The organism is Yersinia vastinensis, from assembly GCF_044905075.1.
Taxonomy (GTDB): domain Bacteria; phylum Pseudomonadota; class Gammaproteobacteria; order Enterobacterales; family Enterobacteriaceae; genus Yersinia; species Yersinia vastinensis.
Map to the genome: position 1 here is coordinate 2,416,170 of NZ_CP173260.1, position 57,671 is coordinate 2,473,840.

Here is a 57,671-nt window from a genome sequence, read left to right on the forward strand (position 1 = left end):
AAGTCGATTGGGAAAAAATAAAAGCATTACCCAGTGTATTAGGGGCACAAAACCAGAGCGATCAAGTACAAATTATTATCGGGCCTAAGGTTAATGATTGGTATCAAGATATTGTTGCTAATCTAGCCCCTGAAGAAAATAAATCCTCAGTCGCACCGAACGCACGGAAAAGCCTAATATCACTCTTTATGGATACCGTTTCTGGAGTATTCGGCCCTATCGTGCCAGCGATTGCCGGTGCGGGGATGATTAAAGGTTTACTGGCGGGATTAATCGCACTGAAAATCATCTCGGCCAAAAGCGATACGGTCATGATTATTGACCTAATTGCCAGTGGCGTATTCTATTTTCTGCCATTCTTTCTTGCCGTCTCTGCCGCCAAGATATTTAAAACCAACGAATATCTTGCTGCCGCAGTTGCCGCCTGTCTGATGTACCCCACGCTGATTGATGCAGCCAAAGCACTCGCAGCGCATACACCGGGAGCAGTTAATGTCATTTATTTTATGGACGTTGTCCCGGTGTCGGTATTTAACTATTCCGCAAGCGTAATACCGGTTATTTTCTCAATTCTGGCTCTAAGTTACATTCATCGCTGGGTTGATAAAATTATGCCAGACGTATTGAAAACCGTCTTTACCCCAACCTTAACTCTGTTTATCACCGCCCTCGTTTCGCTAACGTTAATTGGCCCTGCGGGAATTTATTTAGGCAAACTGCTCGCATTCTGTATTCAGGGATTGTTTGATATCTCATCCGTATTTGCTGGTTTTATTGTTGGGGCTATCCGCCCGATAGCCATCCTTACCGGTATGCATCACGCCATGACGCCCATTGCATTGCAAAACTTTACCGACAAAGGTTTTGATATGTTGATGCCGATGATGTTTATGGCAAATATGGCAATTGCCGGCTCAACTTTTGCTATCTATTTCCATGTTAAAACGCGGGAAGAAAGAACCGTGGTGTTGTCTGCAGCCGTTTCTGGGTTGCTGGGGATAACCGAGCCTGCACTGTTTGGTGTGCTCACCAAATACAAAAAGGCCTTTATTGCTACCACCATAAGCAGCTCCATTGCTTCTGCATTTATTGCCTTTTTCGGCGTCCGACTTTATGGCTATATTTTGTCAAGTATCTTTAGCCTACCCGCCTATATTGGTCCTTATTTTATCTATATCCTGATGGGGGTGACTCTGGCGCTCGGGTTGTCATTTATCCTCACTTACATAATGGTAATCAGATCTGACAAGAAACTCGTGGCGATTGAGTCTTGAAGGATAATTCAGATCTGAATTGAGATGATGAGTGGACTATATCGTTCACTCATCATTCATTTATGATGCCAATCACTTTTTTATGCAACAATATGGATATTTTCATCGATTTGTTTTTATAATACTCTGCACTTTACCTAACAATCATCTAAGTGAGTGCACAATATGATCGACTCCCGCCTTCCTCTGACTGACATCCATCGCCACCTTGACGGCAATATCCGTGCGCAAACTATTTTAGAATTGGGTCGGCAGTTCAATTTATCGCTACCTGCAAATGAATTAGATGCCCTCCGTCCGCATGTACAAATCACGAAAAATGAGCCGGATCTGGTTAGTTTCCTGCAGAAGTTGGATTGGGGTGTGGCGGTTTTGGGGTCACTGGATGCTTGCCGCCGTGTCGCTTATGAGAACGTCGAAGACGCTGTAAAAGCAGGTTTACATTATGCAGAGTTGCGCTTTTCCCCCTTCTATATGGCGATGAAACATCAACTCCCTGTTGCCGGTGTTGTCGAGGCCGTGATTGACGGCATAAAGTCCGGTTGCCGCGATTTTGATATTGATATTCGCCTCATTGGCATTCTCAGCCGTACTTTTGGTGAGCAAGCCTGCTTAGAAGAACTCAATGGTTTACTGGCTCACCGTGATGGTATCACTGCGTTGGATCTGGCTGGTGACGAGTTGGGTTTCCCCGGTGGCCTCTTTCGCAGCCACTTCAATCGGGCGCGCGATGCCGGTTTACATATTACCATCCATGCAGGCGAAGCTGCCGGCCCTGAAAGTATATGGCAAGCTATCCGCGAATTAGGAGCAGAGCGTATCGGGCATGGTGTCAAGGCAGTCGAAGATATTAAGTTAATGGATTATTTGGCTGAACATAAGATTGGGATAGAATCCTGTCTGACTTCTAATATCCAAACCAGCACGGTCGCTTCTTTGGCAGCACACCCCTTAGCAACTTTCCTGCGTCACGGAGTGATAGCCTCAATTAATACTGATGACCCCGCCGTACAGGGGATTGAAATCGCCAATGAATATTATGTTGCCGCACCAGCGGCAGGCTTGACTCAACAAGAGATCCGCCAAGCTCAGGAAAATGGCCTGACAATGGCCTTTATCAATGAACAAGAAAAGCAGGCATTACGCGATAAAGTTCGTGGCTAAACTGCTTCCGACGTGACAAAAAAATGCCCGTACTTGCGTAAAGTCCGGGCATTTTAATTTTGATGGTATCTAATTACTTCGTTTCGCCACGATCACCTGAAACTGATTGTGCAGCAACCAACTCTTTAGCTGCGTTCTCTCCCGCAACTCGTTTGGCATATCGCTGCGCCAATACCGCACAGACCATCAATTGAACTTGGTGGAATATCATCAACGGCAATACCATAACCCCCACTACAGACGCGGGGAACAATACGTTAGCCATTGGGATACCATTCGCTAGGCTTTTCTTCGAGCCACAGAACACAATGGTAATTTCGTCAGCAGTATTAAACCCTAGCCAACGAGCAGCATAAGTATTGACGACCAACACCACGGTGAGTAATACCATTGAACACACCAATATCGCCAACAGTGACCAGCCATCAATTTGATGCCAAATGCCCTGAACTACAGCTTCGCTAAACGCAACATAAACCACCAAAAGAATTGATGACCGGTCAGTGATATTGACCAATTTCTTATGACGTTCAACCCATTTTGCAATCAATGGACGAGATAAGTGGCCGACAATAAATGGCACCATCAACTGCATAATGATAGAGCCAATCGCATGCAGAGTATCCGTCTCCCCACCTTGGGTTTGCATCAACATCCCCACCAGTATCGGAGACAAGAATACTCCAAGGATACTGGAAGCCGATGCGCTGCATATCGCCGCAGCCACATTCCCACCCGCGACTGAGGTATAAGCGATGGCCGATTGCACCGTCGCAGGTAACGCGCATAAATAGAGGAACCCCAGATACAGTGTTGGCGTTAACACGCCGGGAACCAGCACATTCATCCCCAATCCTAGCAGCGGGAATAACGCAAATGTGCTAAGAAAAACCACCAGATGCAGTTTCCAATGCCCCATGCCGGAAACAATCGCCGCACGGGAGAGTTTGGCTCCATGCATAAAGAATAATAAGGCGATGGCTGCCGTCGTCAGATGCTCAAACCACACTTTCACTTCCCCTTCACAAGGGAAAATAGAAGCGATAATGACCACCACAATCAGTATTAATAAAAACCTATCTATCTGTAAGCGTTGTAACCATGACATGCCACTGTATTCCTTCTCCCCGAGACAGCGACGTCGCTAAAGGATTAACGGCAACGTCACGTTTGTTGGGGTATTTTTCAAATAAAAACTGGGTGCAATGATGACACCCAATAAAGTGGCAACTCAGTTTGCAGATGAAACCGGCAGCGCTTTTTTCTGTTGATCAGAGGCCATACCCAGTTCTATCAATTCCATCACTTTAATCGCTTCAGATGCCGGTACTGGATTAGGTGCGGTTCCCAAAATAGCATCCCGTATACCAGCATAATAAGCAGGGTAATTCCCCGGCAACGTGAGTAATGGTTTTTCAGCGAGGACCCCATCACGTGACAGTGTCACCACCCCATCACGCATATCATAGCCCCAGTCCGCCTGCGGTAATCGTTCCCCCGCCTTCAGCCTATCTTCTTGCGGATCCAAACCAAACTTAATGTAGCTACCTTGCATACCATGGACGATATAGCGTGCAGTTTCAGCTGCGGCCAATACGGTGCCATGCAGCACTACACGTTGGCCTGGATAACTAAGAACAGCATGGAAATAATCTACTGATTGTGCGCCCGGACGTAACATTCCTAGGTCTACATTTAAGGTATCGGGTAATCCAAACAACTGCAGCGCCTGATCCAACAGATGCGGCCCTAAATCGTACCAAATGCCGCTCCCTGCACCTGCTTGCTCACGCCAGCGTTGGCGGATCTCCGGACGATAACGGTCAAAATGTGATTCAAAGTAGACCACTTTCCCTAAGGCACCTTCGGCCAGCAATGTTTTCAGTGTCAGAAAATCACTGTCCCAGCGACGATTATGGAATACCGAGAGCAGTAACCCAGCATCATCTGCCTGTTTTTTAAGCTCATTTGCTTGTGACAGTGTCACCGTAAAAGGTTTATCAACCACCACATGTTTACCCGCAGCCAGAGCTTTTTGCGCTAATGGAAAATGGGTATCATTGGGTGTAGGTATAACGATGAGATCGATAGAAGGGTCGTCAAACAGCGCTTGTGGTTCAGAAACAACCGTCATTGATGGCCAATCAGCATGAACTTTACTGGCATCACTACTGGAAACACCTGCGAGTTCAAGCCCCGGCGTCCCCATGATGAGCGGTGCATGGAACGTTTTACTGGCATAACCATAGCCCAGCAAACCTACTCTTATTTTTTCGGCCATTTTGTTTCCTCTTGCCCGGAATATTCGTCATCTTTACACTTCAAGTGGATCGATTTGACACCATGATGAATCCCGCGACAAGAGGTAATTTCTTGCTGAGCATTTCAGGCGGGATTAAACCCGCACAATTACCTCTGAATTATCCCGCCATTCTGGATGACGTAGACTGCGTTGCGGGTAGTTGGTTTCAATACTGCGACGCCGGAAATCACTGGGGCTAACCCCTACGCGTTTGCGGAAAACGCGCGAGAAATAGAGCTGGTCGTCATAGCCGACGACCCGGCCAATCGTCGCGATGGGTTCTTGTGTGGTTTGCAGTAATAATTTTGCCCGGATAACTCGCTGATCTTCACGCCAACGCAGGATATTAATCCCCACCTGCTCACGAAAAAGATGCGCCAAGCGAGAGGGAGACAGACACACATGCCGCGCCACTTCGTCAATACGCAATTCCCCTGCCAGATTACCCGTAATAAACTGACATGCTTCTATGACGCGTGGATCCATAATACGTTGTGGGCTAAGAGGGTCTTCTTCCATTGCACGCAGCAGAAGACGCTCCAGCAAGTTCATTCCTAATTCTTCACCAAAACGGCGACCTGATTTTTGTGTCTGCTCAATATTGGCAAATAGCCGGTCAAACTCTAGAAGTAAATTATTGTTAGGTAAGGATAAACGCCCTACTTCATGGGTTTTACTGTGCCATTCTAACCAGTCGGCCCAGTAAGCTCGCGGCCGGAAATAGACCCAACGGTGATACCAGCAATCACTGTTAGGCGAACGGCCGTAATAGTGTGCCGCCTTGGGTGGAAATAGCAGCAAATCGCCGGGATTACTGTAAAACGTATTTTCACCGTCAAATATCTTACCCTGACCTTTAATGGTCAAATTAAGAATATACCCCTTCATCCCCCCCGGCCTGTCGATAAAGAAATCGAGTGGTCCATCTGCCAGAATCGGGGTTAATCCTGCTACCAGATAGGCATTAAACGTGTAGCCGGGCAGCAAGGGATTGGGTTGCGGTTCCTGAACCATTCGATGGTACATTTAGCCTCCTTGGAGTCTTTTTCTGTTATGTAGGCAAACGCTCGTGCTAACTCCAGTTTATCGGGCAGATTTCACGCTGCCCGATAGTGATGACAGAATTGTGAGCCAGATAGGCTTTTTATGGACTTTTCTGTCACTCGCAGACTTATACTGTCCGTTTAGCAAGCTGCTTGTAACGGTCGAAGATAACCGCTGCTAGCAGGATCAAGCCACGAACTACGTATTGAGAGAATGGCGAAATGTTCAACAGGTTCATGGCATTTTCCACTGTCCCCAGAATTAAAATCCCGGCAATAACATAGGAAATTTTACCAATCCCACCTTTGAGTGAAACCCCACCCAGTACACAAGCAGAAATAACGATCAACTCATAACCTATTGAGGTCATTGGCTGACCGCTGGTCATGCGCGAAGCGAGGATAATACCCGCGGCAGCAGACACCAAACCGGATAACACAAAGATAATAATCTTGGTACGCACCACCGGAACCCCGGCTAAACGAGCGGCATCTTCATTGCCCCCAATGGCCAGTGTGTTACGGCCAAAGGTGGTTTTATTCAACAGAAAACCAAACAGAGCCAAGCAAGCAATGGTTATCCAGATAGGTGCTGGCAAACCAAACCAGTTGGTGTAACCCAGCGCAAAGAAACGTTCATCTTCGATGCCTACGGCTTTACCATCAGAGATGATGTACGCCAAGCCACGGACAATCTGCATCGTCGCCAATGTGGTAATCAGGGCATTAATTTTCAACCGGGCAATTACAAAGCCATTAATCAACCCACACAGCGCCCCCAACACTAAACCCGCACCGACCCCTAGCCACAGGCTTTCGGTCATATTGATGACCACGGCGGTAGTCACCCCCGCACAAGCAATCACCGAGGCAACAGATAAGTCAAAATCACCGGATGCCAGACAAAACAGCATGCCGCATGCCACCATCCCAGACATCGAGATTGCCAACCCCAGCCCTTTCATATTGATAAAAGAGCCAAAATTAGGCACAAATATCACGCAGCCGATAAAGACCACGGCGAAGACCACCAGCATGCCATAGCTATCCCAAATGCGTGAAAGCCCCAGCCCTCCTTTGGCAGGAGCCTCTTGAGGTGGCTGCGACTGAGGTGATGGCGGGGTCTTCTTATCAGAATTCAAAGTAACACTGGACATAGTTAACTCCTTCACAATCAGGCAACCGCAGGCGCGGCATCAGTCGTTATATTTGGGGCACGTAGCATCGCCAGACTGAGCGCTTGCTCTTCAGTGGCATGACCGTGTTCTAACTCACCGGAAATAGCCCCCTCACGCATCACTACAATTCTGTCAGCCAGCCCAAGCACTTCAGGCAAATCACTGGACGCAAACAACACAGCAATACCCTGTTTCGCCAGTGCATAAATCACGTTATAAATCTCATGCTTGGCTCCAACATCAATACCGCGCGTCGGTTCATCCAGCAGGATCACTTTCATATCCTCGGATAACCAGCGGCCTAAAATGGCTTTCTGCTGATTGCCGCCGGAGAGATTCATAATTAACTGTTGGGGGCCTGGTGTTTTGATATTTAGGGACTGAATGCGTAATGCCGCATTCTCTTGCTCCCAGCGGTTATTAATCAGGCAGCCCGCGGTTAGGGTTTTACGTCGGGCGCTGATATTGATGTTGTCCTGCACTGAATGCACCGGAATAATGCCATCAGCTTTACGATCCTCAGGGCATAGCATGATCCCAGCGGTAATGGCATCAATGGGGGAACGAACCGTCAGCGCTTTGCCATCCAACAACACTTGCCCACTGGTCAGTTTGGTGCCACCAAATAATCCTTTGAGTAATTCACTGCGCCCCGCGCCGACTAACCCAAATAAGCCAACAATCTCACCCTGATGCACCGTCAAACTAATGGGGGATTTAACACCAATGGCTTTTACATCTTGCAATGTCAGGCGCTCCGGCCCTATTTCACGGGGTTGATAGCCATAAATATCTCCCAGATTGCGCCCCACCATGGCCTGAACTAATGAGTCATTATTAACCTGCTCCATATCATCAAAAGTGCGCACGTAGCGACCATCTTTGAACACGGTAATGGCATCACTCAGTGCAAAAATTTCTTCCATACGGTGGGAAACATATAAAATAACCCGCCCTTCAGCGCGCAATTCGCGAATAACCCGAAATAGCTGTTCAATCTCTCTGGCAGAGAGTGAGCTGGTAGGTTCATCAAAGGCAATTATCTTGGCATTGCGCGCCAACGCTTTGGCAATTTCCACCATCTGCCATTGGCCGATGGAGAGATATTTCAGGGGGGTGTCGGGATCAATATCCAGCCCTAAATGTGCGAGCTGCAAACTGGACTCATAACGCAATAATTTACGATCGACCATGCCCATCTTGGTTGGCAATTGGCCTAAATAGATATTTTCTGCCACGGTCATTTCCGGTACTAAGTGCAGTTCCTGATAAATGATCGCCACCCCCGCGTCGAGTGCCTCGGTGGTGTTGGTAAAATTGACCGCCTTCCCTCTAATGTGGATTTCGCCCTGGGTTGGCGTGTAATTACCACTGAGAATTTTCAGCAGTGTTGACTTCCCTGCGCCATTCTCCCCCATCAGGGCGTGGATTTGACCGGCCTGACAGGTAAAACTGATATCATCCAGCGCTTGAACACCGGGGAAACTTTTTCCGATGCCACAAAAAGCCAGATAAGGTGACTTCTCGGCTTCCTGCTCGGCTTGTAACGCAGAATGGAGTGCTGACATGATGGCTTCCTTCTAAATTTTGGGTTGCACCGCGCCACGTAATAACATGATAAATAACTGCGTGGTCAGGTGGGGCAAGCCGCAGCCTGCCCCCAGTGCGTCATAGCCTGTATCTCCACAAGACATAACGGAATTACATCAAGCCTTTTTTCTCTAACTCAGTTTTGAAGTTATCCCGAGTGATCAACACCACATCCGTGACTTCAGTAAATTTCGCTGGCTCAACATCTTTGGTAACCCAGTCATGAAGCATCTGGATGCTCTTGTAACCATGGATATCCGGGCTTGGTAACAGAGAACCGTAGAAACCGGTCGCCTGGCCTTTTGACAATTCACTTACCGCATCAACACCATTGATACCAATCCCAATCACATTAGGTGCTTTAAAGCCCTGACCTTCGGTTGCCCGCACGCCACCCAATACGGTGTTGTCGTTCATCCCGACAATCAGCCAGTTTTTCACTTCAGGGTGCTGTACCAACATGGAGTTAGCGGCATCAAATGCGCCCGGAATATCATTGGATTTGGTTGGTACTTTATAGATTTGTTTCTCTGGGAAACCTGCTGCTTTCAGCGCGTCCATAGAGCCTGTAGTACGGCGACGTGCCGTATCAAGCTCGTCAGAAGTAATAGCCATGACAGCGGTTTCTGCCGGTTGCCATCCACGGTTATTCATCTCTTTCCACAGTTCCTGTCCTTGACGCTCACCGATTTTGGTCGCCGCCATCATCACTAATGGAACACTTTCCATCGGTTTGCCTTTGGCATTAACGAATTGGTCATCAACTGCGATCACTTTCAGGTTATAACTGCGTGCTTTTGCTTCGATGGCTGGCCCCAATTTAGGGTCCGGTGTACAGATGACAAAACCTTTTGCACCGCTGGCCGCCAGACTATCAATTGCATTTAGTGTTTTTTCACCATCGGGCACGGCAATCTTTATCACTTCGAAACCTAAATCCTTCCCGGCTTTATCAGCAAACTTCCATTCTGTCTGGAACCAAGGTTCTTCCGGTTGCTTGACTAAAAAGCCTAATTTCATGCTTTCGGCAATAGCTGAATGTGACATAACTGCCGCTAACCCAACCACTGCCAGCGCCTTAGTTAATTTATGCATAGTGTTCTCCGGACTGTTTTTGTAGGAAGAGATGTTTTTTGTTTATTAAATCGTCAACTACACAAATCTATCGATTTTCAGTGGAAACGTTATCAATCATGTTTTCTCAGTTTAAGTGCGGTTGCATGCTCTATAAAAGCCACCTAACCTCACCACACCCGGTAAGACGGTGACAGTTTTAACGTTAATTTCCTTTCAGAATGTAGAGCGCTATCACATCCAGGGATTACAGTTTATTTATCCATATATTCAGCAAATTTAACCTCTCTCTAACTTTTGACTGACATCACAAAAACACTGTAGGAAGCAGAAAAGTACATACTTCCAGCTATTGGCTCCTCACATCTTGCCGCCGCTCACTCCTATGGTTATTGCCAATGAATTCTTGTTTTCTGCAATCGTTAGGAGCATCCCCCATGACAGGCGACGTTATATCGGCAGGCAGCCCTTTATCGAAAAATAACGCTATAGCGCTCGGGTTGGATTTTGGCAGCGATTCCGTGCGGGTATTGGCGGTGGATTGTCAGCATGGCACCGAGATCGATACCGAAGTTGTTTATTACCCTCGATGGCAGCAGGGCCTTTATAGCCAGGCCGCCCACAATCAGTTCCGTCACCACCCTCTCGACTATATAGAAGCGATGGAGCAGGCCATCCAGCAGGTGGTCAATCGCCTCTCGACGCAACAGCGTCAACAAATTGTCGGCATTGGTGTGGATACCACCGGCTCTACACCAGCCCCGATTGATGAACAAGGTCAGGTATTGGCGCTACGTCCGGATTTTGCGGATAACCCTAATGCCATGTTCGTGTTGTGGAAAGACCACACTGCCATTGAAGAAGCAGAAGAAATCAATCGCTTATGTCACAGCGGAGAATTTGCTGATTACTCGCGCTATATCGGCGGTGTTTACTCTTCTGAGTGGTTTTGGGCAAAGATCTTGCACATTACCCGAGCGGATAAAGCGGTTCGTGATACGGCGGTGTCATGGGTTGAATTGTGCGACTGGATCCCGGCATTGCTCTCTGGTACTACGGCACCACAAGATATTCAACGAGGCCGATGCAGCGCTGGACATAAAAGCTTGTGGCACCCTTCTTGGGGAGGATTGCCACCACGAGAATTCCTGACGGCGCTGGATAGTAGCCTGGTTAACAAGCTCGATTACCCCTTATTTACTGATACCTATACTGCAGAACGCCCCGTGGGAGTTATCACCGCTGAATGGGCTGAACGTCTAGGTTTACCTGCTAACGTTGTCATTTCAGGTGGTGCATTTGATTGCCATATGGGCGCCGTTGGTGCGGGAGCTCAACCATATACATTGGTCAAAGTTATCGGCACCTCGACTTGCGATATCTTGATTGCCGATGAAAAGCTGGTGGGTGATCGGGCGATTGCAGGAATCTGTGGTCAGGTAGAAGGTAGCGTAGTACCCGGCTGGATTGGTATGGAGGCGGGTCAATCGGCATTTGGTGATATGTATGCCTGGTTTAGCCGTTTATTGAGCTGGCCATTACATCAGGCTGCACTGGCACAGCCCGAATTACAGCCTCAATTAAAGCAGATTGAATCCACCCTTCTTACCTCGCTCACAACTGAGTGGGCTAAAAATCCATCGCTTGATCATCTACCGGTGGTATTGGATTGGTTTAATGGTCGCCGCACACCAAATGCTAATCAGCGCTTGAAAGGTGTTATTACGGATCTGAATCTTGGCACCGATGCTCCGACGCTATTTGGTGGTTTTATTGCTGCTACCGCATTCGGTGCTCGCGCCATCATGGAATGCTTCGAACAACAGGATATTCCGGTGGAGAATGTGCTGGCATTAGGCGGTATTGCACGGAAATCTCCAGTGATCATGCAGGTTTGTGCTGATGTGATGAATCGACCGCTACAAATAGTGGCATCAGATCAATGTTGCGCCTTAGGTGCTGCTATTTTTGCAGCGGTTGCTGCTGGCGTATTTGATGATGTCCCAGCTGCACAGCGCCATATGGCCTGTAAAATTGAACGCACCTTGATACCAAATGCAACACAAGTCGCACGCTATCAACAGCTTTATCAACGCTATCAACAGTGGTGCTTATCGGCCGAACCCCATTACGCGCCAGTCACCGAGACTAAGCACTGATCTTGATGGTTAACCTGATTTATAAATATATACATTATTAAACGGAGTATCCGATGGACGTATTCAAGCAATCAGAAGTGTGGTTTGTGATCGGCAGTCAAAACCTGTATGGCCCTAAAACATTGCAACAAGTTATGGATAATGCCCATCATGTGGTCAGCAGCCTGAATAGTGAAGCGGGTTTACCGGTCAAATTAGTGCTAAAACCCTTGGTCACTACGCCAGACGAGATCACCGCCCTGTGTCGCGAAGCTAATTATGATACGGCGTGCATCGGCATCATGACTTGGCTCCACACTTTCTCACCAGCCAAAATGTGGATTGGTGGGCTGAGTATTCTGAATAAACCTTTGCTGCAATTCCATACCCAATTTAATGCTCAGATCCCATGGGAAACCATGGATATGGACTTTATGAACTTGAACCAAACAGCTCACGGTGGCCGTGAGTTTGGTTTTATCGGTGCACGTATGCGTCAGCAGCATAGCGTCATCACCGGGCACTGGCAGGATAAAGAAGCACACCAACGCATTGGTCAATGGATGCGGGTAGCTGCGGCTAAACAGGAAAGCCAACAACTGAAAGTTGCTCGTTTTGGCGACAATATGCGTGAAGTAGCCGTCACCGAAGGTGATAAAGTTGCAGCTCAAATTCAGTTCGGATATTCGGTCAATGCCTACGGCATTGGCGACTTGGTCACCGTGGTGGACGCAGTCAGTAAAGGGGATATAGATGCTCTGGTTGAAGAGTATGAGGCCACCTATCGCTTGACTGATGCCGTGAAATTGAACGGCAATAAACGTGAAAATCTGCTGGATGCGGCTCGCATTGAGTTAGGGATGAAGCGTTTCCTTGAGCAAGGCGGTTTTAAAGCCTTTACCACCAACTTTGAAAACTTATATGGTCTGAAACAGTTACCGGGGCTGGCCGTCCAACGTCTTATGCAGCAAGGTTATGGCTTCGGTGGCGAAGGCGACTGGAAAACCGCAGCACTGCTGCGCATCCTGAAAGTGATGGGTACCGGTCTGAAAGGCGGCACGTCCTTTATGGAGGATTACACCTATAACTTCCAGCCGGGCAATGATTTAGTTGTTGGTTCTCACATGCTGGAAGTCTGCCCATCAATTGCAAAAGAAGAGAAACCACTGCTGGATGTGCAACATTTAGGTATCGGTGGTAAAGCTGACCCTGCTCGTTTGATCTTCTCAACCCCAGCAGGCCCGGCCCTGAATGCCAGCTTGATTGATATGGGTAACCGCTTCCGCTTGCTGGTTAATGTGGTCGATACCGTTGAGCAACCCCACCCGTTACCAAAACTGCCTGTTGCTCGCGCTATCTGGCAAGCCCAACCGTCACTGGCAACTGCCGCCGAAGCTTGGATCATTGCTGGTGGTGCGCACCATACCGTGTTCTCACAAGCTATTGGCGTTGATGAACTGCGCCTGTATGCCGAAATGCATGGGATTGAGTTCCTGCTTATCGATAACGACACCACCCTGCCAGCGTTCAAAAATGAAATTCGTTGGAATGAAGTCTATTACCATCTGAATCATTGAGTTAGCGAAGGTAGGACCGTCATTTATATTTATCAGCAGATTAATTACTCATCAACCAAGGGGGCTTAATAGCCCCTTTTCATGGTTTTTAGCCCAACCGCTAACGTGATGGCCATAGCCACTCAGGAGTTGTATCCTGCTGTATTGTTGTTTCACTGAGCTGTTTATCCAACAAAATATGGCGGCAAAAATCTTCTTGTTGTAGCGCCTCCACTAATTCTGCGGCATGGGAAACCACGATCACTTGAGTATGCTGCGCCGCCTGACCAATTAACCGCGCCAATGGTTTCAGTAAATCAACATGCAAACTGATTTCAGGTTCGTTAAGAATCATCATCTCTGGCGGGCGTGGTGAGAGTAATGCAGCCACCAGCAATAAATAGCGCAATGTGCCATCCGACAACTCAGCCAACTTCAGTGGCCTGAGTAAGCCGTGTTGTGACAATAACGGTTCTAAATTGGGAGGGATAGCCAGAGTCATCCCGGGGAAAGCATCAGCAATGGTATGGTGTAGGGCATCGGGATCGCCTATTTCTATGATGGTTTGTAGCGCTGCGGCCAAATCTGCGCCATCACTGGCGAGTACAGGTGTATAGGTACCAATCTGTGGCTGGCGTGCTGGGGCATAACGATCGGTGCGTAAATTGTCATAAAAACGCCAAGCCCGCATACGCTCACGCATGAGTAGTATCTCTGGAGCATCACGCGGATCAGTGCCATGAGTCAGCATACTGTCATTGGTAGCTAACCCGTGATGGGCTTCGCGCCAAGTACCTCGCTCATCACGGATTCGTACACTTGGGCCACGACGTTCTGCAAAAACGTTGCTGTGCTGGAGTATGTCGCTACACCACAAACTTTCAATCTTGATTTCCGGGTCTTTGGCAAAATAGGATTTACGCGGAGGGGGTAACCCTAAATCAATGGCATAACCGTAATCCTCCCCAGAAAAGCCCAGTTTTAGACTGACGGGGTTATTACGCACCACACCTTGAATAGGCTGTTCCCCTCGTTTCATTGCCTTGGAAAATGATTCAGGCCCAGCCCAGAGTGTTGATTGCAATCCTCCTTCTGCTGCCAATGATTGAATCACCTGCCCCTGACCTATATCAGAGAGTAACCTCAGCGCCCGGTAGAGGCTGGACTTACCGCTGCCATTAGCACCGGTAATCACATTCAACTGCCCCAATTCAAGAACCACATCTCGTAAAGAACGATAACCAGAGATAGCAAGCCGAGTAATCATAATTATTCCTTCTGATGTAATAAATTCCTAAACCCTCTAGCAACTGATTATACATACAGTAGTTTTGAGTTACACAATTCCCTCTCTTCCGTTTAATCATTATTGATTTTTTATGATGTGGTTTTTGTTTTTTCTGTATTTCATCCAAACAGAAACCGGTTACAGAAACCGGTTGCATAGAAAGTGAATTACCGAATACACTGGTGGCAGATGTTTTAACCACTACTCTTTTCATTCATTACATGGGAGTGAATTTATGTCTGCTTTCCCGAAGGATTTTTTATGGGGTGCGGCTAGCGCCGCTTATCAAGTTGAAGGGGCCTATGATGCTGATGGCAAAGGCCCTTCTATCTGGGATACTTTTTCGCACCTGCCAGGTACTACCTATCAGGGAACCAATGGTGATGTTGCGGTAGACCACTACCACCGCTTCCGTGAAGATGTGGCGCTAATGGCTGAAATGGGTATGAAAAGTTATCGTTTTTCTATCTCATGGCCGCGATTATTACCTACCGGCCGTGGTGAAGTTAATCCTGCTGGGATCAAATTCTACAGTGAACTGATTGATGCACTGCTGGAACATAATATTGAACCCATGATTACCCTGTATCACTGGGATTTACCGCAAGCCTTGCAGGATGAGGGAGGTTGGGAAACACGTAGCACTGCCGATGCTTTCGAAGAATACGCCCGTTTGTGCTATCAACACTATGGTGACCGGGTCAAACTTTGGTCTACTTTTAATGAAACCATCTGTTTTATTGGTTTTGGTTATATTGTCGGCGCTCACCCACCGGGCGTTCAGGACACGGGGCGCGCCATTCAAGCCTGCCACCATGTTTTTGTAGCACATGCCAAGGCTGTTGCCGCATTCCGCACCAGTGGTATTGAAGGAAAAATTGGTTTTGTGAATGTCCTGCAAACCAATACCCCTCTTAGCAATTCGCCAGAAGATATTGCCGCATTCCGTTTAGCTGATGGGATCTTTACTCACTGGCTGTACGATCCCGTGTTGAAAGGTGAGTATCCCGCTGAATTACTGGAACAAACTCAGGCCATCTGGGGAATGCCTCAATTTGCTCCGGGTGATGAAGCACTACTGCGCGACAATATTTGCGACTTTATTGGCCTAAATTATTATAAGCGCGAAACTATTGCTGCAAATACCCAAGAAACGCATCTCGCCATTAACACTTCAGGCAAGAAAGGCTCAGGCCACCAGCAAGGTAATGAGTTCGGCTTTAAGGGCTTGTTCAAATTTGTCCGCAACCCAAGTGGCATTTATACCGATTGGGACTGGGAAATTTACCCTCAGGGCTTGACTGAGGGCATCATGAATATCAAAGCCCGCTATGGCGATATCCCAATCTATATTACAGAGAATGGCTTAGGCGCTAAAGATCCCATCATTAATGGTGAAGTTGTTGATGACGATCGAATTGATTATCTGCGTCAGCATATTGCCGCCATTGAGGATGCGATAAAACAAGGCGCCGATGTTCGAGGTTACTACCCATGGTCGTTTACCGACCTTTTGAGTTGGTTGAACGGTTTTCAGAAGCAATATGGCTTTGTGTATGTCGACCACCAAAAACAACTGGCGCGCCAACGCAAGAAAAGCTTTTTCTGGTATCAAGACGTGATTAAGTCCAATGGTGATAAGCTGTAACTAACACTGGCTGGGTGGCTAACCCGCCCCCAGCCAGATGCTCTACTCTGTTTGCAGCCGCCACAAATGGGCATAGACGCCGCGCTGCGCCAACAGTGCTTGATGGCTACCTTGCTCCAACACCTGCCCCTCTTTTAACACCAAAATACGATGACATAGACGCAATGTATTCAAACGGTGCGCAATGCAAATAACGGTGCGATTACGGATGATTTCCGGTAATTGGCGCATGATAGCTGCCTCAGATTCATAATCCAGAGCACTGGTGGCCTCATCAAGGATCAGAATTTTTGGATCTGCCATCAACGCCCTTGCCAATGCGACTCGTTGGCGTTGACCACCGGATAACATACCGCCGCGTTCACCCACAGACGTTTGGTAACCCTGTGGCAGTGTTGTAATAAAGTCATGCGCCCCCGCCAACCGTGCAATGTGCTCGACATGAGCATCATCGGCATGAGGCCGACACTGGCATATATTGTCTCTTATCGTGCCGGAGAACAGAACACTTTCTTGCAAAACCACACTCATTTGGCAGCGCAAGGTGGTGGTATCTGTAATGGCTAAATCCTGCCCATCGACCAAAATTTGCCCGTGTTGTGGGGTATACAAGCGCTGGAGCAACTTGGTTAATGTCGATTTTCCACAGCCCGAAGGCCCGGTAATACCGATAAACTCACCGCCAGCAATATCCAAACTGAGATTTTGGATAACTTCAGCGGTATCGGGCCGATAGCGGAAACGGACCTGTTTAAAAGCCAAACTCCCCGCTACCGCATGATTCGAGAGTAATCCAACACTGCCCGGCTCTGCCGGATAATCCAAAATACTACCAATGCGCTTGAGCGAAACTTGCGTATGCTGGAAATCTTGCCATATTTGCGCCAAACGTAAGATAGGCTGGGTAACGTAGCCTGAGAACAGTGTAAAAGCGATAAATTGCCCGGGACTGAGTTCCCCAGCGAGCACTAACGTCACGCCCACCCACAGTAAAATAGCTGAAGTTACTTTATTGATAAGATGAATACCTTGTTCAGCAATATTTGCCGCCCAAGTACATGCAAATGAGGCTCGTACATAACGAGCTAAAGAGGAGCGCCAACTACGGTTAAACAGATTTTCGGTCGCTGACGTTTTGATGGTTTCCAACCCACTGATAGCTTCCGTCAGAAATGCCGTGTTATGTGCACTGGCTTCATATTGCCTTTCTACTCGCTTACGCAAGAGGCCACTCACCGATAACCAGAACAACAGGTAACACACCAGAGAGAATATCACTATCCATGTTAAAGACTTACTGTAGCAAAACATCACAGCGATAAATGTGCCGACAAAGATTAAATCCAACAGCATGGTCAATGCAGAACCCGTCAAGAAGCTGCGAATTTGCTCCATTTCCCGCACTTTAGCGATGGTTTTCCCGGTTTGTTGTGCAGCAAAATAATCCAGAGGCAGCCCCAGTAAGTGATGATAAAGCCCGGAATTTAGTTCTGCCCCCACCCGGCTGGATAAATGTGAAAACAACCAACTGCGTAAAAAGGTATAGCATGGTTCAACAATTGCCAGCGCAATCATAGCAATGCCCAGAACCATCAAACTGCCGACCCCGCGCCCCACTAATACTTTGTCGATCATCGTTTCGAACAACATCGGCGTTACCAGCAAAATGCTCTGCAAAAGCAATGAGACCAGAATAATATTACGTAGCTGATGGCGATATTTGGTGATAACCGGGATAAACCAGCTAAAACCAAAAGAGGTTTTCTTTTGTACCGATGGCTCCGCTTTCGCTAATAAAATAGCCTCACCGCGCCACAAGCGAGCAAGTTCCTGCACACTTATTTGTAGCGATTCTCCTCTGCCAGCGTAATGGAGCATCGCCCCCTGTTCATTAAGTGCTAATAGCACGTACCACTGCACGCCATCACTGAACAAAATAGGGAATGTCAAATTGCCCAACCGTTCAAACGGCTGATTGACGGTTCTGGCCCGTAAACCAATCCATCCGGCACAGCGGCATAAGGCAATGTTATCTATTTTTTGAGAGGCCCCCCCCAATTTATGGGCTAACACGGAAACTTCGACGACAAGATCAAAACACGCAGCGGCACGAACCAGTGCTTCCAGAGGCTGATTGATCTGAGTTGATGCTGAACTCATCATATCAACGCTCCTTCAAGGCTTCAGATTGATACTGTTGCAATGGGCTGAGTAAATAATCAATCACTCGACGGCTGCCCGTTTTAATTTCGACACTGACTGACATCCCAGCGGATAACCGTACCGGTTTCCCCTCAACGATCAGCGTATCGCTGCCCAGTTGAATACGCGCCGGGAACACAAGCCCTTGCTGTTGATCTTCCATTGCATCACGCGAGATATGTTTAACTTCACCAGAAAGTGTGCCAAATCGGGTGTAGGGGAAACTGTCTATCTTGACTTCCACCGCCTGACCGGGCAGCACAAACCCCACATCTTTATTCAGAATCATGACATCGAGTTCCAGCGGGTAGTTTTCAGGCACCAAGACCATGAGTGGCTGGGCCGTGGTGACGACACCGCCCAATGTATGCACCGCCAATTGCTGGATGACCCCCGCCTCCGGTGCACGTAAAGTTTGCTGGCGCTGTTTTTCTGTCAACTTAATCAACTCTTGCTGCAATTGATTGATAACTTCGTGGGCTTTATTTAATCTCTCCTGATAATTTCTTTTATTTTCAGCTAGATAGTGAACTCGAGTTTGTGTTAAGTTGAGTGCCTTTGCCTGTAAAATAGCCTGTTCGTTTTTTAAGCGGTCGGCCTCTGCAGTCGCATTGAGCCATTCCCGCTCTTGTATTAATAACTCAACGTCAGCGATGGATTTAGATTTGGCTAGGGTTCGCAATGCCTGTAACTGTTGATAAATGTTTTTCATTAAGGCTTGCTGATTAGTCATATTGATGGTGGCCGCCTGAATATGCGCTTGATTAACCGCCAGTTCACTGTCTTGACGTGCCAGTTCAGCGTTGTCTTCATCGTGCTCTTTGGTTAACAGTGCCTTGGCGGCCACGGCCAATTCCTCTGAAATATCACTTGAATAGCTAAAATTAACGAGTGGGCTCTCCGTCTGTAGTGCCGCCATCCGTGCTGCTTCCAGTAACCGATGGCTCAATTGTTGGTTGATATTGCCTATCTCGGCATCAATACCAATGGGATTTAGCTCGATCAACACCTGACCGGCTTCAACGTGGTCACCATCGCGAACATGGATTGCCATCACCACACCCGGTTCTAACGGTTGAATCACTTTCGAGTGTTCGGAGACAATCACCTTACCCTGTGCTGAAGCGTGAATATCTAGCTTCCCTACAATCGACCAGATTAATACTGCCAGTAATGTCAGGGCCAGAAACCAGGCAGTACGCCGCGCCAAAGGCGATACCGGGCGTTCAACAACATCCAAATAAGCAGGAAGAAAATCATACTCATCACGTGTTTTCTCTGCCGCAACGTAGCGCTGCCAACGATGCTTTAGCGCCTTCACCCACGACAAGTTAGCCAAATAGTGCATCAGCTTCATTTTATTTCCTCATGGCTAAAGTCAGCCTGTTGTTGCCAAAGCTGGGCATAGACGCCATTTAGTGCCAGCAGTTCGTTATGACTGGCAAGTTCGGTGACTTGACCTTGAGTGACTACCGCAATACGGTGGCAATGTCGTACGGTTGAAAGCCGGTGAGCAATAGTGATAACGGTACGATTAGCAGTGATGCGGGCCATATTTTTCTGCACTTCGGCTTGCGACTCATCATCTAAAGCACTGGTCGCTTCATCGAAGATTAAAACCCGAGGATTGGCCAATAACGTGCGAGCTATAGCAATGCGCTGACGCTGCCCCCCAGAAAGTGATGCACCTCCCTCGGCGAGAACCGTGTCATACCCCAGTGGCAGTGCGAGAATAAAGGCATGTGCGCCAGCCAGAGATGCCGCATCCACAACCTCACTGAGCGATGCAGTTGGCCGAGAGTAGGCTATATTCTCGTGCACAGTTCGATTAAACAGGTGATTCTCTTGCATAACGACACCGATTTGCCGCCGCAAGCATTCAGGCGAGAAACGATTTATTGGGAACCCATCAATATTAATTACGCCTTGCTCGGCGATATACAAACGTTGCAGTAACCGCGCAACGGTACTTTTCCCAGAGCCTGAGGGGCCAACTAGCCCGATATGCTCCCCCGCTCGCAGAGATAATGAAAAATGCCGCAATACGGGGTCAAGATCCGGGCGATAGCGGAAAGTGACATTCTCCAACAAAATATCACCCTGAATTTTACTATCAGAAAGTGCCCCCCCACTGGCCTGCTCAACCGGTAAGCTCAGAATATCGGAGATTAACGTCAACCCAACCTGCGCACGAATACTCTGCTGCCACAAATCAACTAACTTGCTCATTGGCATAAGTGCCTGCCCAGCCAGCATATTAAAAGCAATCAATTGTCCGATACTGAGTTGCACAGACATCACTTGATATGCCCCGATGACTAAAACCAGTGCACCCGCCAGCTTTTGTAGCAACTGCGCACTCTGGCTGCTGAAACTTTGCAAATTTTGTACTTGAAAATTGGCTTGTGCAAAATCACGCGTTTGCCTCTCCCACCGCTGCTGCATTTGCGGCTCAAGTGCCAAACTTTTTACTGTTTCAACGCCCGATAAGGTTTCGGTTAAAAATGCGCCATTTTGTGCGGCACGACTGCACAAAACACTGACTTTCTTTTGCAGTGGTTTGGTACTCAATACAGCTAATAACAAATAAAGCGGTAATGTCCCCAAAACAATGAATGTCAGCCGCGGGGATATACACCACATAACAATAAACAACACGACGGTGAAGACCACATCCACACATAATGTCAGGGCAGAACCCGTAATAAATTCACGAATATTATCTAATTCTCGTACTCTGGCGACAATATTCCCTACATGACGCTGTTTAAAGTAGCTCAGTGGTAATTTAATTAAATGATTAAATAACTTCCCACCCAATAAAATATCCACTCGCGTGGTGGTGTGAGTGAAAATATATTCACGTAGAAATTTCAACATCACTTCATAAACACCAACCACGAGTAACACAGTAATTAACACATCAAGAGTGGTCAGTGCATTATGGACTAAAACCTTATCCATAATCACTTGAAAGAAAAGAGGCGATATGAGTGCCAAAAATTGTAGCAATAATGATAAGACCAATACCTGAGTCAGCGATTTGCGATGATGTAATAAGGCAGGAATAAACCAGCGGATATCAAAACGTGAATGGCTACAGTAGATAACAACACCACCCCATAACGTATTAAGCTCCTGATAGTCTACAATTTTTGGTTGCGCACTATCAGCATATTGTAGCAGTGCCTGGTTATCATTTAGACGTGCCAATAGAATAAATCGCCCTTGTACATCCCGGAATGCCAAGGGTAATTGCTCTGATTTTATCTTATTTAATGGCTTTCTTTTGACTTTAAAACGGGCTGGCGTGGTTCGTGATAATTGTGATAAATGCCTTTGTAACAATGTAAATGAGGTCATTGTCGAGATAGTGATAGCGGTATTCTGTCTAAATACTTTAACAGGCTCGGCACTAAATCCCGCCAAACAAAGTAGTCGTGCTGCACATACCAAAGAGGAATGAACGTGGTTTTCCATAAATGACATTACCTAATTATTTCATCGTAAAAATAACTTTTCACGTGATAAAAATATGACAGCAGAATTGTATAGTGCCACACATAAACCAAACTCATAAAATAAGGATGTGTAATGATGAAATTCTCAAAAATTCTTTAATGTTATTTAAAATAATCAAAATGATTTCAAAAATATAAAAATAAACAAGATATAAATCACTAATATAATTAACCGTTAGAGATAAAACACATCACATTCATCTACTAGTGACATCACATTTATTGATTTGCATCGCCAAATTTATGGTGCTTTGTGTGATAATTTCGCGGTGATTTATAGCCTCAATGATTGGCTGCCGCCGTTTTATCACTGATAACAGGAATTATCCCAGCATGACACCGACACGACTTTCCACTGCCGATGACCTCTCCCCTACAGTCAATGTAAGTCATGATACCAACTTGCAGCCAATTCAACTGATTGCACAGCAATTAGGTTTAACCGCCGATAGTGTGATCCCCTACGGACACCATATGGCAAAAGTCGATATCAGTGTGCTACGTTCCCAGAGCAAACAAGGCAAGCTGATTCTAGTTTCCAGCATTACCCCCACCCCAATGGGGGAAGGTAAAACAGTCACAACAATTGGATTGAGTCAGGGAATTAACAAATTAGGTTTTCGTGGTGTGGCATGTATTCGTCAACCAAGCCTTGGTCCGGTATTTGGTGTCAAAGGCGGCGCCGCAGGCGGCGGTAGCGCACAAGTGCTACCGATGGAAAAGTTAAATTTGCATCTGACGGGTGACATTCATGCCATCAGTGCTGCGCATAATCTGGCGGCAGCGGCGCTGGATGCACGTTTGTACCATGAACAACGTCTGGGGCAAGCCTTTTGCCAGCAAACCGGCATGCCTTTGCTGAACATTGATATCCAACACATTCTATGGCCGCGCGTAGTTGACCATAATGATCGCGCATTGCGACACATTCAGGTCGGCGTTGGCGGAGGAACTCATGGCGTTGAACGCGCAGATTATGTCGAAATAACCGCAGCATCAGAATTGATGGCGATATTGGCGTTATCAGAAAACTTGCAGGATATGCGCCAACGTATTGGCCGGATCATTTTGGCAAAAAATACCCACGGTGTCCCCATCACCGCAGAAGACCTTGGGGTTGCAGGAGCCATGGCGGCCTTAATGAAAGAAGCTATCCATCCAACATTAATGCAGACCACTGAACAAACGCCAGTGCTCATTCATGCCGGGCCATTTGCCAATATCGCCCACGGTAACTCCTCGGTACTGGCTGACCGACTGGGGTTGCAGTTAGCTGACTATGTAGTGACAGAGGCCGGTTTTGGCTCAGATATGGGGATGGAGAAGTTCTTTAATATTAAGTACCGTCAGTCCGGCCTTGCCCCATCCTGCGTAGTGTTAGTTGCCACACTGCGAAGCCTGAAAGCCAACAGCGGCGTGTTTGACATCAAACCGGGCCAGCCACTACCAACTGAAATTCTCAGTACCAATATCCCGCTCCTAAGCCAAGGTTGCGCCAATCTGAAATGGCACATTGATAATGCAAAAAGCTATGGTTTACCGGTGGTGGTGGCCGTTAATCGCTTCCCCGACGACAGCGCAGAGGAACTGGATTTTCTCAGCGATTATGCGCTTTCCGCTGGTGCTTTTGCTTGCGAAATTAGCGAGGCGTTTGCTAAAGGCGGCGCTGGCACCACGGCTTTGGCCCAACAAGTAGTCAATGCCTGCAAGCATGCCGATGAGCCGACACTTCCCTACTCTGACAGTGCCTCTTTGGAGCAAAAAATCGAGATATTAGCCCAACGTTATGGTGCCAGCGAGGTCACATACACCCCGCAAGCACGCCAGCAGCTAGCAGCAATAACGGCGGCAGGTTTCGGTCATTTACCGCTGTGCATTGCCAAAACCCCCCTTTCCATTAGTGCCGATTCCCGGTTGAAGGGGGTTCCTCATGATTTTGTCTTGCCTATCACCGCCTGCGCAGTTTCCGCCGGGGCCGGTTTTGTACGTATTTATGCCGGGGATATTATGACCATGCCAGGCCTCGGCACGCTGCCAGCTTATTATCATATTGATATAGATGACGAAGGACGCATTTGCGGGTTAAGCTAGTGCAATGAAAAAGGTCATATTCGATAAATAGGGTTCACTATGTCTCAACAGCAGGAATATCAACGTATTGGCGGCTGGTTATTGGCTCCATTGGCTTATCTGATTGTGACATTACTGAGTGCCAGTCTGATGCTAGCGCTGTATGCGATGGCCATTTTCACTCCTGAATCTAGGGAATATCTGGTCACTAACTCACAGGCGTTTACCCTGCAATGGTATTTCTCCGTGGTGACCACAATCGTCATGTGGATTTATACGGTATGGGTTATCTGGTTGTGTTGCAGCCGCTCACGTCGTTTCCCCAAACTGTTTATTCTGTGGCTATTGTTAACGGTATTATTAGCGTTAAAGGCATTCGCGTTTTCGCCTATCAGCGATGATATCGCCCTGCGTACCTTAGGTTGGCCTCTGTTGGCTGCCGCAATTTTCGTTCCCTATATCAAACGTTCTCAGCGCGTGAAACAGACTTTTACTGAGAATTAAAGGAATTGTTCCTCTTTTTGCCTTAAAATAGCCGGAAAATCGTAATAACCCTGCACTTCATCTGTTGTCGTTGGGCCGCCAATTTTGGATAATAGGCGGCTTTTATTTTTTTAGGCCCCGTAATGACTGAATACCTGCTCCTGTTTGTCGGTACTGTTTTGGTAAACAACTTCGTGCTGGTCAAGTTTCTTGGCTTGTGCCCTTTCATGGGTGTCTCTAAAAAACTGGAGACCGCCATTGGTATGGGGCTGGCAACCACTTTTGTACTGACTCTGGCCTCGGTGTGCGCCTGGATGGTTAACAGCTTTATCTTGCTGCCACTCGGGTTAGTCTATTTGCGGACATTGGCCTTTATATTAGTTATCGCGGTTGTTGTGCAATTTACTGAATTGGTGGTACGCAAAACCAGCCCAGCGCTTTATCGCTTGTTGGGGATATTTTTGCCGTTGATCACCACTAACTGTGCGGTGTTAGGTGTGGCCTTGCTTAATATCAATCAATCTCACAATTTTATGCAATCGGCGGTATACGGCTTCAGCGCTGCCGCCGGTTTCTCTCTGGTTATGGTGCTATTCGCGGCTATCCGTGAACGTCTGGCTGTTGCTGACGTACCCGCGCCCTTCCGTGGCTCGTCTATCGCACTTATTACCGCGGGGCTTATGTCACTCGCCTTTATGGGCTTTACCGGATTGGTGAAGTTCTGATGATGTCGTTATGGATTGCCATAGGCGCATTGAGCACTTTGGCGCTGATTTCAGGTGCCGTGCTGGGCTTTGCTGCCCGTCGTTTTCAGGTTGAACAAGACCCTATCGTTGAACAAATAGACGCTATCCTGCCGCAAAGCCAATGTGGACAATGTGGCTATCCCGGCTGTCGCCCCTATGCCGAAGCCGTCTCCGGCGGCAGTGAAAAAATAAACAAATGCGCACCGGGTGGCGAGCAAGTAATGTTCAAACTGGCCGAGTTGCTGGCTGTGGAGCCGCAACCCTTGGATGGCGATGAAACGGCCACCCATCCTCAGCGCAAAGTGGCGTTTATTGATGAAGCAAACTGTATTGGTTGCACTAAATGTATTCAGGCCTGCCCGGTTGATGCCATCGTCGGTGCCACCCGCGCCATGCATACCGTTTTACCGGATCTTTGTACTGGCTGTGATCTTTGCGTATCGCCTTGCCCAACAGACTGTATTGAGATGCTCCCGGTTGCTACCACCACTGCGAACTGGAAGTGGGATTTGAGCACCATCCCGGTCAAAAACCTGCCCACGCAGTTAGTTGCTTCGCAGATGATCCCGGTGAAAATGATAGATGCGGAGCAACATGTTTAAGCTGTTTACTGCCCGTCAACACGATAACATCTGGGATTTCGACGGTGGCATTCATCCGCCGGAAATGAAGCTGCAATCAAGCACCGTCCCTATGCGTATCGCCTCTTTGCCTGCACAAATGATCATTCCGTTGCAGCAACATCTTGGGCCTGAAGGTGAATTGTGTGTCAGAGCCGGTGAATACGTCTTAAAAGGACAACCTCTGACCATTGGCCGAGGTCGTACCGTGCCTGTGCATGCTCCAACATCCGGCACAATTACAGCAATAGCACCTCATACCACCGCACATCCTTCAGGTTTGGCGGAACTGTGCGTGCATATCACTCCGGATGGGGAAGATCGCTGGCGCGAACAACAACCTTGGGCAAATTACCGACAATGGGACCGGAACGCACTGCTAGAGAGAATTCATCAAGCGGGGATTGCCGGTTTAGGTGGTGCAGGTTTTCCGACTGCCAGCAAATTACAAGGCGGTTTAAACAGCGTTACTACTCTCATTATCAATGCGGCAGAGTGCGAGCCTTATATCACTGCCGATGATCGGTTGATGCAAGATCATGGCGAAGAGTTGGTGACTGGGATTCATATTTTAATGTACTTGCTCCAGCCTCAGCAGGTACTGATAGGTATTGAAGATAATAAACCTGAAGCTATTGCTGCTCTGCAACTGGCACTACGCGGCCATGATGACATCCAGTTGCGGGTGATTCCCACCAAGTACCCGTCAGGTGGAGCCAAGCAGCTCACCAAAATTCTGACGGGTAAAGAAGTGCCCTTCGGCAAGCATTCGTCATCCATTGGGGTGCTGATGCACAATGTGGGGACAGCGGTAGCCATCAAACGAGCGGTTATTGATGATGAGCCTCTCATCGAGCGAGTCGTGACATTGACTGGCGATGCAATAACAAAACCGGGGAATTTCTGGGCCAGGATCGGCACCCCAGTCATACACTTATTGACCTTAGCTGGCTTTCAACCACAACCCCAACAAATGGTGATTATGGGGGGGCCTTTGATGGGCTTTACCCTGCCAAGTTTGGATGTTCCCATCGTTAAGATAAGTAACTGTATTTTAGCCCCGACAGAAACTGAGATGGGGTTGTCGGAGCCTGAACAAGCCTGCATTCGTTGTGGCTTATGTGTTGATGCCTGTCCGGCCGGTTTATTACCCCAGCAACTATACTGGTTCAGCCGGGGTGAAGAACATGAAAAGGCACGTAATCATAACTTGTTTGATTGTATTGAATGTGGTGCCTGCGCCTATGTCTGCCCAAGTAATATTCCTTTGGTGCAATACTATCGCCAGGAAAAAGCCGAAATTCGCGCGCTTGATCAGGAAAGCGCCCGCGCAGCTATTGCGAAAGCACGTTTTGAAGCCAAACAAGCTCGCCTAGAGCGGGAAAAATTAGCTCGTGAATTACGCCACAAGCAAGCCGCCGTCAAGCTGACGGAAGCCGACCAGCAAACAGTTGAAGCCGCGGTTAGCCGCTTGTCCCGTGAAGCAAAAAGCGCTGACTCAACGATTGCCGTCATTGCAGGGCAAACACCAGATAACAGTGAGGCCATTGCTGCCCGCCAAGCACGTAAAGCTCAGGCCAGAACTCTTCAGGCAGAAAAACAGGCCACAATGACCGCTGAAAATGCAGAGGTCATTGATCCACGCCAAGCTGCGGTGGCTGCCGCTATCGCTCGTGTCAAAGCCAAAAAAGCGGCACACGTTACGGCTGAAACAGCCAAAAATGAAAGTCACGCGCCAGAAGAAGACCCGCGCAAAGCTGCGGTGGCTGCCGCTATCGCCCGTGTCAAAGCCAAGAAAGCAGCACACGTTACGGCTGAAACAGCCAAAAATGAAAGTCACGCGCCAGAAGAAGATCCACGCAAAGCTGCGGTGGCTGCCGCTATCGCCCGCGTCAAAGCCAAGAAAGCGGCACTCGTTACGGCTGAAACAGCCAAAAATGAAAGTCACGCGCCAGAAGAAGATCCGCGCAAAGCCGCGGTGGCTGCCGCTATCGCCCGTGTCAAAGCCAAGAAAGCAGCACAAACAGTGAATCCGGATTAAGGTATCACTGCACAAAGACTGAATTGACGCCCTACGTTTTTATAACAACAAGGCGTCAATTTACGGCCATAAGATAATGATAGACGGAGGAAATATCACGCATTTTAGATTCAGCATGACAACCATCAACTTCAATCACCTCCATCTCTAAACCACCACCAAATTCATCTCTTAACTTCGGCAATACTTCGTTGTACAAATAGATAGAAAACTTCACGCACTCTTTGGCACTCCCTTGATGAGAGATAGACAAAAACTCACCCGCCGGTATAGAAATATGGTCTATCTCGCGGTGCCCCTGAATTTCGTGCCTTTTCTCTTTATCGATCGCCGTCGAATAATAGACTCTGTTCTGCCCTTGTAAACTCTCCTTGGCAGAAAACAAGGAATAGATCCTCTGGCATGAGAAGTTAACTTCTTTAAAGAAATCGAGCAAAATCTCATCTTTCATGGCCATGCAGGATGAATGCTTGCCACTACAATGGTTGTGCTCATCAAAATCCAATTGCCGAGTGAAGCCCACCAGCTCTTTCTCTGGTAAGGTTATCCTTTTGATTTCTGGTGTATAATTTTCACAGAAACCAAAACGTGGAATCATACCTTGTACATCCCAATGCTCCATTTGGCGAAAGCTGTTTGGCGTGACACCAAAACGCTTCTTAAACGTACGAGTAAAAGTCTGTTGTGAATCAAAACCCAACTCATCAGAGATTTCTATGATTGGCCGTCGTGAAATACGCAAAGCCACTGCCGCACGAGTCAGCACCCGCCCGCGGATATAGGAGGCTAATTGTAACCCAACAATACTTTTAAACTTTCGTTGCAAATGCCATTTTGAATATCCTGAAATCTTCGCCACATCATCCAATGTCGGCCTCTTTTCTAAATTGATTTCAATCCACTCAATTAATTCTTCTATAAATAATATGTCTTCATTTATCATTGTATTGTTCTTTAAATATATAATTACACTGCATACTACATTAATCTATCATTATGCCAACGCTTTTCTCAAATCTAAATTTTAACGTTAAGATATCGTTAATTTACAGTTGGTTACTAAAGAATCCTCCTATAGAAAACGCTTCTTAAACAGACAGTTTTAGCTATGTTTCTGATACTCAAGCCTAATTATCTCGCTGGATTAACCCGTTCATCACTCTATTTCTTTGTTACTATTACGATATAAATTGCAAGCCTATTCTTTGGCTCACTAGGCATATTAAACTGGGCTATTTACTGAACATCACAGTTTATGAAGAATAATAACCCTATGATTAAGGCGTATTACACTTTGTCTGAATAGGGTAGAATGCGGCACCAATATTATTCCCCCTGACGGCTGAGTGTATTGACGCCCGCAAGTACTGACTTGCCCGCGCGACGCCTGCGTTTGAGAACCCTGTTAAGCATTCGACATATGGTTGCAATTTCATGAAATTCAGGCCCACAACTCCGATCCAGAACAAAGGGTTGCAGATAGCCAGTTCCCCTTTTACGCATAATCAACGAAGTACCCGCAATATTATGCTGTTGGTAATTTTGGCTTGTATTCCGGGCATCATCGCCCAGACCTACTTCTTTGGTTATGGCAGCCTGATTCAGGTTGCGCTGGCCATGGTTACCGCTTTGCTGGCCGAAGGTGCGGTCTTGCAATTACGCAAGCAACCGGTATTAACCCGGCTGCAAGACAATTCTGCTCTGCTCACCGGCCTGCTGCTAGGGATAAGCCTGCCACCGTTGGCCCCTTGGTGGATGATTGTATTGGGTACATTGTTTGCTATTGTCATTGCCAAGCAACTCTACGGTGGTTTGGGGCAAAATCCCTTTAACCCCGCCATGGTGGGTTATGTGGTGTTGCTGATTTCATTCCCGGTGCAAATGACCAGTTGGTTACCACCGCTGCCCTTACAAGGTACGCCAGTCGGATTTCATGACAGCCTGTTAACCATTTTCACCGGTTTTACCCACAGCGGCGCCGATATTCATCAACTGCAGATGGGGGTTGATGGTATTAGCCAAGCCACGCCCCTCGACCATTTTAAAACGGCGCTACGCGTCCAACCCGCTGAACACATTTTGCAACAGCCCCTCTTTGGTGGTGCCTTGGCGGGGATTGGCTGGCAATGGGTTAACATTGGTTTTCTGGTGGGCGGCCTGTTCCTGTTGTGGCGTAAAGCCATTCATTGGCATATTCCCGTCAGTTTTCTGCTGGCGTTAAGTACTTGCGCCGCGATCAGTTGGCTGATTTCTCCGCAAAGCTTCGCCCCACCGATGCTACATCTATTTTCCGGGGCGACCATGCTGGGGGCGTTCTTCATTGCTACCGACCCAGTCAGCGCATCGACGACACCGCGTGGCCGTCTGATTTTCGGTGCACTGATTGGTATTCTGGTGTGGTTAATTCGTGTGTACGGCGGTTATCCTGATGGGGTGGCTTTTGCTGTGCTGTTAGCCAACATCACTGTTCCGCTGATTGATCACTATACCCAACCACGGGTCTATGGCCATCATCGCGGGCATAAATAAGGAGCCGTTATGCTAAACACTATGAAGCGTCACGGCATCACTTTGGCCCTGTTTGCCGCCGGTGCCACTGGGTTAACCGCCGTCGTTAACTCTCTGACCGAAACAACCATTGCTCATCAGGCCGCACTACAACAAAAAGTGTTGTTCGATCAGGTTGTTCCGGCTGAAATTTATGACAATGATATGCAAGCAGAGTGTTACGTTGTCACTGATGCAGCACTGGGTAATGATGCCCCCCACCGTGTCTATTTGGCACGCAAAGCGGGTCAACCCGTGGCTGCCGCCATTGAAACCACGGCGCCAGATGGTTATTCCGGTGCAATCCAACTCTTGGTTGGAGCAGACTTTCACGGTAACGTACTGGGCAGTCGAGTGATAGAACATCATGAAACCCCAGGTCTTGGTGATAAAATTGATATCCGTATTTCTGACTGGATAGCGCATTTCAGCGGGCAACATGTTGCAGGCGAGCAAGATACGCGCTGGGCAGTGAAAAAAGATGGCGGAGCGTTTGATCAATTTACCGGCGCGACCATCACACCACGAGCCGTTGTACGTGCGGTGAAAAATACCGCACTGTATCTGGAAACCTTGCCGGCAAAACTCGATAACTTGCCTGTTTGTGGAGAGAGTCAATGAGTGAAGCAAAAGATCTGATCGTTCAAGGACTGTGGAAAAATAACTCAGCGTTAGTGCAACTGCTGGGCCTCTGCCCACTGCTGGCGGTTTCCTCCACTGCCACCAATGCGCTGGGCTTAGGTTTAGCCACGACCTTGGTTTTGGTCTGTACCAATACCGCGGTATCAGCCCTACGCCGCTGGGTACCCAACGAAATTCGCATCCCGATTTACGTGATGATCATTGCATCAGTGGTCAGTACCGTGCAAATGCTGATTAATGCCTATGCCTTTGGTTTATATCAGTCGCTAGGGATATTCATTCCATTAATTGTGACCAACTGTATTGTCATTGGCCGGGCAGAAGCCTATGCCGCAAAAAATCCGGTGGGGTTATCCGCTCTGGATGGTTTATCCATGGGGCTAGGGGCTACTTGCGCTTTGTTTGTTCTGGGTTCACTGCGCGAAATTTTGGGCAACGGCACCCTGTTTGATGGCGCAGATATGCTGCTGGGTAACTGGGCTAAAGTGCTACGTATTGAAGTCTTACATCTGGACACCCCATTCCTATTGGCGATGCTGCCACCGGGGGCTTTTATCGGTTTGGGATTATTGCTGGCCGGTAAATATGTCATTGACGAAAAAATGAAAGCGCGTAAAGCCAGAACACTGTCCGCGGCACCACAAACTCAGGATATCTCGGCCGGGAAAGCCTAATGAATAAAGAAAAACGTATCGCTATATTGACTCGTTTGCGCGATAACAACCCGCATCCAACCACTGAATTGGTCTATAACACCCCTTTTGAGCTGCTGATTTCCGTGCTGCTTTCTGCTCAGGCCACAGACGTCAGTGTCAATAAAGCCACCGCCAAACTCTATCCGGTGGCTAACACGCCTCAAGCTATGCTGGATTTGGGCGTTGATGGCCTAAAGTCATACATTAAAACTATCGGCCTATTTAATACTAAGGCCGAAAACGTGATTAAAACATGCCGTATTTTGCTGGAAAAACATCACGGTGAGGTCCCCGAAGATCGCGCCGCACTGGAGGCATTACCCGGCGTGGGTCGCAAAACTGCAAATGTCGTATTGAACACCGCCTTTGGTTGGCCGACCATCGCGGTTGATACCCATATATTTCGTGTTTGTAATCGTACCGGCTTTGCCCCTGGCAGCAATGTTGATCAAGTTGAAGCCAAACTGCTCAAAGTGGTTCCCGCTGAGTTTAAACTGGATTGCCATCACTGGCTGATTCTTCATGGACGCTATACCTGTATTGCCCGTAAACCACGCTGTGGCTCCTGCATTATTGAAGATTTGTGTGAGTTTAAAGAGAAAGTTTACCCGGAACATTAATTGACTGGCCCGGCTTTCTGAGCCGGGTTTGTTCGTGATAGCTCCCCTCTATGCCGCGATTACCGCATTCGATTAGACGCTTCAACCTCGCCCCACTAGACTTGTAACAAAACAGATTCAAGCGGTTAACCTTATGTTTCCTGCCTGAAACAAAAATAACACCTGCGGCGTACCTATCATGAAATTTAAATCAGCAATAAAACCCTATACCGGCGCTGCCGGTGGCTGGGGTTCTCTCGAAGCTACCACTCGCTTTGTACTGGACAGTAAGCAAGCGTTAAAAAATATTCGCAACTTATTGCGCGTCAATCAGGTTAAAGGTTTTGATTGCCCTGGGTGCGCTTGGGGTGACGATAATCACAGTACCTTCAGCTTTTGTGAAAATGGTGCAAAAGCAGTTAGTTGGGAAGCCACGCGCAAAGCAGTGGAACCGCAATTTTTTGCTGAACACACCCTCGCCACCTTGCGCCAACAAAGTGACTATTTTCTTGAGTATCAAGGGCGAATCACTCATCCAATGCGCTATAACCCACAAACTGACCGCTATCAACCGGTCAGTTGGGAAAGCGCGCTGGCGTTGATTGCTCAACATATTAATGGCCTAGATAGCCCTAATCAGTTGGAACTGTATACCTCGGGCCGTGCCAGTAATGAGGCCTCCTACCTTTATCAGCTCTTTGGCCGCATGTTAGGCACTAATAACTTCCCTGATTGCTCAAATATGTGCCATGAAGCCAGTGGTACTGGGCTGAAACAGAGTATTGGGGTCGGCAAAGGCACCATCCGCATGCAGGATTTTGAACGAGCTGATGCCATTTTTGTTTTCGGGCAAAATCCGGGGACCAATCATCCGCGAATGTTACACAGCCTGCGCCATGCCAAAGATCGTGGGGCGCGAATTGTCAGCTTTAATACTTTGCGCGAGCGCGGATTAGAACGTTTCGCCGATCCACAAAATCCGATTGAGATGTTAACGCCAAAATCCTCGCCTATTAGCTCGGCCTATTTCCAGCCCAATCTGGGCGGTGATATGGCGGCAGTTCGCGGCATGGTGAAGGCGCTACTGGAAGCTCACCGTGAACAATTGGCGCGGGGAGATAGCGGTTTGTTTGATCACGCCTTTATTACTGCGCATACCCAAGGAATCAACGACTATTTAGCCGCAGTCGACAACACCTCATGGCAACAAATTACGCAGCAATCGGGCCTGAGCGAGGAACAAATACGTCACGCGGCTGATATTTATCAGCACGCCGAGCGCGTCATCCTAACGTGGGCTATGGGGATTACGCAGCATAAACACTCGGTGATAACTGTTCGTGAACTGGCCAATCTACAACTGCTGTTTGGTCAGCTCGGCAAACCCGGCGCGGGTTTATGCCCGGTTCGCGGTCACAGTAATGTACAGGGCAACCGCACCATGGGGATTGATGAGAAACCCTCGGCGGCAATGCTGGCACGCTTAGGTCACCATTTTGGTTTTGAGCCACCTCAAGATGCAGGTCACAATACGGTGGAAGCGCTGGAAGCCATGCTCCGCGGTGAAGTCAAAGTGCTGATAGCCTTAGGGGGAAATCTGGCCGCCGCAGCCCCAGATACCGAACGAACAGCACAAGCACTACGCTGTTGCGATCTGACTGTGCATATCAGCACCAAACTGAACCGCAGCCATCTGATTACTGGCGCTGACGCCTTGATTTTACCGACATTGGGCCGCACCGAGCGTGATATACAAGCCACCGGTTCACAATTTATTACCGTGGAAGACTCTTTCAGCATGGTGCATGCCTCAGAAGGTGTAGGCAAACCGCTGGCAGACACGCAACATTCAGAAACCGCCATTGTTTGCGGTATCGCCCAGGCTGTTTTTGCTAATAAACCGGCTCAGGGAAAATCTCTGGATTGGCTTGCCTTAGCTGATGATTACAATCTCATTCGTGATCATATTGCGGCGACCCTCCCCGGCTTTGATGACTTTAATGCACGCTGCGAGCAACCCGGCGGCTTCTATTTAGGAAGTGCTGCCGCTGACCTGCAATTTGCGACACCAAGTGGTAAGGCCGAGTTTTGTGCTTCCGCATTACCGGAGAGTTTGTTCCCGCACATTGCCGGAAAGCAAGTTCCCTTTGTGCTGCAAACTTTACGTTCTCACGACCAATACAACACTACGATTTATGGTCTTGATGACCGCTATCGTGGCGTTTATGGTCAACGGGAAGTGTTGTTTATTAATCCACAAGACTTAGCCGAATTGGCGTTAGAAGATGGCGAACTGGTCGAGATTGAAACGTTGTGGAATGACGGCATTACCCGAAAAGTCAGTGGGTTCAAGTTAGTCAGCTATGATATTCCGCGCGGTAATCTTGCCGCCTATTACCCTGAAACTAACCCACTGGTGCCCTTATCCAGCTTTGGTGATCAAACCCACACCCCAACATCAAAATCAGTGCCTGTCGCCGTGCGACGTTGCCAGCAACCGCAATCATTGCGTATTGCCTGAATGCAATCGATGAAGGGCAATGGATATGCCCACGTCTTTCTCAGGGAATTGCTCGCCAAGGTGATATGCTGCTTGCCCGATGGGGCTGATTCGCGTAAAACTGTCAGCCGGATTAATCCCTCTCACTACACCATTCACTGGACGATATGTTTCAAGATAACCCGCTGCTGGCGCAGCTAAAACAGCAACTTCACACTCAGACTCCACGCGTCGAAGGCGTCGTTAAAGGTACTGAGAAAGGCTTTGGCTTTCTTGAGGTAGACGGGCAGAAAAGTTACTTTATTCCGCCACCGCAGATGAAGAAAGTCATGCATGGCGACCGCATTATTGCCACCCTGCACACCGATAAAGATCGTGAGATTGCTGAGCCGGAAACCCTGGTTGAGCCATTTTTGTCGCGCTTTGTGGGCCGAGTGCAGAGAAAAGATGACCGCTTGTCGATCGTCCCTGATCACCCTTTATTACGTGATGCTATCCAATGCCGTCCGGTGCGTGAGTTAACCCACGACTTCCAGAATGGAGATTGGGCTGTTGCTGAAATGCGCCGCCATCCATTAAAAGGTGACCGCGCTTTTAATGCTGATCTGACCGCCTTTATCACCCATGGTGAAGATCATTTCGTCCCTTGGTGGGTTACATTGGCGCGTCATAATCTGGAACGCGAAGCGCCTGTGATGATTGAGTCTGCCCTGCATGAGGGTGGCCTACAACGCGAAGATCTGACCGCGCTTAATTTTGTCACTATCGACAGTGCCAGCACTGAAGATATGGATGACGCATTGTATGTGGAAGACAAAGGTGATGGCTCCTTGCTGTTAACTATTGCCATTGCCGACCCTACCGCGTATGTCGATGAAAACAGTGAGTTGGATTTAATTGCGCGCAAACGTGCATTTACCAACTATCTACCCGGCTTTAATATCCCGATGTTACCGCGGGATTTATCTGACAATCTCTGCTCGCTCCGTCCAAATGAACGTCGCCCGGTATTGGTGTGCCGCGTGACTATCGCGGCCGACGGCGCGCTGGGTGATGATATTCATTTCTCTGCCGCTTGGGTTGAGTCTAAAGCCAAACTGGTTTATGACGAAGTTTCTGACTGGTTAGAGGGCATCGGTGACTGGCAGCCACAAAATGCCGATATCGCTGAACAGATAACGCGCCTTAAACGTGTTTGTGACGCCCGCTGTCATTGGCGTCAACAACACGCACTGGTATTCAAAGACCGCCCTGACTACCGTTTCTTGCTAGGTGAAAAAGGCGAAGTGCTGGATATCATTGTTGAGCACCGCCGTATCGCCAACCGGATTGTTGAAGAGTGTATGATTGCCGCTAACGTCTGTGCTGCCATAGCACTGCGCGATAATCTTGGTTTTGGTATTTACAATGTGCATACCGGTTTTGACCCAGCGCTGGTTGAGCAAGCCGCAAATGTCTTGCAAGCCAATGGGGTTGAAGCGGACCCACAAGCACTGCTGACGTTACCGGGCTTCTGTGAATTGCGTCGCCATCTTGATGCGTTACCTACTCAGTTCCTTGATAGCCGTATTCGCCGCTTCCAGACGTTTGCTGAGATCAGCACCGTTCCCGGGCCACATTTTGGTTTAGGGCTTGAGGCTTATGCAACCTGGACGTCGCCAATTCGTAAATACGGCGATATGGTCAATCATCGCCTACTGAAAGCGATTATTACTGGCCAGCAAGCAGAAAAACCGCAAGATGAAATCACCGTCCAACTGGCCGAGCGCCGCCGGTTGAACCGTATGGCAGAACGCGATGTGGGTGATTGGTTATATGCCCGCTACCTTCAGCCGCAAGCGGGTACTGATACGCGCTTCGCCGCAGAGATCATTGATGTGACTCGTGGTGGTCTGCGTGTACGCTTGCTTGATAACGGTGCAGTGGCCTTTATCCCAGCACCGTTCATTCATGCGGTGCGTGATGAACTGGTTTGCAGCCAAGAAACCGGCACCGTGCAAATTAAAGGTGAAACAGTGTACAGCCAGAGCGACAAGATTGAAGTGCGCATTGCCGAAGTGCGGATGGAAACCCGTAATGTGGTCGCTCGCCCTGTTGTCTAATAGATAACTTGCATAAAACTGATAAGCCGTGGTGATATATAACATCCACGGCTTTTCTATTTCCACGACGCTTACCCAATAGATTTCAAGGTGCAGCCAACGTTCCTGCGGCTGGAAAGATGATGGGCACATGTCACAATATGTAAGCAAATGATACCAAAGATAAGTTAAAAACAAATAGCTCATCACATTTCTCACTTTCGCTACTTTTCTTTCACATTAAAGCTCCTATGTTAAATAACCGTTACGGCCCTTCATTCTGTCGGTGTCGATAACCTCTATACCCAATAGATTTCGCGTTGTAGGTCGGCGGCAACAAAATGAACCCAAGGAGTTGAGATAACTCAATGAATGGGGTGAATAATGGCAGCCAACAGCTCTACATCTTGAAAGGTGGCGGGTAGATATCCCCCAACATAACGAAGGAGCCGTTACCCATGAAGAACGTCAAGACCGTCGTCATATGGCTGACAGTGGCGTTAATTGGTGCATTTGCTTTTGCCATGCTGGCACTTAGCCGAGGTGAGCATGTTAATGCCATCTGGTTGGTGATCGCCTCTGTGGCGTGCTACAGCATCGCTTATCGCTTTTACAGCCTGTTTATTGCCAAGAATGTATTTGAATTAGATGATCGACGTTTAACGCCTGCCGAACGGCGTAATGATGGTCTGGATTATGTCCCGACCAATAAATGGGTACTCTTCGGCCACCACTTTGCCGCAATTGCGGGTGCCGGGCCGTTAGTCGGTCCCATTTTGGCCGCTCAAATGGGCTTCCTACCGGGCACTATCTGGATTTTGGTTGGGGTCATGATGGCGGGTGCGGTGCAGGACTTTTTGATCCTGTTTATTTCCACCCGTCGCGATGGGCGCTCTCTGGGGGAGATGGCAAAACAAGAACTGGGTGCTTTTGCCGGGGTTATCACCATGTTGGGTGCATTGGGCGTGATGATTATCATCTTGTCAGCACTAGCCTTGGTGGTGGTTAAGGCACTGGCTGACAGCCCGTGGGGTCTGTTTACCATTGCAGCCACCATCCCAATCGCCCTGTTTATGGGCGTGTATATGCGTTTTCTTCGTCCGGGTAAAATCGCCGAAGTGTCATTAATTGGCTTTGTGTTAATGATGGCAGCAATTATTTATGGCGGAAATATTGCCGCACATCCTTATTGGGGGCCATTCTTCACGCTACATGGCACTACGCTGACTTGGGTGCTGGTTATCTACGGGTTCATCGCCTCTGTACTGCCGGTATGGCTATTACTGGCTCCACGAGATTACCTCTCAACCTTCCTGAAAATTGGCGTCATTATCGGTCTGGCTATTGGTATTGTGTTCGCGATGCCAGAAATGAAAATGCCAGCTGTCTCGCGTTTTATTGATGGAAGCGGCCCGGTATTCTCTGGCAGCTTGTTCCCGTTCCTGTTTATTACTATCGCCTGCGGCGCCATTTCGGGCTTCCATGCGTTGGTTGCCAGTGGCACTACGCCGAAACTGGTAGAACGCGAAAGCCACACCCGCTTTATCGGTTATGGCGCGATGTTGATGGAATCCTTCGTCGCCATCATGGCCTTGATTTGCGCCTCTGTTATCGATCCAGGCGTTTACTTTGCCATGAACTCACCGGCGGCGTTAATTGGCACCACCGTAGAAAGTGCCTCGCAAGCCATCAATAGTTGGGGATTTGTCGTCACACCTGAAGTTCTGACCATGATTGCCAAAGATGTCGGTGAGAACTCCATTCTGTCCCGTGCTGGCGGTGCGCCAACCTTCGCCGTTGGGATGGCACATATCATTAGTGAAGTCTTTAACAGCCGCAACATGATGGCCTTTTGGTATCACTTTGCCATACTGTTTGAAGCCATGTTCATTTTGACCGCTGTTGATGCAGGTACCCGTGCTTGCCGCTTTATGGTGCAGGATTTGGTGGGCGTGGTGGTGCCAAGTTTGGCGAATAACCGCTCATGGTTTGGTAACTTGTCTGGTACTACCGTGGCCGTTGCTTGTTGGGGCTTCTTTGTTTATCAAGGTGTAGTCGATCCGCTGGGGGGGATTAACACTCTGTGGCCGTTATTTGGCATCGGCAACCAGATGTTAGCCTCGATGGCGCTGATTTTAGGGACCGTCGTCCTGTTTAAAATGAAGAAGCAGCGCTATGCTTGGGTAACCATCTTGCCAACAATTTGGCTGTTTATTACCTCAATGACGGCAGGCTGGCAGAAGATATTCCATGAAAAACCGAGCATTGGCTTCTTGGCTCAAGCGAAGAAATTCTCAGCCGGTGTCGAGCAAGGCGTTTTAATTGCTCCGGCCAAGAGCATTAAAGACATGGAAACCATCGTGTTTAACAACCAGATCAACGCCGCTTTGTGTGCATTCTTCATGCTAGTGGCGGTGACCATGTTGATTTCATCTTTCTTTGTGGTTCGCCGTGCGCTGAAATCTAGCAAACCAACCACACATGAGACTGAAATCGTCTGGCGTGAGGAGAGTGCTCGTGGCTAATGCAGGTATACCGCTGCGTACCCGGCAGCCCCATTTATTGCACAATAATTCGTCATCAACGGGGCCGCGCACCATTACGCGCTGCATCCCCTTGGTTCCGATGAAATCTCACCCAACCACTCTGCGGGCATGGGTGCGCCTCATTGCACATCGGGTGGCGCAAAGTTTTCGCTTAATGGTAGGGGTTCAAGATTACGGTAATTATGTCAATCATATGCGCCGCCATCACCCCGATACTCCCCCGATGAGCGAACGTGATTTTCATCGTTATTGTCTGGATGCGCGTTTCCCTAGTAAGGCGGGAAAACTTGGGAAGTGCCCTTGCTAGGGGAAGTCATTCGTGGTTTGCATTGTGCAGTAAGTGACAGCGTAACCCAATAACCATTGACTAAAACCAACATAACGCCCTGTTGATTATTCACAGGGCGTTTTTAATGGTGACTATCGATTAGCTTAAAATAGCGCTACCAAACGCCCCTTGCCAGTCATGCTCAAACTGCTCTACTGCCGCTTTTACTGCCGGTGTACTGATAAACTGCTCGGCCACATCCACAGGAATAGTCACAGACTGGCACCCTGCCAGCAGGCAATCGAGCACCTGTCGTGGTGTACGGAAGCTGGCCGCCAGCACTTTTGCCCCCGGTGCATGTAAGGTCAGCAATTGTTGCAGTTCGCGCACCATTGCAATGCCATCCCCGCCCTGAGCATCCAATCGGTTAACATAAGGCGCAACATACTCCGCTCCAGCCAATGCAGATAACAGACCTTGCCCAGCACCATATACTGCCGTGCCCAATGTCGGGATCGACATGGCTTTTAATTTCTTAATTGCCGCCAAACCTTCTGCCGTTGCCGGAACTTTAATCACCAATCCAGGAACCCGTTGCGACAATAATACAGCCTCAGATACCATCAGTTCACTGTCACTGGCCAACACTTGTGCAAAGAGCTTACCGGTGCCACCTAGCGCATCACGTAGCGCAGGTAATACTTCCCAAATAGGTTTACCCGCTTTTGCCAAAATGCTTGGATTTGTGGTGACCCCTTGTAGCGGCAGCACCCGCGCCAGGCGTTTCACTGCAGCGACATCGGCTGTATCGAGATAAAGCTCCATAAGAACCTCCAGATTGTTTAAAGCGAATAGATTAATGAAAAATCATTAGCCGCAATCATAGACCAATCATCAGTCCATAACGTGATCCTCATCAACTATCTTTCATTCGAAAGTAAATTATACTTCAAACGAAAGTTTTATTTTTTGACGGATACGGTATGAACGCAAGACAGCAGGCAATTTTACAGATTGTGAATGACCAACAGCGTGTGAGTGTGAGTCAATTGGCACAAGCCAGCCAAGTCTCTGAAGTGACCATCCGCCAAGACCTTAATCTGCTCGAAAAGCGGGGGTTGCTCAAACGTGTCCATGGCTCTGCGGTGGCCCTTGAAAGTGATGATGTTGATGTGCGCATGATGACTCACTTCTCGACCAAGCAGAAACTGGCCAACCATGCCGCTTCACTGGTCAATGATGGTGAAACCATTTTTATCGAAAGCGGTAGCAGCAATGCCCTGCTGGCCCATAAACTGGCACAGCGCCCTAGCATTACTCTGGTGACGGTGAGTGGCTACATTGCTCGACAATTAAAAGATTCCACCTGCGAGGTGATTTTGCTTGGTGGAATTTATCAGAAGAAAAGTGACAGTATGGTCGGCCCTCTGACACAGCTTTGCCTGCGTCACGTACACTTTAGCAAAGCGTTTATTGGTATTGATGGCTACCAGATGGGAACGGGTTTTACCGGGCGTGACATGCTGCGTGCAGATGTTATTAATAGCGTGCTCGCTAAAGGAGCTGAAAATATTATTTTGGCTGATGCATCAAAGTTTGGGCAGGTACATCAAAATTCGCTGGCCCCCTTATCAAGTATCAACCGAGTGATTACCGATAACCGCTTACCTGCTGGCTATCAACAACAGCTCATGGCCCAAGGGATCCAAGTCGATATTCTCAGCGAATAAGACACCTACATTTATAGATTGCGGAGCACGAAAATGGCAGACATCACATTCACGCGCGAACAAACACAACGAATGGTGCATAAAATTCAACGGTATATGGAGCAAGAGCATCACTTTGAACTGGAAGATTTTGATGCGGAGTTTCTATTGCAATTCATCAGCCGTGAGCTAGGTGTGCATTATTATAATCAGGGCGTTAATGATGCAATTGCACAAGTAGAAGCCAAAGTGCTTGATATTACTGACGCCATGTTATGGCTGGAAAAACCTGTGCAAGACTGAGCACAGGTTCACCACCACACATAAAATCACTGCCCGTAATAGGCATTTTTACCGTGTTTGCGCAGATAGTGTTTATCCAATAACTCTGGTTGCATATCCGCTAATTGTGGATTCAACTGACGAGAGTAAATCCCCATATAAGCCAACTCTTCTAATACTACGGCGTTGTGTACTGCATTATCCGCACTGGTTCCCCAAGCAAATGGGCCATGAGAATTGACTAAAACGGCGGGTACATCCTCCGGTTTAATCGCGCGCTCATGGAACGTCTCGACAATTACATTGCCCGTCTCCCACTCATAACGGCCAGCAATTTCTTCCGGTGTCATCAGGCGAGTACAAGGAATGGTGCCATAGAAATAATCTGCATGAGTGGTGCCCCATGCGGGTAAGTCTAGACCCGCTTGCGCCCAGATAGTGGCATGGCGTGAATGGGTATGTACGATACCACCAACGTGCGGGAAGTTAAGGTAAAGTACACGATGAGTATCAGTATCAGACGAAGGTTTCTTGCTACCCTCCACGACTTTGCCGGTTTCCAGCTCCACCACCACCATGTCATTGACTGTCATGACATCATATTCCACACCTGACGGTTTAATCACGAGCAGGCCCTGTTGCCGGTCAACTGCGCTGACATTGCCCCAAGTGAAAGTGACCAGATGATGGCGTGGTAACGCCAGGTTGGCAGCAAGTACTTGCTGCTTCAGTTCGTTAAGCATCGTCGTATCCTGATATAACCGAATTACCCTCATTTTCAGCGTCACCGGTCAGAACCGGTATGGGATAAATGGCTATAAACTGCGTGCGGATCGGCTAGAAAGTGCAGTCTGAGAGGTGCACAGATAAGAATATGACTCTTTGTTCAGCATAGACAATGAGTTAATTGTTCAGATAAACCTTAATTCGCCCATGACACAGCCAAATTAAGACTATTTACCTATTAAATGATTCTCGGACATTTATACTGCTTTATATCGGCGAAAAAACGAGTTTTCAGTATTAATCCCGAATTTAAATCAAAAAGACGTTTTTTATTCTAAACACTAACATTTTAAGACCACGGCTAAAATTGATACAATGCCTATACTAAGTAAGGTAAGTTCAATTTGATACGGATAGAGCAGGATATATAAATTGTAGGCATATCACCTGCTCTATCCGTATTAAGCCAACGTCAGGAGAATTATGATGATGATCAATAAACGATTTGCCACTGCTGCATTGGCCCTTACTCTGGCCTTATCGTTATCTGCATGTTCTAACATGTCCAAGCGTGACCGTAACACGGCTATTGGTGCTGGTGCTGGTGCCGTCGGCGGTGCGGTATTGACTGGCAGTACATTAGGGACGTTAGGGGGCGCGGCGATCGGTGGGGTTATCGGCCATCAGGTTGGCAAATAACATTTAACCTTCGTTCTTGGCGTTACAAGAGATTATCTGCAACGCCAAGAACCTTGGATACTCTCTTTCGAACTTGATGCGAGTAAAATTAAAACGTTATATCAACCACCAGCCAATTTAACTCTCATTCCCTTGGCTTCCAGAAGTTGCTTCAGCAAATCCCGTTTATCTCCTTGAATTTCAATGATTCCGTCTTTAACCGAACCTCCACATCCACATTTTTTCTTCAACTCAGCCGCCAGTTTCTCCAGCATTTCATCGCTGCCATCAACACCGGTAATCAAACTTACACCTTTACCTTTACGCCCACTGGTTTGGCGCTGAATGCGGACAATACCATCACCTTTCGGCCGCTCAGGTTTGAGCGCTGGCTCACTGATACGGCCAGAGTCAGTTGAGTAAACCAGACGGCTATTATCATTGCTCATTTTGCCTCCTGACTCAGCGATGCCAGAATATCACTCAGTGTCTTTTCCGGGTTTGGCGATTGGGTGATCGGGCGCCCTATCACCATATAATCCACGCCCACTGCAACTGCCTGCTCTGGCGTCATAATACGACGTTGATCACCCGCGTCACTGCCTTGTGGACGAATACCGGGGGTCACAAGTTTAAAATCTGTGCCACATACCTGTTTCAGACGTACCGCTTCATGGGCTGAACACACCACACCATCTAAGCCGCAATCCCAGGTCAATTTTGCCAAGCGCTCAGCCTGCTCTGCTGGGGAAATATTAATGCCAATATCACGCAGATCCTCGCCATCCATGCTGGTCAATACCGTGACTGCAATCAATAATGGTGCTTGTTTCCCAAAAGGTAATAACGCCTCTTTCGCTGCGGTCATCATACGCGCGCCACCACTGGCGTGGACATTCACCATCCAGACCCCGAGGTCCGCGGCGGCAGCAACGGCATGCGCAGTGGTATTTGGAATATCGTGGAATTTTAAATCCAGAAAGACCTCAAAACCGCGCTGATGTAAGTCACGAACCAATTGTGGGCCATATAAAGTGAACATTTCTTTGCCCACTTTTAATCGGCAATCACGCGGATTAACACGATCAGCGAAGGCTAACGCCGCGTCTCTATTGGCATAATCCAGTGCAACAACGATCGGGGAAGTTATTGGGCCACTGTTATTAGTTTTCGTTGCAGACGTCATTTTTAAGCCTTTTTCAGTCAGTTAGTCATGATAACAGGCACATTCTACAGGCTACATCACTGAAATCACAGCTATCAGGTTACCTACGGTTGACCCTTTGTACACCGCGGGTTGATGGTAAAAGTCAGTTTGCGTCAAGAGGATATCCCCCGCATAACCGCCATTAAGTAAAATAGTTTCAAGAAGCGTAAATTATCGATCAATATATTTGATTAAGATGGTCAGGTGTTTGTGATTTTCATTCAACACCAATGCTATATCATTCACTCCATCGCAAGACATTGATTGTCTACTAATGATTTAAATAATACCTATTTAATCAAAAAATTGGAGTGTCACATGAAAAGCATCAAATACATCGCACCTGCTATCATTCTTTCCCTCGCTTCATTTGCCAGTGTTGCAGCCACGCAAATTCAGAAAAATACATCAACTGAATTGAATGAAATTGGTGTAATTTCAGTCAGCAATGCTAGTACGCTGACTGATTTAGAAAATGCATTGGCGCAGAAAGCGGAAGCTGCCGGAGCAACCTCATTCCTGATAACCTCAGCCAGTGGTAATAACAAGATGCACGGCACGGCTGTTATTTATCGTTAAATTTATTCCCCCTCTGGTTAAGTCTGTGTCGCATCACAAAAAAGAGCGCTTTGGTGCTCTTTTTTGCTCATTTCAATGTGAATTTTTTGTGACAATTGTGTTATCCCCTAGACAGTTTTCCTTTCCTCACATAGCTTGGTATTTTCCCCTAAGTTGAAGGTTATATGATGAGCGAAATATCTACCTTAACCATTAAAATCCCTCTGGAATTAAAAGATAAAATAAAAGCAGCAGCCTTAGAAAAACAGTTTTCCCTCAGTACCGAAGTCTGCGAAAGGTTGGAAAAAAGCTTTGAGGTTGATGTTAAAAGTAGTAAGGGCAGCCGCAAAGATGCCAAATTGCATCACAGCGAAATTGATAACCAAGGCGTGGAAGAAATTTCAGAACAACCATTAAGTCAGAAAGAGTTAAAGAAACTGCGGCAACTTTTGAAAGACGGTGTGAAAGCGTCTCAGAAGAAAAGATAAATCGGGAATGCCATATATCCTCGCCCATCGGGTGATTCACCTCACCCGATAACCCAGCCTCCAATCGTCCATTTATTGTCCATCCAGCCCTCGGATAGGTTTAACCGATGCCCATGCCCGGCATGATGGGCAGTGCCAGTAAAGCGAATGCGCAGTAAAACCACATTTGTGGCAACGGTAACGAGGTTTAGTCCGGATTTGTTCCCCGACCATGTCACGCAGCAACAGCAAGCTCTCTTTCGCTCGCCCTTCCTCTGCATCTGCCAAATGATAATCCATCAAACGATAGAAAACACGCATGGTTGGGTGGCGTTGCAACTGGCGGTTAATATACGTTTGCGCCACATCACGACCTTCCTGCTGCTCTAGAATCTCTGCCAGCATAAGCTCAGCCGTAGCGCCGGTATTATCTTCAACACAACGTTTAAGGAAATTGGCCCAAGCCTCGGGTTGCTGTAAGTGTTGGTAGCACTCACTCAGCATCGGCAATGCTTCGCTCACCACTTCTTTATCTTGCTCTAACACACGTTCCAGCGCGTCAACGCCTTTAGCATATTCACCCTTGGCCAGATATAACCGGCCTTGCATGATAGAGACTCTGGCACATTGCTTATCGGCAGCGGCCGCTTTTTTCAGCAACCCCATCGCCTTATCAAGATCATCAACGCCCATGGCTTGCAGCGCAAGTTCGCAATAAAAATGGGCAATTTCCAATCGCTGATTTTCTTTACCCATCTTGACCAGCTTTTCTGCTACTTCGATAGCGTTATTCCAGTCACTGGTTGCCTGATAAATTGCTAATAATTGCTGTAATGCCCCCAGCCGAAAATCTTGCTCCTCAACCAACTGGTTGAACATATCTTCTGCACGATCATATAAACCCGCTGCCATATAATCGCGGCCAAGCTGCTGGATGGCCAACAACCGCTGTTCAAATGTCAGGGAAGCGCTTTCCATCAAGGCCTGATGGATACGAATAGCACGATCAACCTCACCACGGGAGCGAAACAGATTGCCCAATGTCAGGTGGGCTTCAACCGCTGAACTGTCTTCTTTCAGCATTTCAAGAAACAGATCAACCGCTTTATCCTGCTGATTGGAAAGAAGGAAGTTAACCCCAGCAACATATTCACGAGACAGGCGGTTAGCATCCTGTTGCTTGTCCTGCTGTGCACTTCTACGCCCCATATACCAACCATAGGCGGCAGCGACGGGTAACAGCAGAAACAGCATTTCTAACATAAAAAATTATTCCTTGCTGACAGCAGGTGCGGATGCCGTAACGCTGGGTTCAGTCGATGGTACAAGCTGTGCTTCAAGACGTTTGATTTTTCGTTCTGCACGGCCCAACAAAATGCGCACACGCAGATAAAATAGCCCGCAAATAATCCATCCAAGCACTAAGCCTGCCGCAAAAAGTGTCGCCAATAACGTAGATACCCGATATTCGCCTTGAGCCAATAAATAATTAAAGGTAACGACCTGATCGTTATTTGCCCCTAACGTGACTGAAATCACGAAAATCACTAGCACTAACAAAAAAATCAGCAAATATTTCACGTTTTTTCCTAAAGGCCGAATCAACCTGATGAATTATGCCAAAAATGTGGCGTCCTTACTTATTAAATTAGCACTTCCTAACCCAGCAAAGAAAGCCTGCACCAAGATAAAGCGCCTAACTCGTGTTCAATAGATATTATTTTAAGCAACTTAACTGCGAATAATAACTAATCACTTAATTTTCCTCATGCTCACGTTTTTCTATTTCCTGTTTTTCTTGCGGCAAAATCGTTAACAGGCCGAACCAACGCTGCACTAAATGGCAAACTACCGCGACTAATAACGCGCTGATGATGGTTGCCGCCATAAGATCACGTGGCCAGTGCATACCTAAGGCCAATCGGCTCATCATGACACCCTGCGCCCATAACATCAGCAAAATAACCGTTTTGTAATGTCGGCGTGGCCACAGCAATCCCACAGCCAATAAAGCCCAACTGGCGGCAAAAACCGTATGTCCCGAAGGAAAAGCAAAACCGGTTTCAAATTGCCAATGATTACTCAGCCATGATGGAATAATCGATTGGTTTTGTAATTGCTGCTTCACGAGCGCGCTACGCTCAGACCGCGGTAGCGAATAGAAAAAACGATTATCAATATGATGTTCAGCCTCAAGCCACACCACAAATGGTCGAGGCTCCTGCACCTGTTCTTTAATCAAGGATTTTACACCTTGGCCCAAAACAATAACGCCACACAATATGACGAGCAGCCCAATGGCTGGTTTGATTCGAAAGCGCAGGCACCATAGAAACCAGCCGCCAATCAATATGCTGGTCACAATTCCCCACGGCGCGGTGACCGTTTCAGTCACCCAAAATAGTCCTTTTAGCCAGCTATCACTGCCCCCGGGCTGCCATTGCCAACCAGAAAGCCAGATAATCAAGGTCGGCAGCAGTAAAATAAGTGCTCCTACCGTGATTCGTTTTGCTATATTCCACATCTGAGGTCCTTTCTTTCTAGCAAATGCCCACAACATATTATCCATGGTGATAGCGCTAATTGCATCTATAGCCATAACGCATCAATCTTGCGGCCCATTGATAACATAAAAATTTTTTTGCCACTGCTGAAATAAACCCCAGCCTGACATTCACTCTTACCTTCTTGCTGCTTTGTTGAACAGCAGCAAGTCAAAAGTTATGGCAATATAGCTAATAATGATCACAGAGAAACTTTTTATTTAACCTTATACCCCAATATAAAGGGTATATACGGTAGGGTGTGCAACAGCCTTCCTAAGGGTCCGACGTTATAATATGAACAGTAAGATGCAGCTAAAACGTGTAGCAGAAGCCAAATTACCCACTCCGTGGGGTGATTTTCTAATGGTCGGTTTTGAAGAATTAGCCACCGGCCATGATCATCTGGCCTTAATTTTTGGTGATATCAGCGGGGATAAACCGGTGCTCTCGCGAGTTCATTCTGAGTGCCTAACGGGTGATGCTTTATTTAGCTTGCGCTGTGACTGTGGTTTTCAGCTTGAAGCGGCATTGGCCCATATTGCCGAAGAAGGGCGTGGTGTGCTGATTTATCATCGTCAGGAAGGTCGAAATATTGGCCTGCTGAATAAGATCCGGGCTTACGCTTTACAGGATCTTGGTGCCGATACGGTTGAAGCTAATCATCAACTGGGTTTTGCCGCCGATGAACGCGACTTCACGCTATGTTCTGATATGTACAAATTATTAGGTGTCAAAGCCGTCCGCCTGCTAACCAACAACCCCAAAAAGGTTGAAATTCTCTCGCAAGCGGGAATTAACATTGTCGAACGTGTGCCACTGATTGTCGGCCAGAATCCAAAGAACGAGCAGTATATGGCAACTAAAGCGGCCAAAATGGGCCATTTGTTGACCAAGTAATTCTGCTGTTCATGCCGTTCACGAAAGACTGTGTTCAAATGATAAAGGGTGGTCTTGTGACCACCCTTTGGCTTATTTGGCATTGAGTTACGTCGTCAAATAGTGACACTGTCACTCCGACACACAACGCATCACAACATTTTGCGGATAACGTAATGCAAAATGCCACCATTCTCAAAATAGACCAATTCATTCCCCGTATCGATACGGCAACGCGTATTGACCGTCTGTTGACGGCCATCAGCATAGGTGAATGTCACCGCAACAGTTTGCCCCGGAGCCAGATTTTGTAACCCGCTGACGCTGATGGACTCATCTCCGGTGAGGCCTAAGGTTTTGCGGTTAACACCTTGCGGAAACTCAAGTGGTAAAATTCCCATACCGATTAAATTTGATCGGTGAATACGTTCGAATGACTCAGCAATCACGACCCTAACACCCAGCAATCTCGGCCCTTTGGCCGCCCAGTCGCGACTGGACCCTGAACCATACTCCTTCCCCGCAATCACCGCCAATGGCACCTGTTCCTGTTGGTAGCGCATCGCCGCATCGTAAATCGACATTTCATTTTGCGATGGAATATGGCGAGTTATCCCTCCTTCAACACCGGGCACCATTTCGTTGCGAATACGAATATTGGCAAAAGTCCCACGCATCATTACTTCATGGTTGCCACGGCGGGAACCATAGGAGTTGAACTCTTTGATCTCTACTCCACGATCTCGCAAATAACGACCGGCCGGGCTGTCTAGCTTGATATTACCCGCAGGAGAAATATGGTCCGTCGTCACTGAGTCAGCCAAAATGGCTAAAATACGCGCATTATGAATATCTTGAACAGGCTCCGGTAACGCTTTCATATCACTGAAGAAAGGAGGTAAACGAATATAAGTGGAGTCATTTTGCCAGTCATAGGTTGGTGTACTAACAACCTCAATCGCCTGCCAATCTTCATCACCGTCAAATACTGCCGCATACTCTTTGCGGAACATCTCTGTTTTAACCTCTTCAACCGCTTTAGCGATTTCAATCCCAGTTGGCCAAATATCTTTCAGATAAACAGGATTACCCTCAGGATCATGACCTAGTGCATCTTGGGCTAGGTTGATATTCATATTCCCAGCCAAGGCGTAAGCCACGACCAGCGGAGGTGACGCCAGCCAGTTCGTTTTAACCAAAGGATGGATTCGCCCTTCAAAGTTACGGTTGCCGGACAGCACCGCGCCCACGGTTAAATCCCCGGCTTTAATGGCTTTTTCTATTGGGTCCGGTAATGGGCCAGAGTTACCTATACAAGTAGTACAGCCATAGCCAACCAAATTAAAACCCAGATGGTCAAGATAAGGCGTTAGCCCCGCAGAGTTGAGATATTCAGTCACGACTTTAGAACCGGGAGCCAGCGAGGTTTTAACCCAAGGTTTAGTTTTAAGCCCCTTTTCTGACGCTTTTTTGGCAAGCAAGCCCGCCGCCATCAGCACACTTGGATTTGAGGTATTAGTGCATGAGGTGATAGCGGCGATGACCACCGCCCCTTGCTCTAGCTCATGAGTTTGCCCCTCAAGTGAGAAAGAAACATGGCTTACTTTATCTTTCTTGCTGTTCACTTCCAGCTCTTCAAAAGCATTAAACGCGAGCGGGACTTTGGGCAATGCAACCCGGTCTTGTGGCCGTTTCGGCCCGGCCAAACTGGCTTCTACTGCACCCAGATCCAATGATAACTGGCTGGTAAACACAGGTTCATCCCCCGGATAACGCCATAGACCCTGTGCTTTACTGTAGGCCTCGACTAACGCTATCTGTTCATCACTGCGGCCACTTAAGCGCAGGTAGCCTAATGTGACATCGTCCACTGGGAAGAACCCACAGGTGGCACCATATTCTGGTGACATGTTGGCGATAGTGGCACGATCTGCCAATGGTAAATCAGCCAAACCATCGCCGTAAAACTCAACAAACTTACCTACCACACCGTGCTTTCTCAGCATTTGTGTAACCGTTAATACTAAATCAGTGGCGGTGATCCCTTCACGCATTTTGCCCGTCATCTTGAATCCGACCACATCAGGAATCAGCATCGAGACTGGCTGGCCCAGCATTGCCGCCTCTGCTTCAATCCCTCCGACCCCCCAGCCTAAAATCCCCAGACCATTAATCATCGTGGTATGAGAGTCAGTGCCCACCAAAGTATCTGGATACGCAACCTGTTTGCCGCCCTGCTGTTCATGCCAGACGGTCTGCCCTAAATACTCAAGGTTAACCTGATGACAAATTCCGGTCCCCGGCGGTACGACACGGAATCGGCTGAACGCTTTTTGCCCCCAGCGTAAAAAGATATAGCGTTCGTGGTTACGTTCCATTTCTAAGCGAACGTTTTCGCCAAAGGCGGCTTTATCGCCAAACTCGTCAACCGTCACCGAGTGGTCGATAACCAAGTCAACAGGAGATAATGGGTTAACCTGAGCAACATCGCCGCCCAAACGCTTAACCGCTTCTCGCATAGCGGCTAAATCGACGACGGCGGGTACACCGGTAAAGTCCTGCATGAGAACCCGCGCCGGACGATAAGCAATCTCTTTATCGGCATGACCGGTTTGTTGCCAATCAATAATCGCTTTGAGGTCTTCCTCTTGGACCTGCTCACCATCCAGATGGCGCAACAGGTTTTCCAACAACACTTTCAGTGATTTCGGAAGTCGGTCAATATCACCCAGTGCTGCCGCCAGTTGCGGTAGACTGTAATAGTGATACTCGTGGTTAAGGGCGACCAACTTGGCCATACTCGTTTTACGCAGATCCAACGACATAGCGCCTCCATTGTTTCTTATAAGTGTTCTAAACATCATTCATCTCAACAAGGCTATTCCCTTGAAATTATGAGGTCTAGATTAAATATAACACAAAGAAACATTAACATTTTGGCAACAATGGCGATTACTGGCAGCGATAGGTTTTAACGATAATGGATCCTTAATGCTAGCAGCACCAATATATTAATTTTAAACGGCTAATGAGGTACCACAAAAGGTAGGGAATTCAGATAGCCATAATCCCACTGCATTTCATTATCGTCTATAAACTCCTCTTCTCTATTATTTATTGCATCTTCGCTCTCAATTCCTGCTGAAAGTGTATAATAGACTGGGTTAGTTTTATAATCTGATATTTTCTCCTCATCCTCCAATGATCCTGCAACATCCGGTATATTGGTTATTTGGTTCTCATCCGGCATATTCGACTTTAGTAATGTCTCAAGTTCATTAAATATGTCTAAACTAATTGTTGGAAGCGCCATCTCGTGTTTTCTAATAAAGGGAGCAGTATTCTCTCGGTCATAAGAATCAGGGAAGAATATACTCTTCAGCCAATCTAAAACCTTGCTAGTTATTGTTCTGAAATCAAGACTTTGTTGTAACTCTGTGGGGCATTGTGGTTCAAACTCAAAATAAATATTAGTTTTGTTTTCATCTAACTGAAAGTCCTTACCCAAGAGCATTTGGCAATGTAATGTAAATAAACCACACTTCCCATCAGTATAATTAACTGAATAATTCATTGTAAGTTCGGAATCACTATCACTATCACTATCAAATTCCATTAGAATATGACTATTATGATGCAAGTATGGATACATTTTATCACTATGTGCAAGCGCAAATTCTGCCATTGAAAACTTACTCATTAAAGTCAATACACGAACCCTTCGTTCACTTTCAGCTTCATTGTCTGGAGAACTTAGCCAGCCCCCCAAAACTAACCCATCTAAAGCTTCACTCGCACTGTTAATACTATTTTCATTATTCCCACAAATATAGAATTGAGCTTTTTCAGGAATAGCGCCTCTGTTCTCTAATGCCTGAAATGTGTTACTCAGCCCTATTTTTGATAAAGAGTAAGATATTTTATCCATAGATTATCCTTGTTTACTTTCATTGTGAAAATGTTGAATACTTATATGAAAATACATTATATTTTTTAAATTATCTTTTAAATTTCAACTTAATAGTTCTTTATAGAAAATCAGATATACAAAAATAATTGATAAGCCACCATTCTATTTAACATAAATCATAGTAAGTAGGTTGCCTTCTCAGTACCCATACTTAGCTTTCCCATGCAAGGAACACCAACGCCTGAAGATTTGAACTAAAGATGTGTTCTCCGGTATAACATGTTGACATTTCTATTTTTAGTGTTTTCTCTTCTGCATCATAAGTTCTGTCTGTTATTATAAAATCAGTCTCAGGAAGAAATAAAAATTCATCTTCCCCATCACGCAGCACACTTGAAATGTCTGCACCTGAATAGGGATTGTCATTATATATTTCAAATAAGACATTTATAGAATCATTATCCAAAGTGGTTTTATCACCACAAAAACTCCATGCTACATCTTCGTCTTGGGATGAACTCATGAATGATTTAGTACTAAATATAGATCCTTCCGTCCAGTTACTGGTGCTAAAAAGGGACCTAACCTCCCCTCTGAACAATGTCTGTTGAACTGTAGGTTGCATGGCCTGCAACATTGTTAGATGCATGAGCGATAGTTTCATCTGAAATACATTCGATCGTACGTTTTGTTGCTCACCTTGAGACTCTCTTAAAAAATTATTTATCCTCACATAGCCATCCTCCTTAAAATCTCTAAAAGCAAACCAATCGATGAAGTTTACTTTTCTATAGGCAGAAAGTTGGTTGAAATTTTTGATTTCATCATGGATATCTAATTGAGTTACGTTTTGTAAAAAATCCTCACTATATATCGATGTTAACTCATTCAGAGCATCACTAATCTCACTGACTGGAACTGATACGTCATCGCTATTTGGCATGCTACGTAGATAATTTAAATGTTGTTTTTCTGGAAAGGGTAATTCAGGGAGCAATAGAGGACAACTGGTATTAGTATTAGAAGGATTACTCACTGAAAACATTTACTGTCCTTTTATAAAAATTGAAAATATACGAACAAAAATATAATAAAAATATAAAATCAGGTGAATTAATTAAATTTCATTAGCATATACATATTCTATTGTGTCTACTATTCCCTACCACGATAGACAAAGGAACCCCCTTGTACATACAACTTAATTAATATGTAACATTGTTAAATAGATAGTGCACTACGTGGAATACCCTATAAACAGGATGAAATGGAAATTATGACGAATAAGAATACCAAGAAAACCTCCCAATCAGTTGCTTCGCAAGCGGCGAAAATACTGAAAGATCCTAATGCTTCCGCCATCGAAAAAAGTCTTGCAGGATCGGCCCCATCTCAATCTAGCACGAATAATCAAACAGGCGCACATATGGAGGATGTCGCATCACAAGTTCTGGCAAATTCTAAATACAGTGAACAAACCAAAACGCTGGCCGGCTCAGTACTGGCACAAGCCAATAAGAAACGTTAGCAATGCAAAAAGCCCCATTAACTTGGGGCTTTATCTTTACGCTACAAGAACAATTATTTCGTCGGCAATTTTATGTCTTTGAACATCGCCTCAATATCTTCATTCGAACGCAAAGCAACCGCTTTATCCACCACATCACGCGTCAAATGCGGGGCAAAACGCAGGATAAAATCATACATATAACTACGCAGGAAGGTACTGCGGCGGAAACCAATTTTGGTGGTACTGTAAGTAAAGATATCGCGCGCATCAACCGTCACTAAATCAGGGTCTTGAACTGGGTCAACCGCCATACTGGCGATAACACCCACCCCCAGCCCTAATCTCACATAGGTTTTAATCACATCCGCATCGGTGGCGGTGAAAACAATTCGTGGAGTCAACCCTGCGCGATTAAATGCGGTATCCAACTCTGAGCGGCCGGTAAAACCAAAGGTGTAGGTTACTATTGGATAGGCTGCCAGCTCTTCAATGCTGACATGAGTCTTGCCAGCTAATGGATGATCAGGCTTAACAACCACCGCGCGATTCCAGTGATAGCACGGCAACATGATCAGGTCGTCGTACAAATGAAGTGCTTCAGTTGCAATAGCAAAGTCAGCACTCCCCTTGGAAACTGCCTCAGCAATTTGTGTGGGTGACCCTTGATGCATATGCAAGGACACGCGCGGATAACGTTCGATAAAGCCTTTAATCACATTAGGCAATGCATAGCGTGCCTGAGTATGAGTCGTGGCTACATACAAAGACCCTTTATCTGGATAGGTATGTTCACCAGCAACCGCTTTGATGGCATCCACTTTTGACAGCACTTCACGAGCAATACGGATTATTTCCAGCCCTGCGGGAGTGACTTGTGTGAGATGTTTACCACTGCGGGCAAAAATCTGGATGCCAAGCTCATCTTCCAGCATTCTGACCTGTTTACTTATCCCAGGTTGTGAGGTGTACAGACCCTCTGCGGTAGATGATACGTTAAGGTTATGATTAACCACCTCAACAATATAACGGAGCTGTTGCAATTTCATATCTATACCATCCTAGGTTAAACACTGCGGGGAACGCCACAGTTTGGTATATCGGTATCACCCGGTATGCCGAGAAGTTATTAACTGAAACTTATAGCGACATGCGAAGTGGTCAGTATTGACCTTATAATAACTTAAGGTGATAAAAAAATATTTTATATAACTACTATATCATTTCGCCAACAACTGTATATACCCTTCTCTCGTTGCATTGTAGCGATAGTAACGACTTTCCTTGCTTAAATCTCTGACTTGGGTCTGCCTGTAGACTTGCGCTATTAGCTACCTAGACCATCGAGTATTAGCCTAAAAATAATCGTGTTTTGGATAAATGCAGACAGCCGTTAATGATTGATAGTATCAACGGATTAACCAAGACTATAAAGCACTTGGATAAATTAACCCAATAAAAAAACCAGCCATTGAGGCTGGTTTCTTAGGCATGGCTCGGCATTTTAACTTTACGACTGAGCGCGATTAATCTCTCGAGATACCACTCTCACTCAGTAAAATGCTTATTTTTTCGCTTCAACCCATTTGCCATCGATATAGAAAGCAGACCAACCTGTGGCTTTGCCCTCTTTTTCAGAGGAAACATATTGTTGCTTAGTTTTACGGCTAAAGCGCACCATGGTTTTGTTACCCTCCTTGTCCGTCACTGGCGCATCCGCCAAATAACGTAGCTTCTCAGGTAAACGATCCTTAAAACGAACCAACTCTTCAACTAAAGGTGCACGTGTTTCGCGCGATTTAGGGAAAGTATTGGCCGCTAAGAACACACCCGCAGCACCATCTCGCAACACGAAATAAGCATCAGATTTTTCACAAGGCAATTCGGGTAATGGCACCGGATCTTCTTTTGGCGGTGCAACTTCACCACTGCGTAAGATTTTACGGGTATTTTTGCACTCGTCATTGGTACAACCCATGTACTTACCAAAACGTCCCATTTTCAGGTGCATTTCGGAACCACATTTCTCGCACTCAACAATAGGGCCTTCATACCCTTTGATGCGGAACTCACCTTCTTCTATCTCATAACCATCACATGCAGGGTTATTCCCACAAACATGCAATTTACGTTGGTTATCGATCAGATAGCTGTCCATTGCAGTGCCACATTTCTGGCAGCGACGACGGGCGCGTAATGCGTTGGTCTCCGCATCATCACCTTCCAAAATGTTAAGAATTTCAGCTTCTGGTACCAGATTGATGGTGGTTTTACAGCGCTCCTTCGGTGGCAATGCATAACCTGAGCAACCTAGGAACACCCCGGTACTGGCGGTACGAATCCCCATCGGACGACCACAAGTTGGGCAATCAATGCTGGTCATGACCATCTGATTTGGACGCATACCGCCCTCTTCAGGATCTTTTTCGGCTTTTTCAAGCTGCTCGCTGAATTCAGCAAAGAATCCATCCAGCACAGCTTTCCATTCAGCCTGATCGTTGGCCACTTGGTCCAAACCACTTTCCATCCGCGCGGTGAAATCGTAATTCATCAACTCGCGGAAGTTTTCTTCCAAGCGGTCAGTAACAATTTCACCCATTTTCTCTGCATAGAAGCGGCGGTTTTCAACCCGAACATAGCCACGGTCTTGAATGGTCGAAATAATCGACGCATAAGTAGATGGACGGCCAATACCCCGTTTTTCCAGCTCTTTCACCAATGATGCTTCACTGTAACGTGCCGGTGGCTTGGTAAAGTGCTGGCTTGGGATCAGCTTTTGCAAATCCAACTCACTGCCCACTTCAATCACTGGCAAGGTGCGATCTTCATCGCCTTTGCGCAGTGCTGGCATGACCTTAGTCCAACCGTCAAATCGCAAAGTACGACCTTTAGCGCGCAGTTGGAAGTCACCAGCCTGCACGGTCAGCGTCGTTGAATCATATTTGGCCGGTGTCATCTGACAGGCCACAAACTGACGCCAAATCAGCTGATACAGCTTCTGGGCATCGGCTTCCATATCTTTTAATTGTTCAGCCAGCACATTCACATCAGAAGGACGAATAGCTTCATGCGCTTCTTGTGAGTTCTCTTTGCTGCTGTATTGATTTGGTGCAGACGGTAAATACTTATCACCAAAATTATCACCGATATAACCACGAACCATGGTCAACGCATCTTGACTCAAATTGGTGGAGTCAGTACGCATATAGGTGATATGGCCCGCTTCATACAAGCGCTGCGCCATCATCATGGTCTTCTTCACACCAAAACTCAGGCGGGTACTAGCAGCCTGTTGCAAGGTGGACGTAATAAAAGGTGCGCCGGGCTTGCTGCTGGTCGGTTTATCTTCACGATCCAACACTTTGTAGCGCGCGTTTTCCAACAATTTA

48 protein-coding genes (2 of these 48 cut by a window edge) are annotated in these 57,671 nt (G+C 47.3%); 25 read left to right on the top strand and 23 right to left on the bottom strand.

Going from position 1 to position 57,671, the window contains the following annotated elements; all coding sequences use genetic code 11:
* Both ACIOG0_RS11335 and add read left to right on the top strand, forming a co-directional pair.
* Positions 1-1,274, top strand: partial view of a PTS transporter subunit EIIC gene (locus ACIOG0_RS11335; protein ID WP_050140625.1) — the 3' portion only. 115 nt of this gene lie to the left of the window's left edge; the window shows 1,274 of its 1,389 coding nt (coding positions 116-1,389); its start codon lies beyond the left edge, outside the window; it ends in the stop codon at positions 1,272-1,274.
* Positions 1,275-1,439: 165 nt separating this feature from the next.
* Positions 1,440-2,438: an adenosine deaminase gene (gene add / locus ACIOG0_RS11340; protein WP_050097712.1), complete on the top strand. Its 999-nt coding sequence runs from the start codon at positions 1,440-1,442 to the stop codon at positions 2,436-2,438.
* Between the two features lie 73 nt (positions 2,439-2,511).
* Here the strand turns inward: add and ACIOG0_RS11345 are convergent, their stop codons facing one another.
* From ACIOG0_RS11345 to ACIOG0_RS11370, 6 genes are all read right to left on the bottom strand, one after another.
* Positions 2,512-3,546: a bile acid:sodium symporter family protein gene (locus ACIOG0_RS11345; RefSeq protein WP_050097713.1), complete on the bottom strand. Its 1,035-nt coding sequence runs from the start codon at positions 3,544-3,546 to the stop codon at positions 2,512-2,514.
* Between the two features lie 123 nt (positions 3,547-3,669).
* On the bottom strand, positions 3,670-4,719 hold the full coding sequence (locus ACIOG0_RS11350; protein WP_050097714.1) for an oxidoreductase: 1,050 nt from the start codon (positions 4,717-4,719) through the stop codon (positions 3,670-3,672).
* Between the two features lie 114 nt (positions 4,720-4,833).
* The gene (araC, locus tag ACIOG0_RS11355; RefSeq protein ID WP_050097715.1) at positions 4,834-5,766 is read right to left on the bottom strand and encodes an arabinose operon transcriptional regulator AraC; all 933 of its coding nucleotides are present in this window, start codon (positions 5,764-5,766) and stop codon (positions 4,834-4,836) included.
* Positions 5,767-5,911: 145 nt separating this feature from the next.
* A complete protein-coding gene (araH, locus tag ACIOG0_RS11360; protein WP_050097716.1) occupies positions 5,912-6,940 on the bottom strand; it encodes an L-arabinose ABC transporter permease AraH in 1,029 nt (342 codons plus the stop codon).
* Positions 6,941-6,957: 17 nt separating this feature from the next.
* Complete coding sequence (gene araG, locus ACIOG0_RS11365) at positions 6,958-8,529, bottom strand: L-arabinose ABC transporter ATP-binding protein AraG (protein WP_050140622.1); 1,572 nt, start codon at positions 8,527-8,529, stop codon at positions 6,958-6,960.
* A gap of 133 nt (positions 8,530-8,662) precedes the next feature.
* Positions 8,663-9,646, bottom strand: a complete 984-nt coding sequence (locus ACIOG0_RS11370) for an arabinose ABC transporter substrate-binding protein (protein WP_050097718.1) — start codon at positions 9,644-9,646, stop codon at positions 8,663-8,665.
* A 416-nt stretch (positions 9,647-10,062) separates the two neighbouring features.
* On the opposite strand from ACIOG0_RS11370, the gene ACIOG0_RS11375 reads away from it, so the two are divergent.
* Together ACIOG0_RS11375 and araA are read left to right on the top strand one after the other, a co-directional pair.
* Complete coding sequence (locus ACIOG0_RS11375; protein ID WP_128451543.1) at positions 10,063-11,784, top strand: ribulokinase; 1,722 nt, start codon at positions 10,063-10,065, stop codon at positions 11,782-11,784.
* A gap of 53 nt (positions 11,785-11,837) precedes the next feature.
* Positions 11,838-13,340 carry an L-arabinose isomerase gene (gene araA / locus ACIOG0_RS11380; RefSeq protein ID WP_050097720.1) on the top strand — a complete coding sequence of 501 codons (1,503 nt, stop codon included), beginning with the start codon at positions 11,838-11,840 and terminating at the stop codon, positions 13,338-13,340.
* Between the two features lie 100 nt (positions 13,341-13,440).
* On the opposite strand, the gene ACIOG0_RS11385 is transcribed toward araA, so the two are convergent.
* Complete coding sequence (locus tag ACIOG0_RS11385) at positions 13,441-14,586, bottom strand: AAA family ATPase (protein WP_050140621.1); 1,146 nt, start codon at positions 14,584-14,586, stop codon at positions 13,441-13,443.
* Between the two features lie 256 nt (positions 14,587-14,842).
* On the opposite strand from ACIOG0_RS11385, the gene ACIOG0_RS11390 reads away from it, so the two are divergent.
* Positions 14,843-16,255: a glycoside hydrolase family 1 protein gene (locus ACIOG0_RS11390; protein ID WP_050296147.1), complete on the top strand. Its 1,413-nt coding sequence runs from the start codon at positions 14,843-14,845 to the stop codon at positions 16,253-16,255.
* A gap of 42 nt (positions 16,256-16,297) precedes the next feature.
* Here the strand turns inward: ACIOG0_RS11390 and ACIOG0_RS11395 are convergent, their stop codons facing one another.
* Genes ACIOG0_RS11395 through ACIOG0_RS11405 form a run of 3 tightly spaced genes read right to left on the bottom strand, consistent with a single transcriptional unit; the run spans position 16,298 to position 21,937 of the window.
* A complete protein-coding gene (locus tag ACIOG0_RS11395; protein ID WP_145581954.1) occupies positions 16,298-18,418 on the bottom strand; it encodes a type I secretion system permease/ATPase in 2,121 nt (706 codons plus the stop codon).
* A gap of 1 nt (position 18,419) precedes the next feature.
* Entirely contained in the window at positions 18,420-19,814 is a 1,395-nt protein-coding gene (locus tag ACIOG0_RS11400) for an HlyD family type I secretion periplasmic adaptor subunit (protein ID WP_128451541.1), read from the bottom strand.
* Entirely contained in the window at positions 19,811-21,937 is a 2,127-nt protein-coding gene (locus ACIOG0_RS11405; protein WP_128451540.1) for a peptidase domain-containing ABC transporter, read from the bottom strand. The genes ACIOG0_RS11400 and ACIOG0_RS11405 overlap by 4 nt, the downstream gene beginning before the upstream one ends.
* A 374-nt stretch (positions 21,938-22,311) precedes the next feature.
* On the opposite strand from ACIOG0_RS11405, the gene ACIOG0_RS11410 reads away from it, so the two are divergent.
* From ACIOG0_RS11410 to rsxC, 5 genes are all read left to right on the top strand, one after another.
* Positions 22,312-24,069 carry a formate--tetrahydrofolate ligase gene (locus ACIOG0_RS11410; protein ID WP_050140616.1) on the top strand — a complete coding sequence of 586 codons (1,758 nt, stop codon included), beginning with the start codon at positions 22,312-22,314 and terminating at the stop codon, positions 24,067-24,069.
* Between the two features lie 39 nt (positions 24,070-24,108).
* On the top strand, positions 24,109-24,552 hold the full coding sequence (locus ACIOG0_RS11415; protein ID WP_050097727.1) for a DUF2569 domain-containing protein: 444 nt from the start codon (positions 24,109-24,111) through the stop codon (positions 24,550-24,552).
* A 122-nt stretch (positions 24,553-24,674) separates the two neighbouring features.
* Positions 24,675-25,256: an electron transport complex subunit RsxA gene (gene rsxA / locus ACIOG0_RS11420; protein ID WP_005169884.1), complete on the top strand. Its 582-nt coding sequence runs from the start codon at positions 24,675-24,677 to the stop codon at positions 25,254-25,256.
* Positions 25,256-25,879 (top strand): electron transport complex subunit RsxB, encoded by a 624-nt coding sequence (rsxB, locus tag ACIOG0_RS11425; protein WP_050097728.1) that lies wholly within the window; start codon positions 25,256-25,258, stop codon positions 25,877-25,879. Before rsxA ends, rsxB begins: the two co-directional genes overlap by 1 nt.
* Positions 25,872-27,938 carry an electron transport complex subunit RsxC gene (rsxC, locus tag ACIOG0_RS11430; RefSeq protein WP_404704840.1) on the top strand — a complete coding sequence of 689 codons (2,067 nt, stop codon included), beginning with the start codon at positions 25,872-25,874 and terminating at the stop codon, positions 27,936-27,938. The genes rsxB and rsxC overlap by 8 nt, the downstream gene beginning before the upstream one ends.
* Positions 27,939-27,993: 55 nt before the next feature.
* Here the strand turns inward: rsxC and ACIOG0_RS11435 are convergent, their stop codons facing one another.
* Positions 27,994-28,881, bottom strand: a complete 888-nt coding sequence (locus ACIOG0_RS11435) for a helix-turn-helix domain-containing protein (protein WP_050101275.1) — start codon at positions 28,879-28,881, stop codon at positions 27,994-27,996.
* A gap of 491 nt (positions 28,882-29,372) precedes the next feature.
* On the opposite strand from ACIOG0_RS11435, the gene rsxD reads away from it, so the two are divergent.
* The 8 genes from rsxD to ACIOG0_RS11475 all read left to right on the top strand — a co-directional run bounded on the left by rsxD (position 29,373) and on the right by ACIOG0_RS11475 (position 39,855).
* Positions 29,373-30,467: an electron transport complex subunit RsxD gene (gene rsxD / locus ACIOG0_RS11440; RefSeq protein ID WP_050101276.1), complete on the top strand. Its 1,095-nt coding sequence runs from the start codon at positions 29,373-29,375 to the stop codon at positions 30,465-30,467.
* A gap of 9 nt (positions 30,468-30,476) precedes the next feature.
* Positions 30,477-31,106, top strand: coding sequence for an electron transport complex subunit RsxG (gene rsxG / locus ACIOG0_RS11445; RefSeq protein ID WP_050101277.1), 630 nt, complete (start codon positions 30,477-30,479; stop codon positions 31,104-31,106).
* Positions 31,103-31,801, top strand: coding sequence for an electron transport complex subunit E (locus ACIOG0_RS11450; RefSeq protein WP_050140614.1), 699 nt, complete (start codon positions 31,103-31,105; stop codon positions 31,799-31,801). The genes rsxG and ACIOG0_RS11450 overlap by 4 nt, the downstream gene beginning before the upstream one ends.
* Positions 31,801-32,442 (top strand): endonuclease III, encoded by a 642-nt coding sequence (gene nth / locus ACIOG0_RS11455; RefSeq protein ID WP_050101279.1) that lies wholly within the window; start codon positions 31,801-31,803, stop codon positions 32,440-32,442. The genes ACIOG0_RS11450 and nth overlap by 1 nt, the downstream gene beginning before the upstream one ends.
* Before the next feature lie 178 nt (positions 32,443-32,620).
* Complete coding sequence (locus ACIOG0_RS11460) at positions 32,621-34,942, top strand: FdhF/YdeP family oxidoreductase (RefSeq protein ID WP_128451539.1); 2,322 nt, start codon at positions 32,621-32,623, stop codon at positions 34,940-34,942.
* Between the two features lie 146 nt (positions 34,943-35,088).
* Positions 35,089-37,023, top strand: a complete 1,935-nt coding sequence (locus ACIOG0_RS11465; protein WP_050101281.1) for an exoribonuclease II — start codon at positions 35,089-35,091, stop codon at positions 37,021-37,023.
* Positions 37,024-37,460: 437 nt separating this feature from the next.
* Positions 37,461-39,527, top strand: a complete 2,067-nt coding sequence (locus ACIOG0_RS11470) for a carbon starvation CstA family protein (protein ID WP_050101282.1) — start codon at positions 37,461-37,463, stop codon at positions 39,525-39,527.
* Complete coding sequence (locus ACIOG0_RS11475) at positions 39,520-39,855, top strand: YbdD/YjiX family protein (protein WP_050101283.1); 336 nt, start codon at positions 39,520-39,522, stop codon at positions 39,853-39,855. Before ACIOG0_RS11470 ends, ACIOG0_RS11475 begins: the two co-directional genes overlap by 8 nt.
* Before the next feature lie 120 nt (positions 39,856-39,975).
* On the opposite strand, the gene fsa is transcribed toward ACIOG0_RS11475, so the two are convergent.
* Positions 39,976-40,641, bottom strand: coding sequence for a fructose-6-phosphate aldolase (fsa, locus tag ACIOG0_RS11480; RefSeq protein ID WP_050101284.1), 666 nt, complete (start codon positions 40,639-40,641; stop codon positions 39,976-39,978).
* 158 nt (positions 40,642-40,799) lie between these two features.
* On the opposite strand from fsa, the gene ACIOG0_RS11485 reads away from it, so the two are divergent.
* A complete protein-coding gene (locus ACIOG0_RS11485) occupies positions 40,800-41,546 on the top strand; it encodes a DNA-binding transcriptional regulator YciT (protein WP_050101285.1) in 747 nt (248 codons plus the stop codon).
* Between the two features lie 33 nt (positions 41,547-41,579).
* Complete coding sequence (locus ACIOG0_RS11490; RefSeq protein ID WP_050101286.1) at positions 41,580-41,828, top strand: DUF2164 domain-containing protein; 249 nt, start codon at positions 41,580-41,582, stop codon at positions 41,826-41,828.
* Positions 41,829-41,854: 26 nt separating this feature from the next.
* Here the strand turns inward: ACIOG0_RS11490 and araD are convergent, their stop codons facing one another.
* Positions 41,855-42,550 carry an L-ribulose-5-phosphate 4-epimerase gene (gene araD, locus ACIOG0_RS11495; protein ID WP_050101287.1) on the bottom strand — a complete coding sequence of 232 codons (696 nt, stop codon included), beginning with the start codon at positions 42,548-42,550 and terminating at the stop codon, positions 41,855-41,857.
* Between the two features lie 466 nt (positions 42,551-43,016).
* Between araD and osmB the strand changes: the two genes are divergently transcribed.
* Positions 43,017-43,232, top strand: a complete 216-nt coding sequence (osmB, locus tag ACIOG0_RS11500; RefSeq protein WP_026017843.1) for an osmotically-inducible lipoprotein OsmB — start codon at positions 43,017-43,019, stop codon at positions 43,230-43,232.
* A gap of 101 nt (positions 43,233-43,333) precedes the next feature.
* Here osmB and yciH read toward each other — a convergent pair whose 3' ends face one another.
* Both yciH and pyrF read right to left on the bottom strand, forming a co-directional pair.
* Positions 43,334-43,660 (bottom strand): stress response translation initiation inhibitor YciH, encoded by a 327-nt coding sequence (yciH, locus tag ACIOG0_RS11505; RefSeq protein ID WP_050101288.1) that lies wholly within the window; start codon positions 43,658-43,660, stop codon positions 43,334-43,336.
* Positions 43,657-44,397, bottom strand: coding sequence for an orotidine-5'-phosphate decarboxylase (pyrF, locus tag ACIOG0_RS11510; RefSeq protein ID WP_050296140.1), 741 nt, complete (start codon positions 44,395-44,397; stop codon positions 43,657-43,659). The genes yciH and pyrF overlap by 4 nt, the downstream gene beginning before the upstream one ends.
* Before the next feature lie 339 nt (positions 44,398-44,736).
* Here pyrF and ACIOG0_RS11515 point away from each other — a divergent pair, with 339 nt between their 5' ends.
* Both ACIOG0_RS11515 and ACIOG0_RS11520 read left to right on the top strand, forming a co-directional pair.
* Positions 44,737-44,997, top strand: coding sequence for a multiple stress resistance protein BhsA (locus tag ACIOG0_RS11515; RefSeq protein WP_050140610.1), 261 nt, complete (start codon positions 44,737-44,739; stop codon positions 44,995-44,997).
* A 167-nt stretch (positions 44,998-45,164) separates the two neighbouring features.
* Positions 45,165-45,464: a hypothetical protein gene (locus ACIOG0_RS11520; protein ID WP_050101291.1), complete on the top strand. Its 300-nt coding sequence runs from the start codon at positions 45,165-45,167 to the stop codon at positions 45,462-45,464.
* A 72-nt stretch (positions 45,465-45,536) separates the two neighbouring features.
* Here the strand turns inward: ACIOG0_RS11520 and lapB are convergent, their stop codons facing one another.
* The 3 genes from lapB to pgpB form a co-directional block, all read right to left on the bottom strand.
* Positions 45,537-46,706: a lipopolysaccharide assembly protein LapB gene (lapB, locus tag ACIOG0_RS11525; protein ID WP_050101292.1), complete on the bottom strand. Its 1,170-nt coding sequence runs from the start codon at positions 46,704-46,706 to the stop codon at positions 45,537-45,539.
* Between the two features lie 6 nt (positions 46,707-46,712).
* The gene (locus ACIOG0_RS11530; protein WP_050101293.1) at positions 46,713-47,024 is read right to left on the bottom strand and encodes a LapA family protein; all 312 of its coding nucleotides are present in this window, start codon (positions 47,022-47,024) and stop codon (positions 46,713-46,715) included.
* A gap of 175 nt (positions 47,025-47,199) precedes the next feature.
* On the bottom strand, positions 47,200-47,967 hold the full coding sequence (gene pgpB / locus ACIOG0_RS11535; protein ID WP_050101294.1) for a phosphatidylglycerophosphatase B: 768 nt from the start codon (positions 47,965-47,967) through the stop codon (positions 47,200-47,202).
* 328 nt (positions 47,968-48,295) lie between these two features.
* Here pgpB and ribA point away from each other — a divergent pair, with 328 nt between their 5' ends.
* Positions 48,296-48,886 carry a GTP cyclohydrolase II gene (ribA, locus tag ACIOG0_RS11540; protein ID WP_050101360.1) on the top strand — a complete coding sequence of 197 codons (591 nt, stop codon included), beginning with the start codon at positions 48,296-48,298 and terminating at the stop codon, positions 48,884-48,886.
* Positions 48,887-49,017: 131 nt separating this feature from the next.
* Here the strand turns inward: ribA and acnA are convergent, their stop codons facing one another.
* The 3 genes from acnA to ACIOG0_RS11555 form a co-directional block, all read right to left on the bottom strand.
* Positions 49,018-51,690 (bottom strand): aconitate hydratase AcnA, encoded by a 2,673-nt coding sequence (gene acnA / locus ACIOG0_RS11545; protein ID WP_128451537.1) that lies wholly within the window; start codon positions 51,688-51,690, stop codon positions 49,018-49,020.
* 200 nt (positions 51,691-51,890) lie between these two features.
* Entirely contained in the window at positions 51,891-52,793 is a 903-nt protein-coding gene (locus ACIOG0_RS11550) for a hypothetical protein (protein WP_128451536.1), read from the bottom strand.
* A 193-nt stretch (positions 52,794-52,986) separates the two neighbouring features.
* Positions 52,987-53,820 carry an ADP-ribosyltransferase gene (locus ACIOG0_RS11555; RefSeq protein ID WP_050140607.1) on the bottom strand — a complete coding sequence of 278 codons (834 nt, stop codon included), beginning with the start codon at positions 53,818-53,820 and terminating at the stop codon, positions 52,987-52,989.
* 231 nt (positions 53,821-54,051) lie between these two features.
* On the opposite strand from ACIOG0_RS11555, the gene ACIOG0_RS11560 reads away from it, so the two are divergent.
* Positions 54,052-54,303: a hypothetical protein gene (locus ACIOG0_RS11560; protein WP_404704841.1), complete on the top strand. Its 252-nt coding sequence runs from the start codon at positions 54,052-54,054 to the stop codon at positions 54,301-54,303.
* Between the two features lie 53 nt (positions 54,304-54,356).
* Here ACIOG0_RS11560 and cysB read toward each other — a convergent pair whose 3' ends face one another.
* Together cysB and topA are read right to left on the bottom strand one after the other, a co-directional pair.
* Entirely contained in the window at positions 54,357-55,331 is a 975-nt protein-coding gene (gene cysB, locus ACIOG0_RS11565) for an HTH-type transcriptional regulator CysB (protein WP_050101310.1), read from the bottom strand.
* 515 nt (positions 55,332-55,846) lie between these two features.
* On the bottom strand, positions 55,847-57,671 hold the 3' portion of the coding sequence (gene topA / locus ACIOG0_RS11570) for a type I DNA topoisomerase (protein WP_050101311.1). It continues 791 nt past the right edge of the window; the window shows 1,825 of its 2,616 coding nt (coding positions 792-2,616); the start codon falls outside the window, past its right edge — the gene reads right to left on this strand; it ends in the stop codon at positions 55,847-55,849.

Coding starts and splice junctions, on each gene's coding strand:
- add (WP_050097712.1), top strand. CDS start 1,440: ATGATCGACTCCCGCCTTCCTCTGACTGACATCCATCGCCACCTTGAC.
- ACIOG0_RS11345 (WP_050097713.1), bottom strand. CDS start 3,546: ATGTCATGGTTACAACGCTTACAGATAGATAGGTTTTTATTAATACTG.
- ACIOG0_RS11350 (WP_050097714.1), bottom strand. CDS start 4,719: ATGGCCGAAAAAATAAGAGTAGGTTTGCTGGGCTATGGTTATGCCAGT.
- araC (WP_050097715.1), bottom strand. CDS start 5,766: ATGTACCATCGAATGGTTCAGGAACCGCAACCCAATCCCTTGCTGCCC.
- araH (WP_050097716.1), bottom strand. CDS start 6,940: ATGTCCAGTGTTACTTTGAATTCTGATAAGAAGACCCCGCCATCACCT.
- araG (WP_050140622.1), bottom strand. CDS start 8,529: ATGTCAGCACTCCATTCTGCGTTACAAGCCGAGCAGGAAGCCGAGAAG.
- ACIOG0_RS11370 (WP_050097718.1), bottom strand. CDS start 9,646: ATGCATAAATTAACTAAGGCGCTGGCAGTGGTTGGGTTAGCGGCAGTT.
- ACIOG0_RS11375 (WP_128451543.1), top strand. CDS start 10,063: ATGACAGGCGACGTTATATCGGCAGGCAGCCCTTTATCGAAAAATAAC.
- araA (WP_050097720.1), top strand. CDS start 11,838: ATGGACGTATTCAAGCAATCAGAAGTGTGGTTTGTGATCGGCAGTCAA.
- ACIOG0_RS11385 (WP_050140621.1), bottom strand. CDS start 14,586: ATGATTACTCGGCTTGCTATCTCTGGTTATCGTTCTTTACGAGATGTG.
- ACIOG0_RS11390 (WP_050296147.1), top strand. CDS start 14,843: ATGTCTGCTTTCCCGAAGGATTTTTTATGGGGTGCGGCTAGCGCCGCT.
- ACIOG0_RS11395 (WP_145581954.1), bottom strand. CDS start 18,418: ATGATGAGTTCAGCATCAACTCAGATCAATCAGCCTCTGGAAGCACTG.
- ACIOG0_RS11400 (WP_128451541.1), bottom strand. CDS start 19,814: ATGAAGCTGATGCACTATTTGGCTAACTTGTCGTGGGTGAAGGCGCTA.
- ACIOG0_RS11405 (WP_128451540.1), bottom strand. CDS start 21,937: ATGGAAAACCACGTTCATTCCTCTTTGGTATGTGCAGCACGACTACTT.
- ACIOG0_RS11410 (WP_050140616.1), top strand. CDS start 22,312: ATGACACCGACACGACTTTCCACTGCCGATGACCTCTCCCCTACAGTC.
- ACIOG0_RS11415 (WP_050097727.1), top strand. CDS start 24,109: ATGTCTCAACAGCAGGAATATCAACGTATTGGCGGCTGGTTATTGGCT.
- rsxA (WP_005169884.1), top strand. CDS start 24,675: ATGACTGAATACCTGCTCCTGTTTGTCGGTACTGTTTTGGTAAACAAC.
- rsxB (WP_050097728.1), top strand. CDS start 25,256: ATGATGTCGTTATGGATTGCCATAGGCGCATTGAGCACTTTGGCGCTG.
- rsxC (WP_404704840.1), top strand. CDS start 25,872: ATGTTTAAGCTGTTTACTGCCCGTCAACACGATAACATCTGGGATTTC.
- ACIOG0_RS11435 (WP_050101275.1), bottom strand. CDS start 28,881: ATGATAAATGAAGACATATTATTTATAGAAGAATTAATTGAGTGGATT.
- rsxD (WP_050101276.1), top strand. CDS start 29,373: ATGAAATTCAGGCCCACAACTCCGATCCAGAACAAAGGGTTGCAGATA.
- rsxG (WP_050101277.1), top strand. CDS start 30,477: ATGCTAAACACTATGAAGCGTCACGGCATCACTTTGGCCCTGTTTGCC.
- ACIOG0_RS11450 (WP_050140614.1), top strand. CDS start 31,103: ATGAGTGAAGCAAAAGATCTGATCGTTCAAGGACTGTGGAAAAATAAC.
- nth (WP_050101279.1), top strand. CDS start 31,801: ATGAATAAAGAAAAACGTATCGCTATATTGACTCGTTTGCGCGATAAC.
- ACIOG0_RS11460 (WP_128451539.1), top strand. CDS start 32,621: ATGAAATTTAAATCAGCAATAAAACCCTATACCGGCGCTGCCGGTGGC.
- ACIOG0_RS11465 (WP_050101281.1), top strand. CDS start 35,089: ATGTTTCAAGATAACCCGCTGCTGGCGCAGCTAAAACAGCAACTTCAC.
- ACIOG0_RS11470 (WP_050101282.1), top strand. CDS start 37,461: ATGAAGAACGTCAAGACCGTCGTCATATGGCTGACAGTGGCGTTAATT.
- fsa (WP_050101284.1), bottom strand. CDS start 40,641: ATGGAGCTTTATCTCGATACAGCCGATGTCGCTGCAGTGAAACGCCTG.
- ACIOG0_RS11485 (WP_050101285.1), top strand. CDS start 40,800: ATGAACGCAAGACAGCAGGCAATTTTACAGATTGTGAATGACCAACAG.
- ACIOG0_RS11490 (WP_050101286.1), top strand. CDS start 41,580: ATGGCAGACATCACATTCACGCGCGAACAAACACAACGAATGGTGCAT.
- araD (WP_050101287.1), bottom strand. CDS start 42,550: ATGCTTAACGAACTGAAGCAGCAAGTACTTGCTGCCAACCTGGCGTTA.
- osmB (WP_026017843.1), top strand. CDS start 43,017: ATGATGATGATCAATAAACGATTTGCCACTGCTGCATTGGCCCTTACT.
- yciH (WP_050101288.1), bottom strand. CDS start 43,660: ATGAGCAATGATAATAGCCGTCTGGTTTACTCAACTGACTCTGGCCGT.
- pyrF (WP_050296140.1), bottom strand. CDS start 44,397: ATGACGTCTGCAACGAAAACTAATAACAGTGGCCCAATAACTTCCCCG.
- ACIOG0_RS11515 (WP_050140610.1), top strand. CDS start 44,737: ATGAAAAGCATCAAATACATCGCACCTGCTATCATTCTTTCCCTCGCT.
- ACIOG0_RS11520 (WP_050101291.1), top strand. CDS start 45,165: ATGAGCGAAATATCTACCTTAACCATTAAAATCCCTCTGGAATTAAAA.
- lapB (WP_050101292.1), bottom strand. CDS start 46,706: ATGTTAGAAATGCTGTTTCTGCTGTTACCCGTCGCTGCCGCCTATGGT.
- pgpB (WP_050101294.1), bottom strand. CDS start 47,967: ATGTGGAATATAGCAAAACGAATCACGGTAGGAGCACTTATTTTACTG.
- ribA (WP_050101360.1), top strand. CDS start 48,296: ATGCAGCTAAAACGTGTAGCAGAAGCCAAATTACCCACTCCGTGGGGT.
- acnA (WP_128451537.1), bottom strand. CDS start 51,690: ATGTCGTTGGATCTGCGTAAAACGAGTATGGCCAAGTTGGTCGCCCTT.
- ACIOG0_RS11550 (WP_128451536.1), bottom strand. CDS start 52,793: ATGGATAAAATATCTTACTCTTTATCAAAAATAGGGCTGAGTAACACA.
- ACIOG0_RS11555 (WP_050140607.1), bottom strand. CDS start 53,820: ATGTTTTCAGTGAGTAATCCTTCTAATACTAATACCAGTTGTCCTCTA.
- ACIOG0_RS11560 (WP_404704841.1), top strand. CDS start 54,052: ATGACGAATAAGAATACCAAGAAAACCTCCCAATCAGTTGCTTCGCAA.
- cysB (WP_050101310.1), bottom strand. CDS start 55,331: ATGAAATTGCAACAGCTCCGTTATATTGTTGAGGTGGTTAATCATAAC.